Source organism: Streptomyces viridochromogenes DSM 40736 (genome assembly GCF_000158955.1).
In the GTDB taxonomy this organism is placed as follows: Bacteria; Actinomycetota; Actinomycetes; order Streptomycetales; family Streptomycetaceae; genus Streptomyces; species Streptomyces venetus.
This window is the reverse complement of sequence record NZ_GG657757.1, coordinates 5110278-5167948: the sequence shown is the minus strand read 5'-3', so window position 1 is coordinate 5167948 and position 57671 is coordinate 5110278. Positions and strand designations below refer to the sequence as shown.

48 protein-coding genes and 1 pseudogene are annotated in these 57671 nt (G+C 70.1%); 14 read left to right on the top strand and 35 right to left on the bottom strand.

All coding sequences use genetic code 11. The features are described 5' to 3' along the window. Positions 1 to 33: 33 nt before the first annotated feature. Positions 34 to 336, bottom strand: a complete 303-nt coding sequence (locus SSQG_RS22720; RefSeq protein WP_106434204.1) for a hypothetical protein — start codon at positions 334 to 336, stop codon at positions 34 to 36. 181 nt (positions 337 to 517) lie between these two features. Between SSQG_RS22720 and SSQG_RS22715 the strand changes: the two genes are divergently transcribed. The 3 genes from SSQG_RS22715 (at position 518) to SSQG_RS22705 (ending at position 2933) form a co-directional block, all read left to right on the top strand. Beyond that, positions 518 to 850 carry an SAV_915 family protein gene (locus SSQG_RS22715; RefSeq protein WP_003992184.1) on the top strand — a complete coding sequence of 111 codons (333 nt, stop codon included), beginning with the start codon at positions 518 to 520 and terminating at the stop codon, positions 848 to 850. Then, the gene (locus SSQG_RS22710) at positions 843 to 2303 is read left to right on the top strand and encodes a hypothetical protein (RefSeq protein ID WP_003992183.1); all 1461 of its coding nucleotides are present in this window, start codon (positions 843 to 845) and stop codon (positions 2301 to 2303) included. The genes SSQG_RS22715 and SSQG_RS22710 overlap by 8 nt, the downstream gene beginning before the upstream one ends. A gap of 180 nt (positions 2304 to 2483) precedes the next feature. Next, a complete protein-coding gene (locus SSQG_RS22705; protein ID WP_003992182.1) occupies positions 2484 to 2933 on the top strand; it encodes a hypothetical protein in 450 nt (149 codons plus the stop codon). A 61-nt stretch (positions 2934 to 2994) separates the two neighbouring features. On the opposite strand, the gene SSQG_RS22700 is transcribed toward SSQG_RS22705, so the two are convergent. The 4 genes from SSQG_RS22700 to SSQG_RS22685 form a co-directional block, all read right to left on the bottom strand. Next, complete coding sequence (locus SSQG_RS22700) at positions 2995 to 7473, bottom strand: FtsK/SpoIIIE domain-containing protein (protein WP_039933421.1); 4479 nt, start codon at positions 7471 to 7473, stop codon at positions 2995 to 2997. Between the two features lie 98 nt (positions 7474 to 7571). Then, a complete protein-coding gene (locus tag SSQG_RS38285; protein ID WP_003992180.1) occupies positions 7572 to 9968 on the bottom strand; it encodes a protein kinase domain-containing protein in 2397 nt (798 codons plus the stop codon). A gap of 332 nt (positions 9969 to 10300) precedes the next feature. Further along, positions 10301 to 11962 carry a serine/threonine-protein kinase gene (locus tag SSQG_RS22690; RefSeq protein WP_003992179.1) on the bottom strand — a complete coding sequence of 554 codons (1662 nt, stop codon included), beginning with the start codon at positions 11960 to 11962 and terminating at the stop codon, positions 10301 to 10303. Positions 11963 to 12048: 86 nt separating this feature from the next. After that, positions 12049 to 12897: a menaquinone biosynthetic enzyme MqnA/MqnD family protein gene (locus SSQG_RS22685; RefSeq protein WP_003992178.1), complete on the bottom strand. Its 849-nt coding sequence runs from the start codon at positions 12895 to 12897 to the stop codon at positions 12049 to 12051. 319 nt (positions 12898 to 13216) lie between these two features. On the opposite strand from SSQG_RS22685, the gene SSQG_RS22680 reads away from it, so the two are divergent. Both SSQG_RS22680 and SSQG_RS22675 read left to right on the top strand, forming a co-directional pair. After that, positions 13217 to 13420: a cold-shock protein gene (locus tag SSQG_RS22680; protein WP_003992177.1), complete on the top strand. Its 204-nt coding sequence runs from the start codon at positions 13217 to 13219 to the stop codon at positions 13418 to 13420. 167 nt (positions 13421 to 13587) lie between these two features. Further along, positions 13588 to 14271 (top strand): class I SAM-dependent methyltransferase, encoded by a 684-nt coding sequence (locus tag SSQG_RS22675; protein ID WP_003992176.1) that lies wholly within the window; start codon positions 13588 to 13590, stop codon positions 14269 to 14271. 203 nt (positions 14272 to 14474) lie between these two features. Here SSQG_RS22675 and kstD read toward each other — a convergent pair whose 3' ends face one another. From kstD to SSQG_RS22655, 4 genes are all read right to left on the bottom strand, one after another. Next, the gene (gene kstD / locus SSQG_RS22670; RefSeq protein WP_052310331.1) at positions 14475 to 16256 is read right to left on the bottom strand and encodes a 3-oxosteroid 1-dehydrogenase; all 1782 of its coding nucleotides are present in this window, start codon (positions 16254 to 16256) and stop codon (positions 14475 to 14477) included. Between the two features lie 398 nt (positions 16257 to 16654). Beyond that, on the bottom strand, positions 16655 to 17776 hold the full coding sequence (locus tag SSQG_RS22665; protein ID WP_003992174.1) for a sugar ABC transporter substrate-binding protein: 1122 nt from the start codon (positions 17774 to 17776) through the stop codon (positions 16655 to 16657). Between the two features lie 168 nt (positions 17777 to 17944). Further along, complete coding sequence (locus tag SSQG_RS22660; protein WP_003992172.1) at positions 17945 to 19864, bottom strand: AMP-dependent synthetase/ligase; 1920 nt, start codon at positions 19862 to 19864, stop codon at positions 17945 to 17947. Between the two features lie 232 nt (positions 19865 to 20096). Next, the gene (locus tag SSQG_RS22655; RefSeq protein ID WP_003992171.1) at positions 20097 to 21380 is read right to left on the bottom strand and encodes an acetyl-CoA C-acetyltransferase; all 1284 of its coding nucleotides are present in this window, start codon (positions 21378 to 21380) and stop codon (positions 20097 to 20099) included. Positions 21381 to 21528: 148 nt separating this feature from the next. On the opposite strand from SSQG_RS22655, the gene SSQG_RS22650 reads away from it, so the two are divergent. Then, positions 21529 to 22872 (top strand): 3-oxoacyl-ACP reductase, encoded by a 1344-nt coding sequence (locus tag SSQG_RS22650; protein ID WP_003992170.1) that lies wholly within the window; start codon positions 21529 to 21531, stop codon positions 22870 to 22872. Further along, positions 22872 to 23762: a MaoC family dehydratase gene (locus SSQG_RS22645; RefSeq protein ID WP_039933419.1), complete on the top strand. Its 891-nt coding sequence runs from the start codon at positions 22872 to 22874 to the stop codon at positions 23760 to 23762. Before SSQG_RS22650 ends, SSQG_RS22645 begins: the two co-directional genes overlap by 1 nt. A gap of 114 nt (positions 23763 to 23876) precedes the next feature. Here SSQG_RS22645 and SSQG_RS22640 read toward each other — a convergent pair whose 3' ends face one another. The 11 genes from SSQG_RS22640 to SSQG_RS22595 all read right to left on the bottom strand — a co-directional run bounded on the left by SSQG_RS22640 (position 23877) and on the right by SSQG_RS22595 (position 32755). After that, entirely contained in the window at positions 23877 to 24572 is a 696-nt protein-coding gene (locus tag SSQG_RS22640) for a TetR/AcrR family transcriptional regulator (RefSeq protein WP_003992168.1), read from the bottom strand. 95 nt (positions 24573 to 24667) lie between these two features. Then, positions 24668 to 25969 (bottom strand): dicarboxylate/amino acid:cation symporter, encoded by a 1302-nt coding sequence (locus SSQG_RS22635; RefSeq protein WP_003992167.1) that lies wholly within the window; start codon positions 25967 to 25969, stop codon positions 24668 to 24670. 66 nt (positions 25970 to 26035) lie between these two features. Then, positions 26036 to 26137, bottom strand: coding sequence for a putative leader peptide (locus SSQG_RS43725; RefSeq protein WP_338117285.1), 102 nt, complete (start codon positions 26135 to 26137; stop codon positions 26036 to 26038). Positions 26138 to 26277: 140 nt separating this feature from the next. After that, positions 26278 to 26580 carry a DUF4229 domain-containing protein gene (locus SSQG_RS22630; RefSeq protein ID WP_003992166.1) on the bottom strand — a complete coding sequence of 101 codons (303 nt, stop codon included), beginning with the start codon at positions 26578 to 26580 and terminating at the stop codon, positions 26278 to 26280. Between the two features lie 75 nt (positions 26581 to 26655). Continuing rightward, entirely contained in the window at positions 26656 to 27180 is a 525-nt protein-coding gene (locus tag SSQG_RS22625) for a GNAT family N-acetyltransferase (protein ID WP_003992165.1), read from the bottom strand. Between the two features lie 16 nt (positions 27181 to 27196). After that, positions 27197 to 27847 (bottom strand): UdgX family uracil-DNA binding protein, encoded by a 651-nt coding sequence (locus tag SSQG_RS22620; RefSeq protein WP_003992164.1) that lies wholly within the window; start codon positions 27845 to 27847, stop codon positions 27197 to 27199. A gap of 97 nt (positions 27848 to 27944) precedes the next feature. After that, a complete protein-coding gene (gene mqnE / locus SSQG_RS22615; RefSeq protein ID WP_003992163.1) occupies positions 27945 to 29108 on the bottom strand; it encodes an aminofutalosine synthase MqnE in 1164 nt (387 codons plus the stop codon). 73 nt (positions 29109 to 29181) lie between these two features. Beyond that, entirely contained in the window at positions 29182 to 29637 is a 456-nt protein-coding gene (locus SSQG_RS22610) for an Lrp/AsnC family transcriptional regulator (RefSeq protein WP_003992162.1), read from the bottom strand. A 61-nt stretch (positions 29638 to 29698) separates the two neighbouring features. Continuing rightward, positions 29699 to 30376, bottom strand: coding sequence for a UbiX family flavin prenyltransferase (locus tag SSQG_RS22605; protein WP_003992161.1), 678 nt, complete (start codon positions 30374 to 30376; stop codon positions 29699 to 29701). A gap of 28 nt (positions 30377 to 30404) precedes the next feature. Then, on the bottom strand, positions 30405 to 31307 hold the full coding sequence (mqnP, locus tag SSQG_RS22600; protein ID WP_003992160.1) for a menaquinone biosynthesis prenyltransferase MqnP: 903 nt from the start codon (positions 31305 to 31307) through the stop codon (positions 30405 to 30407). After that, complete coding sequence (locus SSQG_RS22595) at positions 31304 to 32755, bottom strand: menaquinone biosynthesis decarboxylase (protein ID WP_039933417.1); 1452 nt, start codon at positions 32753 to 32755, stop codon at positions 31304 to 31306. Before SSQG_RS22595 ends, mqnP begins: the two co-directional genes overlap by 4 nt. 66 nt (positions 32756 to 32821) lie before the next feature. Between SSQG_RS22595 and SSQG_RS22590 the strand changes: the two genes are divergently transcribed. The 3 genes from SSQG_RS22590 (at position 32822) to SSQG_RS22580 (ending at position 34210) form a co-directional block, all read left to right on the top strand. Then, positions 32822 to 33139: a PLD nuclease N-terminal domain-containing protein gene (locus tag SSQG_RS22590; protein ID WP_003992158.1), complete on the top strand. Its 318-nt coding sequence runs from the start codon at positions 32822 to 32824 to the stop codon at positions 33137 to 33139. Positions 33140 to 33209: 70 nt separating this feature from the next. Then, positions 33210 to 33869 (top strand): DUF6232 family protein, encoded by a 660-nt coding sequence (locus tag SSQG_RS22585; RefSeq protein WP_338117284.1) that lies wholly within the window; start codon positions 33210 to 33212, stop codon positions 33867 to 33869. Continuing rightward, the gene (locus SSQG_RS22580) at positions 33866 to 34210 is read left to right on the top strand and encodes a hypothetical protein (protein WP_003992156.1); all 345 of its coding nucleotides are present in this window, start codon (positions 33866 to 33868) and stop codon (positions 34208 to 34210) included. Before SSQG_RS22585 ends, SSQG_RS22580 begins: the two co-directional genes overlap by 4 nt. Here the strand turns inward: SSQG_RS22580 and SSQG_RS42930 are convergent, their stop codons facing one another. Next, positions 34211 to 34324: a DUF397 domain-containing protein gene (locus SSQG_RS42930; RefSeq protein ID WP_244299512.1), complete on the bottom strand. Its 114-nt coding sequence runs from the start codon at positions 34322 to 34324 to the stop codon at positions 34211 to 34213. Then, positions 34272 to 35219 (bottom strand): helix-turn-helix domain-containing protein, encoded by a 948-nt coding sequence (locus SSQG_RS22575; RefSeq protein ID WP_039933416.1) that lies wholly within the window; start codon positions 35217 to 35219, stop codon positions 34272 to 34274. The genes SSQG_RS42930 and SSQG_RS22575 overlap by 53 nt, the downstream gene beginning before the upstream one ends. Before the next feature lie 106 nt (positions 35220 to 35325). Between SSQG_RS22575 and SSQG_RS43720 the strand changes: the two genes are divergently transcribed. Beyond that, complete coding sequence (locus SSQG_RS43720; protein ID WP_003992154.1) at positions 35326 to 35931, top strand: hypothetical protein; 606 nt, start codon at positions 35326 to 35328, stop codon at positions 35929 to 35931. Between the two features lie 60 nt (positions 35932 to 35991). On the opposite strand, the gene uvrA is transcribed toward SSQG_RS43720, so the two are convergent. Further along, the gene (gene uvrA / locus SSQG_RS22565) at positions 35992 to 38493 is read right to left on the bottom strand and encodes an excinuclease ABC subunit UvrA (RefSeq protein ID WP_003992153.1); all 2502 of its coding nucleotides are present in this window, start codon (positions 38491 to 38493) and stop codon (positions 35992 to 35994) included. A gap of 81 nt (positions 38494 to 38574) precedes the next feature. Between uvrA and SSQG_RS22560 the strand changes: the two genes are divergently transcribed. Both SSQG_RS22560 and SSQG_RS22555 read left to right on the top strand, forming a co-directional pair. Next, a complete protein-coding gene (locus SSQG_RS22560; RefSeq protein WP_003992152.1) occupies positions 38575 to 39315 on the top strand; it encodes a MerR family transcriptional regulator in 741 nt (246 codons plus the stop codon). A gap of 135 nt (positions 39316 to 39450) precedes the next feature. Further along, positions 39451 to 40848, top strand: a complete 1398-nt coding sequence (locus tag SSQG_RS22555; protein WP_003992151.1) for a condensation domain-containing protein — start codon at positions 39451 to 39453, stop codon at positions 40846 to 40848. 74 nt (positions 40849 to 40922) lie between these two features. Here SSQG_RS22555 and ccsB read toward each other — a convergent pair whose 3' ends face one another. The 7 genes from ccsB to hemL all read right to left on the bottom strand — a co-directional run bounded on the left by ccsB (position 40923) and on the right by hemL (position 48735). After that, entirely contained in the window at positions 40923 to 42023 is a 1101-nt protein-coding gene (ccsB, locus tag SSQG_RS22550; protein ID WP_003992150.1) for a c-type cytochrome biogenesis protein CcsB, read from the bottom strand. Beyond that, positions 42020 to 43765, bottom strand: a complete 1746-nt coding sequence (gene resB / locus SSQG_RS22545) for a cytochrome c biogenesis protein ResB (protein ID WP_003992149.1) — start codon at positions 43763 to 43765, stop codon at positions 42020 to 42022. The genes ccsB and resB overlap by 4 nt, the downstream gene beginning before the upstream one ends. A 3-nt stretch (positions 43766 to 43768) precedes the next feature. Beyond that, positions 43769 to 44542 (bottom strand): cytochrome c biogenesis CcdA family protein, encoded by a 774-nt coding sequence (locus SSQG_RS22540; protein WP_003992148.1) that lies wholly within the window; start codon positions 44540 to 44542, stop codon positions 43769 to 43771. A gap of 1 nt (position 44543) precedes the next feature. Continuing rightward, on the bottom strand, positions 44544 to 45173 hold the full coding sequence (locus SSQG_RS22535; RefSeq protein WP_003992147.1) for a TlpA family protein disulfide reductase: 630 nt from the start codon (positions 45171 to 45173) through the stop codon (positions 44544 to 44546). 66 nt (positions 45174 to 45239) lie between these two features. After that, the gene (locus tag SSQG_RS22530) at positions 45240 to 46529 is read right to left on the bottom strand and encodes a polysaccharide deacetylase family protein (RefSeq protein ID WP_039933414.1); all 1290 of its coding nucleotides are present in this window, start codon (positions 46527 to 46529) and stop codon (positions 45240 to 45242) included. A gap of 179 nt (positions 46530 to 46708) precedes the next feature. After that, the gene (locus SSQG_RS22525; RefSeq protein WP_039933413.1) at positions 46709 to 47422 is read right to left on the bottom strand and encodes a histidine phosphatase family protein; all 714 of its coding nucleotides are present in this window, start codon (positions 47420 to 47422) and stop codon (positions 46709 to 46711) included. Then, a complete protein-coding gene (gene hemL / locus SSQG_RS22520; protein WP_003992144.1) occupies positions 47419 to 48735 on the bottom strand; it encodes a glutamate-1-semialdehyde 2,1-aminomutase in 1317 nt (438 codons plus the stop codon). The genes SSQG_RS22525 and hemL overlap by 4 nt, the downstream gene beginning before the upstream one ends. 628 nt (positions 48736 to 49363) lie before the next feature. Here hemL and SSQG_RS22510 point away from each other — a divergent pair. Then, positions 49364 to 49801, top strand: coding sequence for a hypothetical protein (locus SSQG_RS22510; RefSeq protein WP_003992141.1), 438 nt, complete (start codon positions 49364 to 49366; stop codon positions 49799 to 49801). Between the two features lie 78 nt (positions 49802 to 49879). Here the strand turns inward: SSQG_RS22510 and SSQG_RS43715 are convergent. The 5 genes and pseudogenes from SSQG_RS43715 to SSQG_RS22490 form a co-directional block, all read right to left on the bottom strand. Then, a pseudogene (locus tag SSQG_RS43715) lies at positions 49880 to 50208 on the bottom strand (tyrosine-type recombinase/integrase); the annotation flags it as partial. A gap of 44 nt (positions 50209 to 50252) precedes the next feature. Next, a complete protein-coding gene (locus SSQG_RS22505) occupies positions 50253 to 51389 on the bottom strand; it encodes a hypothetical protein (protein WP_003992140.1) in 1137 nt (378 codons plus the stop codon). An 86-nt stretch (positions 51390 to 51475) separates the two neighbouring features. Further along, complete coding sequence (fxlM, locus tag SSQG_RS22500) at positions 51476 to 53554, bottom strand: methyltransferase, FxLD system (RefSeq protein ID WP_003992139.1); 2079 nt, start codon at positions 53552 to 53554, stop codon at positions 51476 to 51478. Positions 53555 to 53578: 24 nt separating this feature from the next. Further along, positions 53579 to 54838: a lanthionine synthetase C family protein gene (locus SSQG_RS22495; protein WP_003992138.1), complete on the bottom strand. Its 1260-nt coding sequence runs from the start codon at positions 54836 to 54838 to the stop codon at positions 53579 to 53581. Next, a partial coding sequence (locus SSQG_RS22490; RefSeq protein ID WP_244299226.1) for a lantibiotic dehydratase occupies positions 54835 to 57671 on the bottom strand: 2837 nt, incomplete at its 5' end. The genes SSQG_RS22490 and SSQG_RS22495, both read right to left, overlap by 4 nt.

Below are 57671 nucleotides of genomic sequence, written 5' to 3'. Positions count from 1 at the left end.
TTGGCGGGACTCAAGGGCCTACTCCTCCGGAGCTCAAGCGCCCGTGTTGTACATCCTCGCCTCAGTCGGCAACACCTTCTCGGGTTCGCTGCGGATGGCCGCGTCGACGAGGGGAAGCAGCCTGTCGACCTGCTCACCCAACTTCTTGTGCCGTCCGTCCAGTTCCCTGTGCCACGTTCGAGCGTTCCTCCCGACCCAGACCTTGTCGCCACCGATCTCTTCGGTCGGGCCCTTGAGTGCCTTCCTGAGACTCTCCACCTCCTTGGCCAAGTCGCTCCGCAGACGTTCAAGGTCCGCCTTCCGCGGATTGGGCACCTTGGCCTGCGAATCTGGCACAGCACTCACCCTCATTCATCGTATTTTCGGCTGGCGAGTCCTCGCCGCACCAGCACTCTCCGAGCGCGTCGGCATTATCCCTCTGTGAAGTGGCAAGCCGCGACCGTCAACTCGATGACTCCCTATAATCCGTCCGGCAATTAACTTTGCCTGCCACTCCATTAGCTCATAATCTGAGGCAATGGCCTCAATCGAAACGGCGCAGGACGCCCCCGAAGCCCTCGTACTGCCCACCATGACCGAGATGCCTCAAGGTCCTGACGGTTCTCCCCTCAGCGACAGCACCGCGGAGGTCATCCTCGTGCCCATGGCAGGAGAAGGTGGCGAGGAGCAGCTCGTGGCTCTGGCTTTCACGTCCGTCTCCACGCTGGTCGAGGCCATAGGAGAGGAACAACCCTGGGTCATCATCCCCACGGAACAAGTACGGGAGTCGCTCATCGGTTCGGGCGCCGCCGCGGTACTGATCGATCCCAAATTGGCCGATGGTGCGGAGGGAAAGGCCACCAGTGGTTGATCCCAACTTCTCCGGAATCAACCCGGGAAATCTCTTGAGGACGATCAAAAATCTTGAGTCCAGTATCAAGAACCTCCATGCGGCAAAGTCCTCATATGCGAGCAGATTCCGCAAACTTGGGTTAGAGACGAGCAATCTGACCGAAATCGCAAAGATCGCCAGCTGGGTCGATGACGAGCTGCCCATGCTTCGCCGCCGCCAGGCACTCGCAGCGGCGATGGAACTTGACCACAAAGGGATTCAGAAACCCGGCGCCATGGTACAGCTTCGCGAGCCTATCTCTACGATGAGCGAGGCTCGAGGCGCGGGAAAGGAACTTGCGGAGGAAGCGAACAGGGCGGCTCAGCTCGATCCGAGCATAGCGGGGCCTGAATTCCACCGCATCGCCGAGGAGCTGACAAAGCACACGGGCGACCCCGATTTCACTTCGACGTTCTTCGCCAAGATGGATCCAGATTTAGTCAAGAATCTGCCGATGACAATTGTCAGAGCCAACGCTCTGACCGTCAAGGACGACGTGAAGGTCTTCGGGGCCGCGTTCACCACGGCGGTCAACGCCGAAACACCTGCACCGGGCTTCGACAAGGGGGCCGCGCTCTTCCATGGACAGTTCACGAAGGACGAGCCCATGGCCGTGTTCAATCGGGCACTCATGCAGGGAGATGACCCAGAACTTTGGGACCTCGCCTGGAAGCACACACAGATCGCCGCGATGAAGCTGCTCGACCCGGCAGACACTTGGTCCGACAGTGCTGGTCTGCTTGCCAGCGTGATCGGCTTTCAGTCGAACTACGCCAACCACTTCTGGGAAATGGCGCAGGCGTTCTCAGGAGAAGCAGCCCAGCTGAAGCAGCAGCGCCTCAACGCCATGAGCAAGGCAGATCGGCGACGATTCAAGAACGCAACCACTCGTGCCGCCAAGGCCTCCGCACAGTCTGCGCGCGATGCGGAACGCATTCTTTCCAAGTATGGAATGGGGCCGCTCTCCCGGTTGATGGAGGCATCCATCGCTGATGGTGGCAGCTGGCTGATCAACAAGGTTCCCGAGCTCAGGCCGAGGACCACATCGTTGTGGGGCCGCACCATTCAGACCGGTGGGAAGCTACCTCTTGTCGGAAGTCTTCTCACTATTGGCGCCATCGGCTGGGATATCAGCAACGGTGAGGAGAAAGACGTCGCCGTGGCCGCCAATGTCGGCGGCATGGCGGCCGGCATGGGTGCAACCTGGGGTACTACGGCATTGGTTGCGCTCGCTGGGGGTCCGGTCGGCTGGGGCATCGCAGCAGGTGTCGTAGTCGGATTCGGTATCGGCTACGCCGCCTCCTACCTCATCAAGAGCGAAACTGGTAAGAAGGCAGTCAACGCTGTTACGGGCGCCGCCAGGAGTGCAGGAAATGCGATCGGTAACGCCGCATCAGGCGTCAGGAACACGGTGGGTGGATGGTTTCCATAAGGTGGCCGCGGTATGACTAAGAAAAGAAGGAAACGCCCTGCGGAGCAGCGTCAACTCCCGCCTCACGTCGCCAGATCGCGCCAGGAAGCCGCCAGGGCTAAGGCATGGAGGCCGCGGCCTCCGCTCCCGCAACTCCGTCTGATTCTGGCCGGATTTTTCCTGTTTCTGCTATGCGTGGGGATGACCCTTGCCTTCATACTCCCGTCGCGTTCCTTGGTGCAAGACCTACGTTCCCGCGGGGAGAGTGCCGCTGCCCAGGTCATCGTCGTCGACTCGAAGCCGAAGTACGTGAAGGTCCGTCTCGTCAGCAGTCCCGAGGCAGGCACTGAGGTCAAGCTCTGGGACTACGCCGGAATGCTTCCCGAAACGCACACCGGTGCTTCCATGATCGTCACATACGACCCTGAGGACCCGACCCGGATTCTTGCTCAGAGTTGGGTGGAAGACCCTCCGGCGAACCTGCCGGCTTACGGCACCTCGGCACTGGCCGTCATCTGCCTCGGCCTCAACGTTGCAGTAATCTGGCGTCGTCTCTGGATTCTCCGGACTTTCGGCCCCGAGGAACCGCCCATCTCGTCCACGGGCGGCAATAGGCCGAAGGGCGAGGGCGTTCGCAACACGAAGTCCTGATTTCATTGTCAGGAAGTCAGCGCAGAGGGCTCCCGCTCAGTATGCGGGAGCCCCTCACGCTTCACGTGCTCATCACGGCCTGCACCGGCACAAACGCTCCGCCCGTCACGAACAGCCCGCTACCCGCTGCCCCGCCCCCGCTGTTCGCGGGCAGTCGGATGCCGAACAGTTCGCCGTCCGAGGAGCTCTGCGGTGTCAGCAGCATGCCGTTGCGGGACTTGCGGGCCTCGACCGCGAAGCCACGGTACTGGCTGGACAGGGAGTCCGTCGTGCCGGCAGCGAGCAGGCCCACACCACCGTCGGCCCCCTTGCGGATGACGCCTTCCAGTGGCTCGTCCAAGGGCGCGTCGTAGAGGAGTTCGGCATCGTCGACGACGACGACGTAGGGCCGCCCGTCGAGCTGATCCTGGATTTCCTCCAGGTCATCACTCGAGCTTTCCGCGTTGAGCATGCCAAGAACGCCTTCACGGCCCTCAAGGTCTCGCAGCGGGGACCGACGGGGTGTCACGACCACCAGGGGCGTGCCCGCTCGCAGCAGGGACTCCGCGGCGCACAGCAGTGCCGTGGAGCGACCGGACTTCGGCGGGCCCGCGATGACGAAGCCGGGGCCGTTCTCCTCCAGGTCGATGCCGATGGGGTGGAGTTCGTCGCCGCCCACGGCCAGCATCGCCCACAGCGGCGACGGCGGGACGAAGTCCGGGTCCAGGGCCATCGCCTCCGACGCGGTGATGCGTGCCGGCAGGGCGTCGACCCGCAAGGGGCGGCGGCCCGCCGGGACGCGGCCGTAGCGGGCCCGTGCCTCCTCCGCGATCTCGCGGAGCGCGCGGACCTGGGCCTGGCCGGCAGGGTCCTGCGCCAGCAGGCCGATCTGTGTCTCGTCCACACCTGTGTCCGTGATGCGCAGGGCGCGTCCGGGCGGCATGTTCTTCGGCACCTCGCGAGCCTGCAGACCGGCCGTGGAGTAGTCATTCGGGTCGGCGAAGCGCATGACGAGACGGTCGGCGAAGGCCGAGGAGACGTGCCCGCTCAGACCACTGCGGTCGGCCGTCATGACGACCTTCAGACCCGCTGCGGAACCCTCGCGGAAGAGGCGTTGGGCCGCTTCGAGCAGCTGACCATAGTTGTAGTTCTCGAAGGTCGACGCGAAGCCCTCCCAGCTGTCCAGGAGCAGGACCATCCACGGCAGGCGCTCCTCTGGAGACGCTCCCGCGCGCTGTTCCGCCGCGCTGGAAGCGCCCTCCATCGCCAGCAGTTGCTGTCGGCGGGCGACCTCCACCTGCAAGCGCTGGATCAGGCGACGGACCCGGTCCGGCTCGTCGCGGGTCACGACAGCGCCCACGTGCGGCAGACGCACCAGCGGCAGCAGGGCGTTGGAGCCGCAGTCGATGCCGTAGACGTGCACATCGAGGGGGGAGGTGCTGCGGGCCAGGGAGCCGGCCAGGGTGCGCAGTGCCGTCGAGCGCCCGGAGCGAGCGCCGCCGAGCAGCAGTGTGTGCTCTCCGTGGACAAGGTCCAGGGAGACCGGCATGCGGGCCTGCTTCGCCGGCAGGTCGACCAGGCCGTAGGGAACCGGGGCCACATCGTCACCCGGGACGGTGGCCGGTGCGCCGCCGTACGTGGACAGTTCGTCCAGCGTGACGGACTCCGCCAGCGGCGGCAGCCACGGGCTGCGCTGCTCGCCGAAGCCCATCCGCTCCGCGCCGTCGCGTACCGCGTCCACGAGGACGGCCAAGTCGGTGACCATCGTGCCGTCGTCCTTGGACTCGTCGCGCCTGGGCAGCGGACGGGCGTAGGCGTTCCAAGGCAAGGGGATCAGCGTGGCCTTCGGGCCCGTCTGGCCTGTGGCGGGGCGGCGGCCGCCGATACGGGCCGACTGCACGCCGACCAGGGACTGGGCACCGGAACGGACGTACATACGACCTGGAGTCGACTTGGCGATCGCGCCCGAGTCCGGTGCGTCGATGACGTCCATCGACTCGGAGGCGTCCGTCACCCGCAGGGCGATGCGAAGGTTGGTGTTGGCCCGGATGTCGGCGCTCACCACACCTGCGGGACGCTGAGTCGCGAGGATCAGGTGCACGCCGAGCGAGCGGCCCCGGCGTGCGATGTCGACAAGGCCCGCGATGAAGTCGGGCAGTTCGGCGACCAGGGACGCGAACTCGTCGATGACGAGCACCAGACGGGGCATCGGCTCCAGTTCGGGGCGGAGCTTACGGGTGTCGTTGTAGTCCTCGATGTCCTTGGCCGCGGCCTCGAAGAGAATGCGCTCCCGGCGGTGCAGTTCGGCCGCGAGCGAGGCGAGCGCCCGCTCGGTCAGGTGCGCGTCGAGGTCGCTGACCATGCCGACGGTGTGCGGCAGACGAGCACAGTCCATGAACGCGCTGCCGCCCTTGTAGTCGATGAGGACGTAGTTCAGTGCGTCGGGGCGGTTCGCCACCGCCAGCGAGGCGATGATCGTCTGCAGGAGTTCGGACTTACCGGCACCCGTCGTACCGGCGACCAGCGCGTGCGGCCCGTCACGTCGAATGTCCAGGACGAACGCGCCGTCGGCGGCGAGTCCGATGGGTGCGGCCGTCGTCGAGCCGCCCGCCTGCCAGATGCGTTCCACATCGGTGCCCGCCGGGTTGGGCAGGTTCAGCAGGTTCAGCAACCGTGCCGAGGTGGGCAGCGCGGAATCGGCGTCGTCGCGGCTGACATCGCGGATGGGAGCGAGAGAGCGGGCCAGGAGTTCGCACCACTCGTACGGAACCTGATCGGCCAGAACATCACCGACGGCCTCCAGGCCGTAACCGCGCACCCGGACGTGGTGGGACGCATCGGGCGACCAGGCCACGACGGCCTTGCACTCCTCGGGGAGCAGCCGCTCGTCCTCGTCGATGCAGAGGGCGAAGATGCCGTACTGCGGGCCCTCGGTGAGGAGTTGGGGAACGCCCGGTACGCGGCGCAGCAGCCGTGCTCCGTCGAGGATCAGAAGCACGTTGGCGTCCGGATAGAGCTGGCCCGTCATGTTGTGCTGCTCGCGGGCCGCCTTACGCCGAGCCAGCTCGTTGAGGAGTTCGTTGACCCGGCGGCTGATGCCCTCCGAATCGAAACCGACCAGGGCGACGCAGTCCTGTCCCTCGTCGGGGTTGGTGTGCGGCAGCCAGTGTGCCCAGTGCCACTCGGCGCCGGCGGAGGGTGTCGCGGCCAGGGACACCAGTGACAGGTCCCGGGGGCTGTGCAGCACGGCGGCCTGCACGCTCAGCCAGCGCGCGGTGGCGAGGGCACGGGCACGGTCACCCGCGATGCCGACCACGCCGAGCCGTGCGAAGGGCAGGGTGACGGGAACGTCCGGAAGGGTCGGGGGCTCCGGGGGTTCCTCGTCGTGCGAGGTGCCGCGAGCGAAGACGAGTTCCACGTCGGAGGGCAGGGCGCCGAGCCCGATGCGCAGCTGCATCGCGTCCGGGTCGGTGAGCCGGCGCTCCCACAGGCGGCGGCGGGGGCCCGTCGCGAAGAGGAGGATCTCGGCCGGGTCGGGGTTGTCCTCGCGGCGAGCGCGCTGCTCCTCCTTGCCGAGGGTGACGAGTTCCGCCTCGTGCGCCGCGAGGTCCTTCTTGTACTGCTTGAGGGACGTCTTGTGCTTCTTCTTGCCCTCGCGGTTCTCACTGATCCACTGGCCCAGCATCATGAGCGGGCTCATCAGGCAGAACAGCAGCATGTAGATCTGCTTGGTGAAGAAGTACATCGACAGCCCGAACAGCATGGGCATGAACGCCATGATGAACTGGAAACGCGCCCGTTCCCCCTTGGAGGGAGGCACCGGCACGGCCAGCCGCCGCCGAGGCCGCAGCGGCGACAGCCGAGGAGGGCGGTTGTATGCGAGGCCGCCCTCGCTCATCGGGGACAGATGCGCATCCGGCTCGGTCACCTTGTCGAGCACCAGCAGCGAATCGCCGACCCGTACGACACCGCCGAGCGGCCAGGGAGCTCCGGCCGCCACCGCGTCATCGTTCAGTCGGACGCCGGCCCCGGCCTCCGGAGTGAGGGTTACGGTGCCCTGAAGGTCGATCGTCAGCCGGAGGGCGATCGGCGGCAGTGAGGCGTCCGGCAGGGGGAGCGAACAGGTCGGCGCCGATCCGGCGGTGGCCGCGCCGACACCCAGCCTGACCACCCGCCCGGAACCGGGGCCGCCGGCCACTCTCAACTCGTACTGACCGACGGGCTCGCCCTTGCGCAGCAGCGGGCCTATCGATCGGTCGACGGAAACGCGCATGCCGTCCCGCAGGACGCCGGCCGCCGGTGCCGCCGGGTCGCACAGCTCACCGTCCGCCCACAGCGCCGGCGCTCCGGCCACCGCCGTCCCGTAGCCGGGCAGCGAAGCCAGTGAGGTGCCGGGCATGGCCACGACGTTCCCCGACCCACCGGCAGGTGCGGCGACGGTGTCTCCGACGGCCTGCGCCAACACCTCCGCGACATCGCCTGCCGTGGCGGTGTCGTCGGTGGTGACGACGACGTCCTCCGGCTCACCGCCTTCTCGTACGACCGTGACCAGCATCCGCATGATGGTCGTCCTCCCCGTCGGCCTCTGTGGCCACGTTCGTTAACTTCAGCTAACGGAGACTATGGCAGTCTCCGGCAGCGCGCCCCAGCGCCCCGGCGTCACACCGCCGGTATCGCGTAGATCTCCGGCCCGTTCGTCACCAACAGTCGGTTTCCCGCGGTAGCCATCTGCCACGGGGCACCGGAGTCCTTGTTGTCGGTCCACGTCCAACGGACGTCCCCGGTCTTGGCTTCAAGGGCGATGACACCCCCGGACAGCGGTCCGGCGGCGCAGTAGAGCGTCCTGCCGACCCTCACGAACGACTCCGCCGCGCCACGGTCCTGGTCCTCGCAGAGCCAGATGCGCTTGACGGTCTTGACGTCGACGGCCCAGATGCCGCGGTCGTAGTCGCTGACGTAGAGCACGCCGTCGATGACGGCTGGGTTGTTGAAGCCGCGGCGGCCCTTCGGGGAGAGCGTCCACCGCGTGCGGCCCGTCTCCGCGTCGACCGCCGTGAGCTTTTCGCCGGGCAGGAAGACGAGGCCGTTCGCGACCGTCGGCTGCCAGGCCCAGTCGTCGCCGATCTTCTGGGTCCACAACTGGTCACCGGTCGCGGTGTCGCGCACGGTGAGGTTGTAGTTGGAGTCCGTGTAGACGAGGTACTTGCCGGAGACGGTGCCCTGGACGTCGTAGTCCTTCGTGCCCCAATCTCGATGCTGCAGCCACACCTTCTTACCGGTGCTGTGGCTGATGGCGGCGACCGCGGTGCGGTACTCGGTGGCACTCGCGGCCTGGCCGTAGTCGGTCGCGGTGACGTACACGTTCTTGCTGTCGATGGCGATCGTGCCCTCGACGCCGAGTGCCTTGCCGAGGCGGCTTCGCCACACTTCCTCTCCGGTCCTCACGTCACGCGCGACGACGACTCCATCGGTGCCGCCGTCGGTCAGGAACACCTTGCCCTCGTGGAACAGGAGCTGGGAGCCGGGGGCGCAGACATCGGGCTTCGACCATCGGGTTTTGCTGGTCTTCACCTCGTATGCCACCAGGGGGTCGCCGCTGACCAGGAGCAGGCCGTCATGGGTGAGGAGCGGCACGTCGGTGGTGGTGCTGTCCTCCACCGCCCTCTCGTGCCACAGCGGCTGGGGGGCGACTCCGGCCGGCGGGGTCGTGAAGTTCTCGTCGACGGGCTGTGCGGTGCCGTCGGCGCCGTTCGTGCCGGAAGCCGGCGAGTTGGTGTCATCGTCCTGGCCGAGCCACCACGCTGCCGCCCCACCCGCCACAGCGACGACGGCGGCACCGCCGAGCGCAAGACCGAGGGCGCGGCGGCGGGAAGTATTGCCGGCGGCGGTGACCACGGTGCCGTCCGGTCCTGCCGTGCCGTGCTGTCCCTGAGCGCCGTAGGCGGGCGCGGTCGTCCCGTGCCCCGGGGTGGGCGCCCCGCCAGGCGGTGTGGCGTAGCCGGGCGCCGGGGCGCCGTAGGCAGCCGCAGGGGCGCCGCTGTGCCCCTGCGCCGGGGGGTATCCGTACCCCGGCGCCGGTGTGCTCATCGGCATCGGCGTCCCGTCCACCATCACGGGGGCGGGCCCGAAGGACGCGGCGACCGGCGCCGAAGGCTGTTGCGGTGCCTCCAGGTCCAGGATTCCGGCCGCGTGCGTGGCGATCGTCGAAGCCACCGCCGACGGCAGCCAGTTGCTGAGGACACTCTCGACGCCTTGCGGGGCGAGCGCCGTCACGATCTCCGACGGCACCGGCCGATGCGCCGGGTCCTTCGCGAGGCATGCGCGAACCAGGCCCAGCAGTTGCTGCGGTACGCCCTCCAGGTCGGGCTCACCGTGCACCACCTGGTACAGCAACGAGGCGTGCGAGACGGCACCGTGACCGAAGGTTCCCCTGCCGGTCGCCGCGAACGCGAGCACGGCGCCCAGGGAGAAGACGTCACCCGCCGTGGCTACGTCCTTTCCGAGCGCCTGCTCCGGTGACATGTAGCCAGGAGAGCCGACCACGACTCCCGTCTGCGTCATACGGTTTCCGTCCACCGCCCGCGCGATCCCGAAGTCGATGACGCGCGGGCCGTCTGCCGCCAGCAGGACGTTCGACGGCTTCATGTCACGGTGGATCAGCCCGGCCGCGTGAACCTCCTGGAGGGCGGCGGCGAGACCCGCGGCAAGCGCCCGTACCGTGTGCTCCGGCAGCGCGCCGTGCGTGGCCACCACGTCCGTGAGGTCCGGGCCGAGCACGTACGACGTCGCCAGCCACGGCAGTGGCGCGTCCGGATCGGCGTCCACGACCGGGGCGGTGAAGCGGCCGGAGACCGCCTTGGCGATCTCGACTTCGTGCCGGAAGCGGTCTCGGAAGTCGCCGTCCGCGGCAAGATCCGGACGTACGACCTTCACGGCGACGGTACGGCCACCGGGGGAACGGGCGAGGTAGACACGGCCCATGCCGCCGGCTCCGAGTCTTCGCAAGAGCCGGTACGTGCCCAACTCCACTGGATCGTCCGGCTGCAGTGTCTCCATGGTGGGCCTTCCCGGCATGACGCGAAGTGGCGTGTCAGTCGTGTCTCTTGGGGTTCGCTATCGCAGACACAGTAATGATCGCCTGAAGCCGAGTGAGAGTTAGGGGCAGCGGGAGTTCGGCGAAGCCGAAGCGGAGAGCGGCCCCCCCCGGGCCCGCCTTTCGGAACGAGCAGGCCTGAGCGATCGGCCCCCGACCAGCCGAATAAGCAGGACGGAAGCCGTCTCGGGGTTGTGAGAGCTCGTCAGCTTCCTCGCTCTGCTCATGCCGCTGGTTCCTCTTCGACATGTTTCGGGGGCGGCTCCTGCCGGGTGCACGTCCGTCCGCGAGGCCCCTACCCCACCCGCGACATCCGCGCCTGCGGCCGCCCCGACTCCGCGCTCTCCGACCGGTACTGGAGATCGTCGCCCACCGGTGTGAGGTGGACGGTCGTCTCCGCCGGGTTGCAGCCGCTGTGGTTGGTCTTCGCGCCGACCGACGTGGCGACGAGCTCCTTCTTCGTGACCTGCTTCAGGGTCAGTACGTCGACGCAGACGCCGCCGATCTGGTCGGTCTGGCGCAGGCGGCCCAGTTCCTCGCCCACCGCGGCCCGTCCGACGGTGATCCGGAACGTGCCGAGGGGCAGGTTGCCGTCCAGGGCGGTGCCCTGGCCCTCCCAGGTGCCGAGGTAGGCGGCGGGCACCGCGCCCCCGGTAGGGGCGGAGCTCGCCGTCGCCGCGGGTGGGGAGCCGGGGCCCGCGCCGGAGTCGCTCGTGTCGTCGTCGGAGGTCCGGCCGGGCAGCAGGTCGAACACGAACACCGACCCGATCGTCACGGCCGCCATCGCCCCCGCGACGGCCAGGGCCACCGTGCAGCTGAGCTTCCGCACCCGCCCGCCGCCCTCCGGCGTGGACGTCGCCGTCACGGAGACGGAGACCTTGCCCGGGCGGTGGCGATCGGAGGGCTGTGTGCCGTCGCCGTCACGGGGTTCGGGTACGGCCGGAAGGGGCGTGGGCATGGCCGGCGGCGGGCCGAACACCCCGGCGTCGGCAGGTTCCGGCGCCCCCACCGACAGGCTGCTGAACCCGACCGGCCCGGACGGCCCCCCTGCCCCGGCCCCCGTCGCCTCCAGGTTCAGCAACCGCACGGCGCTGCGGCTCACCTGCTCCACCAGCGCCCCCGGCAGCCACCCGCCCGCCACCAGCCGGGCCGCGCCCTCGGGGGCCAGCCGCCGGGCCACCTCCCCCGGGGCGGGGCGCGCGCCCGGGTCCTTCGTCAGGCAGGCCGCCGTCAGGTCACGCAGCTCCCCGTCCAGCGGGCCCAGCTCCGGCTCCTCGTGGACGACCTTGTAGAGGAGGGCCGCCGAGGAGTCCCCGGGGAAGGGCGGTTCGCCGGTCGCCGCGTAGGCGAGGACCGCGCCGAGCGAGAAGACGTCCGCGGCGCCCGTGATCCCCTTGCCCAGGATCTGCTCGGGCGACATGTAGCCGGGCGAGCCGATCGAGACGCCCGTGGAGGTGAGGGACGCCGTGCCGTCCGTGGCCCGGGCGATCCCGAAGTCGATCAGGAGCGGGCCGTCCAGGGTCAGCAGTACGTTCGACGGCTTCACGTCCCGGTGCACCAGGCCCAGCTCGTGCACCGCCGCCAGCGCCTCGGCGAGGCCCGCGCCGAGCGCCCGTACGGTGTGGGCGGGCAGCGGGCCGCCCTCGGCGACCGCGGCCGACAGCGAGGGGCCCGCCGCGTACACCGTCGCCACCCACGGCACCCGTGCGTCCGGGTCCGCGTCCAGGACGGACGCCGTCCAGGCACCGCCCACCCGGCGCGCGGCCTCGACCTCGCGGCGAAAGCGCGCCCGGAACTCCTCGTCCAGCGCGAAGTGCGGGTGCACGATCTTCACCGCGACCGTACGGCCGCCGGTACTGCGCCCCAGGTAGACCCGGCCCATTCCGCCGGAGCCCAGCCGGCCGAGCAGCCGGTAGGGCCCCACGACGGTGGGTTCGTCGACTTCGAGCGGCCGCATGGCGTCACCCCTCCCCCGTAGGCGGGCCGGGGGTGTCCCCCGTGCGCCCGCACTCCCAGAAGAGTAGTGCCGGAGCCCTGCCCCGCTCAGGGCTGGAGCAGGTCCACCTTCACGTCCGCCGGGAAGCCGGTCGTCGGGCCGACGCGCCGCGCGAACTCGGCGACCGCCTCCAGCTGCGGGCCGCCGAAGCGGAAGTCGAGCGTCGTGAAGTACTGGGCGAGGGTCTCCTCGTCGAAGTCCTCCCAGCGGGCGGCCTGCTCGGCGACCTTGCTCACCTCTTCCAGGGAGAGGTTGCGGGAGGCGAGGAAGGCCTCGTGGACCTTGCGCGTGAGGACCGGCTCCCGCTCCAGGTAGTCGCGGCGTGCCGCCCAGACCGCGAAAACGAACGGCAGTCCCGTCCACTCCTTCCACAGCCGGCCCAGGTCGTGCACGTCCAGGCCGAAGCGCGGCCCGTCGAGCATGTTGGCGCGCAGCGCCGCGTCACCGATGAGGACGGCCGCCTCGGCCTCCTGCATCATCAGGCTGAGGTCGGGCGGGCAGGTGTAGTAGTCGGGCCGTACGCCGTAGCGCTCGGCGAGGAGCAGCTGGGCGAGGCGGACGGAGGTGCGGGAGGTCGACCCGAGGGCGACGCGGGCGCCGTCCAGCCGGTCCAGCGGGACCTGCGAGACGATCACGCAGGACATCACCGGGCCGTCGCAGCCGACGGCGATGTCGGGGAAGGCGACCAGTTGGTCGGCGTGCTTGAGGAACTCGACCAGGGTGATCGGGGCGATGTCGAGCTCGCCCTGCACCAGCTTCTCGCTGAGCTTCTCCGGGGTGTCCTTCGTCAGCTCGAAGTCGAGGAGCGTGCCCGTTCTCGCGAGCCCCCAGTAGAGGGGCAGGCAGTTCAGGAACTGGATGTGGCCGACGCGCGGCCGGGTGCGAGGATTGTCCACATCGTGAGGCTAGCCCTCACGGCCTAGGGGGCCGTGACCGGCCCCGCGGTCCGCCCGGGATTCGTGGCGGAGGCCTTCACCGCCACTCGGCGGAGGATGTTCAAACATTCGGGTGACGTGATCTTGACCCCTATTGCATTCCGGGGGCCGCGTGCTAGGCTCATCGCAAGTTGCAGTTTGGTTTCCCTTGCAGTACAGAGCCTGCGGAGCATGTGACCGCGGGCTCTCGTCATTCTCAGACGTATGCAGTTGTGCAGAATTCATCTTCACACTTGCTGGTTCTGGAGCAGGGCAACCCTTTTGGGCCCAAGGAGGGCTTATGGCTACCGGAACCGTGAAGTGGTTCAACGCCGAAAAGGGCTTTGGTTTCATCGCCCAGGAGGGCGGCGGCCCCGACGTCTTCGTCCACTACTCCGCGATCAACGCGAGCGGCTTCCGCTCCCTCGAGGAGAACCAGCAGGTGTCTTTCGACGTCACGCAGGGCCCGAAGGGCCCGCAGGCTGAGAACGTCACGCCGGTCTGATCAGTAGTACCCAAGGAGCCCCCCGCCGCCCAGGCGGGGGGCTCCTGCCTTTTCTCCCCTTTCCCTCTGGTGAATTTCCGGCGAATTCTGACCGGGGCCGGATGCCCCGATGGCCGGAACGCGTCACCCCGCACCCCCGGGTCCTGGCCCGGCAATAGGGTCGGGCCATGACCGACGCCGACTTCCTGATCGAGACCCGCACGTTCTACGACACGGTGGCCGAGGACTACGCGGTCCACTTCAGCGACCCGCTCGGGGCCCGGCCGCTGGACCGGGGGCTGCTGGACGCATTCGCGGAGCTCGTGGGCGTGGGCGGCGAGGTCGCCGACCTGGGGTGCGGGCCCGGGCGGGTGACTGCGTACCTGGCGTCGCGGGGGCTGTCCGTGTTCGGCCTGGACCTGTCGGAGTCGATGCTCGCGATCGCCCGCCGCGAGAACCCGGACCTGCGGTTCGAACGGGGCTCGATGCTGGACCTGGACCTGCCCGACGGCTCGCTCGCCGGGGTCGTGTCCTACTACTCGATCATTCACACCCCGCAGGACCGGCTGCCGGAGGTCTTCGCCGAGTTCGCCCGCGTGCTGCGGCCCGGCGGCCACCTGCTCCTCGCCTTCCAGGCCGGTGACGAGCCACGCCGCTACGAGGAGGCCTGGGGGCACCGGGTGGCGCTGGACTTCCGGCGGCGCAGGCCGGAACGGCTCGCCCCGCTTCTGGAGGCCGCCGGACTCTCCGTGCGCTCGCGCACCATGAGGGAAGCCGACGAGGAACTCGGGGAGCCGACCCCACAGGCACTCCTGGTGGCCCGCAAGCGGGCGGTGCCGGAGACGGGGGCGGGGCAGGACGCAGAGGCCTAGGCAGCTCCGGAGGCGGAGGCGGAGGCGGAGGCGTACTGAAGCCACCCCTGCCACTCATGTGGCTCCAGGGACTCCAGGAGGTCCAGGGGCTCCAGGGACTCCAGGGGCTCGGGGAGCTTTTGTGGCACCGGAGCCCCCGGCAACGCCGCGTGCCCCGAGGCCCCGTACCCCGGGAAACCCCGGAAGTCCGCCCGCTCGCCGCCCTACAACGTTCCTCCTATGTCCTTCGCGGCGATGTATCCGAACGTCATCGCCGGGCCGATGGTGGAGCCCGCTCCGGCGTAGCTGTGGCCCATGACTGCGGCGCTCGCGTTGCCCGCGGCGTACAGGCCGCGGATCACCGAGCCGTCCTCCCGCAGCACGCGGGCGCGGGCGTCGGTCCGCATTCCGCCCTTCGTGCCGAGGTCGCCGGGGACGATGCGGAAGGCGTGGAACGGTGGCAGCCAGAGCGGGGCGAGGCAGGAGTTCGGCAGGATGTTCGGGTCCGTGTAGTAGTGGTCGTAGGCGCTGTCGCCGCGGTGGAAGTCGGGGTCCTTGCCCTGCCGTGCCTGGGTGTTGAAGCGGTCGACCGTGGTGCGCAGGGCCGCCGCGGGTACGCCGATCGAGGCCGCCAGCGCGTCCAGGGTCCAGGCCTTGTGCGCGGCGCCCGAGTCGTACCAGTCGTCGGGGACGGGAAGGGCCGGCAGGACGTCCTTGAAGAGGTAGCGGTTGCGGTAGTTCTGGTCGACGATCAGCCAGCACGGGATGGCAGGGTCCGTGTCGTGGACGTCGTACATGGTGTGGACGACGTCGCTGTAGGGCGCGGCCTCGTTGACGAAGCGCCTGCCCGACCCGTTCACCAGCAGGCCGCCGGGCAGGGTGCGTTCGGCGAGGCAGAAGTAGGGATCGCCCGGGATCGGGATCGCCGGGCCCCACCAGGCGTCCTCCATGAGGTCGAGGGCCGCGCCGAGCCGCTCCCCCGCCCGGATGCCGTCGCCGGTGTTCTCCTTCGCGCCGACCGTCCAGTCCGTGCCGATCGGCTGCCGCTGGAAGCGGTCGCGCATCGCCGCGTTGTGCTCGAAGCCGCCGGAGCCGACGATCACGCCCCGGCGGGCCCTGATCAGGCCAGGGGTGCCGTCACGGGTGACGACGGCTCCGGTGACGGTGCCGTTCTCGGCGTGCAGATCGGTCAGGGGCGTGTTCAGCCACACCGGCACCCCGGCGGACCGCAGCCCCGCGCGCAGGCCGGCCGCCAGGGCCTGACCCATGGTGAGGGGCTTCTCGCCCCGCAGGGCCGCGGCCGTGCCCCGGGCCAGGCACTGTGCGGCCACGGCCGCGCCCTTGGCGTGCACCGCGGCCAGGGCGACCCACTTGTAGTCGGCGCTGAAGACGACCATGCCGGCGGGGACGTCCATGTAGGGCGGGTTCAGGCGGGCCAACTCGGGGCCCAGGAGGTGGCCGTCGATCTGGTCGGGTTCGATGGAGCGGCCGTTCGGGAGGCCGCCGGGCAGCTCCGGGTAGTAGTCGCTGTAGCCCTCCATCCAGCGGAACCGCAGGGGGCTGTGGGCCATGACGTAGGAGATCGTCGCCGGGCCGTGGGTGAGGAAGGCGCGCTGCCGGTCGGCGGGGACGTCCGGGCCGACGACGGCGGCGAGGTAGGCGGCGGCCATGGCGGGGGTGTCGGGGACACCGGCCGCCAGGATCACCTGGTTGTTGGGGATCCAGATCCCGGCGCCGGAGCGGGCGGCGGAGCCGCCGAAGGTCGGGGCCTTCTCCACGACCACACAGCTCAGCCCCTGCCCGGCGGCGGTCAGCGCGGCCGTCATCCCGGCCGCGCCGGACCCGATGACGACGACGTCGTACGTGCCGAGCGGGGGCAGGTCGGCGGCGTGGGCGCCCTGTTGCACCCCGGCGGCGACCGCGAGCCCGGCACCGGCGGCACCGGCCAGCACTCGTCTTCGGGACGGGGCCCCGGAAGTCCCCGCGGTGTCCGTGCTCGTCGTCATGTCCGCTCCAGCCCGAGAGGAACGCGAAGGGGTGGGGACTGTCGCGCGCGGGCCTTGCGAAGTCAAGAGCCGTGCAGGGACGGCGAGTTCAGCCACTTCCGGGAACCGGGACTGCGCGAGCCGTGCGTCGATCCGGACGAGTCGGCTCCGCGGGTGAGTCCCCGGAGCCGCCGGGGACCGGTTCTCCGGCCTCGCGGCCGCCTCTCGGTACCCCTGGTCCGGCCCGGCGCTCGGTACCCCTGGTCCGGCCCGGCGCTCGGTACCCCTGGTCCGGCCCGGCGCTCGTGCACGGGCCGTCTCGACATCACGGGCGGACCGCTCCCACGACGGTGTCGCCCCCGGGGCCGCCGCCGCGCGGCGCCGGGCCCCGTCCGGCCCCTCGGGCCGGGTGCTGCCCGCTAATCCAGGCCGATCGCCGCGCAGTCCGCCTTGTACTTCGGGGTGCAGATGTCCTTCACGGTGTACACGCCGTCCGTGATCACCGTCTCCTTGATGTTGTCCTGGGTGAGGGCGACCACCGGTACCAGCATCGCCGGGATGTTCTTCGCCGTCGGGCTGTCGACCGTCTCCCGGGTCAGCGCGGCGAACTCGATCGCTCGTCCCTGCACCTTGGCCACCGCGATCTTCGCGGCGTTCGTCGCCTCCAGCAGGAAGGACTTGTACACGGTCATGTACTGCTCGCCCGAGACGACCCGCTGCACGGCGTCGAGGTTGGCGTCCTGTCCGGTCACCGGCGGCATCTTGGTGGCGCCGGCCTCCTCGAGGGCCTCGATGACGGCGCCCGCCATGCCGTCGTTGGCGGAGTAGACGGCGGCGATGTTGTTCAGCCCGACGGCCTGGATCGCCTTCTCCGTGTTCGCCTTGGCGATGGCGGGCTTCCACTCCTTGGTGTCGTACTGCTTGACGATGTGGACCTGGCCCTGGAGCTCGCTCAGGGCGCCGTCCTTGAAGCGTGCGGTGTTCGGGTCGGCGGGGTCGCCGTTCATCATAACGACCTTGCTGTTCTCGGCCCTGTCGCCGAGTTCGCCCACGATGGCGCGGCCCTGCACCTGCCCGACGAGTTCGTTGTCGTGGGACACGTAGGCGTCGATGGGGCCCTCGGCAAGCCGGTCGTAGGCGATGACCGGGATGCCGGCGTCCTTGGCCTTCCGTACGTCCGGGGCGATCTTCTTGGAATCCAGGGCGTCCACCAGGATGACGTCGACCTTGTCGTCGATCATCTTCTGGAACTGCTCGCTCTGTCTGGACGCGCTCGCCTCGGCGTTGGCGTAGCTGACCTTGCCCTTGTTCTCTGTGAGGGAGGCGACCTCCTCCTTGATCAGCGGGTAGTCGAACTTCTCGAAGCGTGCCGTGTCCCGGTCGGGCAGCAGCAGCCCCACCGTGATGTCGTTGCTCTTCTTCGCCCCGGCGTCGTCGCTCCCGCTGTCACCGCACGCGGCGAGGGACAGGGCCGACACGGAGACCGCCAGGCCTAGGGTGAGGGGACGCAGAGCGGTCCGACGGGTGTTACGCGCTTTCACTGGTGGTGCCTTCCGATGGGGGGAGCATCGCGACGAGATTGTTCGAAAGCCAAGGGGAGACGGCGTGCGGCGTCAAGGAATCCGTGTGAAGACCTCGCAAAGGCCGCGCGCCCGACCCGCCCCCGGGCAAGCCCTTGCCCCTCGGGGAGCCGGTCGCCGCGCCCTGTCTCATCGCGCGTAAAGCCCCTCCACCTCCGTCGCGAACGTGCGCATCACCGCCTGGCGGCGGAGTTTCATCGAGGGCGTCAAGTGGCCCGCCTCCTCGGTGAAGTCCGCGGGAAGGATGGCGAAGCGGCGGATGGATTCGGGGCGTGAGACCAGTTTGTTGGCCTCGTCGACGGCGCGCTGGAGGACGGAGCGGAGTTCCTCGTCGTCGACGAGGAGGGTGGCCGGTACGGGGTGTTTGCCGTTCATCTGGCGCCAGTGGGTGATGCCGTCGGGGTCGAGGGTGATCAGGGCCGAGACGTAGGGGCGGCCGTCGCCGATGACCATGCACTGGGAGATCAGGGGGTGGGAGCGCAGCCAGTTCTCCAGGGGCGCCGGGGCGACGCTCTTGCCGCCCGCGGTGATCAGGAGTTCCTTCTTGCGGCCGGTGATGGTCAGGTAGCCCTCGTCGTCGAGTTCGCCGATGTCGCCGGTGGCGAGCCAGCCGTCCGGGGCGGCGGGGACGACGCCTCCGGCCTGGGGGTCCCAGTAGCCGCGCAGCACGTGGTCGCCGGCGAGGAGGATCTCGCCGTCGGCGGCGATGCGGACGCGGGTGCCGGGCAGGGGCCAGCCGACCGTGCCGAGGCGGGGTTTGAGGGGCGGGGTGACAGTGGACGCGCCGGTCGTCTCCGTGAGGCCGTAGCCCTCGAAGATCTCGATGCCGGCTCCGGCGTAGAACGCGGCCAGGCGCCGGCCGAGCGGTGAGCCGCCGCAGATGGCGTAGCGGACCCTGCCGCCCATGGCGTTGCGGATGCGGCGGTAGACGAGCGGGTCGTAGAAGACCCGGGCCGTCCTGAGCGCGCGGGTGGGGCCGGGGCCGGTGCCCGTCTGCTGGGCCTCCATCGCCTCGCCGTAGCGCTGCGCGACCGACACGGCCCGGTCGAAGGACGACAGCCGGCCGCCCGCCTCGGCCTTGGCGCGGGCCGAGTTGAAGACCTTCTCCAGCATGTACGGGATGGCCAGCAGACAGGTCGGCCGGAAGCTGGCGAGGTCCGGCAGGAGGTGGTCCGCCTTGATGCTGGGCGCGTGGCCCAGCCGTACGCGGGCGCGGATGCACGCGATGGCCACCATGCGGCCGAAGACGTGGGACATGGGCAGGAACAGCAGGACCGAGGCCTCTTCGCTGGTCTTCGCCCTGAAGACGGGGTAGAGGAGCTCGATCGCGTTGTCCACCTCGGCGAAGAAGTTGCCGTGGGTGAGCACGCAGCCCTTGGGGCGGCCGGTGGTGCCCGAGGTGTAGATGAGGGTGGCGAGCGTGTCGGGGCCCGACATGCCGCGCCGCACCTCGACCTCCTGGTCGCTCAGGTGCGCTCCGGCTTCCACGAGCCGGTCCAGGTGCCCCTTCTCCACGACCCACACGTGCTGGAGGTCGGGCAGGCGTTCCCGCTCCGGGCCGAGCGCGGCGGCCTGCCCGGCGGTCTCGGTGACGAGGGCGACGGCGCCGGAGTCCTGGAGGATCCAGCGGGCCTGGAAGACGGAGGACGTGGGGTAGATGGGGACGGTGACCAGTCCGGCCGACCAGGCCGCGAAGTCCAGGACCGTCCACTCGTAGATCGTGCGGGCCATCACCGCGATGCGGTCGCCCGGCATCAGGCCCTCGGCGATCATCCCCTTCGCCACGGCCAGCACCTGCCCCGCGAACTCGGCCGCCGTGACGTCGCTCCAGCGCCCGTCGGCGTCCCTGCGGCTCAGCGCCACGGCCCCCGGGTCAGCGCTCGCGTTGTCGAACGGCAGGTCGGCGAGCGACCCGTGCGTCCACGGCGGCGCCAGCGGCGGTACGGACGCCTCCCGCACCGCCCCGTCCAGGCGCCGCGTCTCGGGCTCGACCAGGACCGGTCCGCCGTACACGTCGCCGTAGGCGGAGGAGGGATACGCAGTGGACACGGGCGGCTCCTGGGGCGTGCAGCGATGAACTGCTTGCTGCATGACGTACGTGCCTCGCACGCCGAGGCGCTCAACCGGCTGAACCCCCAGAAAGGGGTTACTGGCGGTAGGAACCGGATCGTACGGCCCTCACGTGGCGGGTTTGTGCGGGTTCGGGAATGGTCCGGAGCCGGGCCTGTGCATTCTCGGAGGTTACGTGAGGGACTTTCAGGTTCGGTACGTCCGCCGGCTCTCAGGCCCGCTCCAGGATCGCCGTCACCCCCTGCCCGCCCGCCGCGCACACGGAGATCAGCCCGCGGGCGGGCGCGTCCCGTTCGGCGAGGAGCCGGGCGAGGGTGGCCACGATGCGGGCGCCGGTGGCGGCGAAGGGGTGGCCGGTCGCGAGGGACGAACCGGCGACGTTCAGCCGGTCGCGGTCCACCGTGCCGAGGCCCCGCTTCTCCCAGGCGGCGAGCGTCGCCAGCACCTGGGAGGCGAACGCCTCGTGGATCTCGACCAGTTCGAAGTCGGACAGCTCCAGCCCGGCACGCTCCAGCATGCGGGGGACGGCGTACGCGGGCGCCATGAGCAGGCCGTCCTCGCCGTCGGCCACATCACCGCCGACGAAGTCGACGGCCGCCGTCTCGTACGCCGTCAGGTACGCCAGCGGCTCCAGCCCGCGCTCGCGGGCCCACTCCTCGCTCGCCAGCAGCACGGTGGCCGCGCCGTCGGTCAGCGGGGTGGAGTTCCCGGCCGTCATGGTCGGGTGGGGGTGGTCGAGGCCGAACACCGGCTTCAGGGCGGCCAGTTTCCCCACCGTGGAACCGGGGCGCAGGTTCTGGTCGCGGGCCAGGCCGCGGAAGGGGATCACCAGGTCCTGGAAGAAGCCGCGTTCGTACGCTGCCGCCAGTCGCTGGTGGCTGGCCGCCGCCAGTTCGTCCTGGGCCTCGCGGCCGATGCCCCAGGCGCGTGCGGTGACGGCGGCGTGTTCCCCCATGGACAGGCCGGTGCGCGGCTCGGCGTTGCGCGGGATGTCGGGGACGAGGTGGGAGGGGCGTACTTTCGCCAGGGCCTTCAGCCGGCCGCTCACCGACTTCGCCCGCCGGGCCTCCAGGAGGATGCGGCGCAGGGTGTCGTTGACGCCGAGGGGTGCGTCGCTGGCCGTGTCGGCGCCGCCCGCGACGGCGGACTCCGTCTGGCCGAGGGCGATCTTGTTGGCGGCGGCGATGACGGCCTGGAGGCCGGTGCCGCAGGCCTGCTGGATGTCGTAGGCGGGGGTGCGCGGGTCCAGTTTCGAACCGAGGACCGTCTCGCGGGCCAGGTTGAAGTCGCGGCTGTGCTTGAGGACCGCGCCGGCGACGAACTCGCCCACCGCGCCCGGCCCCTGGAGGCCGTGGCGCTCGACGAGGCCGTCGAGTGCGGCGGTGAGCATCTGCTGGTTGGAGGCGGTGGCGTAGGGGCCGTCGGAGCGCGCGAAGGGGATGCGCGCTCCGCCGATGATCGCCACGCGCCGCACCGACGTCTCCTGGGGGCTCATCTCGACCTGCTCCTCGCCTGTGACGTAGCCTTACCTCCGGTAACCTTACTCCAGAGTAAGCAAGAGTGCGCCTTCAGGAACGCGCCTTCCAGGAGTGCGTCAGGAGTGCGCCTTCAGTGTGAGCCGTCGTCGGGAACTGGGAGTTGGAATGGCCGACCGCTATCTGCGCTTCACCGGTACCGCACCCGGCCGCTTCCTCACCCGTCGGCTCGGGCTGCCGCAGCCCGCGGCGCTGACCCGCTGGTCCGCCGAGCGGCCCGACCTGGACGGCGGTCTGCTCCACCTCACCGCCGGCGGCTCCGGCCTCGACCTGACGTCGGTCCTCGCCCGTACGGGAGTCGCCCCGGCCGGCTCCGGCCGGACCGCCGCCGTCGTGCTGGACGCGACCGGGGTGCGGGACGTCGAGGGTCTGGCCGAGGTGCACGCGGCCCTGCACCCGGTCGTACGGTCGGTCGCCGCGAGCGGGCGCGTGGTGGTGCTCGGCGCGCCGCTCGACCTCGCCGACCACCATCAGGCCGCCGCCCAGCAGGCCCTGGAGGGCTTCACGCGCTCACTCGGCAAGGAGATCGGCCGGGGCAGGACCGTGAACCTGGTCCGGCTCACGGACGCGTCCGCCGCGGAGTCCACCCTCCGCTTCCTGCTGTCGCCGAAGTCGGCGTACGTGAGCGGGCAGGTGATCGAGGTCGGGCCCGGCGAACAGCCCGGCGAACAGCCAAGCGAGGAGCCAGGCGAAGAGCCCTCGGCTCCCGTCGACCGGAACCGCCCTCTCACCGGCCGCACCGCCCTGGTCACCGGCGCCGCACGCGGCATCGGTGAAGCGGTCGCCGAGACGCTCGCCCGGGACGGTGCCCGGGTCGTCGTCCTCGACGTGCCGCAGGCCGGGCAGGACGCCCGGCGCGTCGCCGACCGGCTCGGCGGCACCGCCCTGCTCCTCGACATCACGGCCGCGGACGCCGGTGCCCGGATCGCCGAGGCCCTGCCCGACGGCCTGGACGTGCTGGTCCACAACGCGGGCATCACCCGGGACCGCCGGCTGGTGAACATGCCGGCGGAGCGCTGGATCCCGGTGCTGGAGGTGAACCTGGCGAGTGTGCTGCGCACGACGGACGCGCTGCTCAAGGCCGGGACACTGAACCGCGGCGGCCGGATCGTGGCGACGGCGTCGATCGCGGGCCTCGCCGGCAACGCCGGGCAGACCAACTACGGCGCGAGCAAGGCGGGCGTCGTCGGCCTGGTCCGCTCCCTCGCGCCCCGCGCGCTCGCGGAGCACGGGGTGACGGTCAACGCGGTCGCGCCCGGCTTCATCGAGACGAAGATGACGGCGGCCGTCCCGCTGTTCATCCGCGAGGCGGGCCGCCGGATGAACTCCCTCGCCCAGGGCGGCCTCCCGGCCGACGTCGCCGAGACCACCGCCTGGCTCGCCGATCCGGGGTCGGGCGCGGTCAACGGCCAGGTCGTCCGCGTCTGCGGCCAGAGCCTGCTGGGGGCGTGATGGCCGACGCCGCTCTCGTCCTCACCCAGCCCCCGTCCCTCGCCCCGCTCCTCGCCCGCGGCGCCCTGTTGTCGCCCTTCAAACGGCCCTCCCCCGAAGCCGAGTTCCCGCGCACCCGGCTCGTCCTGCCCGGCCTGCGCGTCGACCTGGCGCGACTGGCGGCGTACGAGCGGGTGTGCGGATTCCCGACCGGGGAGGACGCGCTGCCGCTGACCTATCCGCACGTGCTGGGATTCCCCCTGGCCATGCGGCTGATGAGCGGCCGGGACTTTCCGCTGCCGCTGCTGGGCCTCGTCCACACGTCCATCACGGTCACCCGGCACCGGGGCATGCCGGCCACCGGCGCGTACGAACTCGCGGTGTGGGTCGAGGGACTGGCAGCGCACCGGCGCGGCACGGAGGCGACGGTCGTCACCGAGGTGCGCGAGGGCGGGGACCTGGTGTGGGAGTCGACCAGCACCTACCTCACCCGCCACCGCACACACCACCCTGCCCGGTCCCCCGAATCTGCCGGGCCTGCCGAGCCCGCCGGCCCCGCCGACCCCGGCGGTGAGGAGGGGCGCCAGCCGTGGTCCGCCGTCGCCGAGTGGCGGATCGGTGAGGATGTCGGGCGGCGGTACGCGGCCGCGTCCGGTGACCGGAACCCGATCCACCTCCACCCGCTCACCGCCCGCCTGTTCGGCTTCCCCCGGGCCATCGCGCACGGCATGTGGACGGTCGCCCGCTGTCTCGCCGCGCACGGCGCGCCGGACTCCTGCCAGGTCCGTGCCGAGTTCCGGGCACCGGTCCCGCTGCCCGCGACGGTGACGTACGGGGCTGAGGACGGCCGGTTCGAACTGCGCGGCCGGGACGACCGGTTGCACGTGGCCGGGGAGGTCCGCCGGATCTGAAGCGGGGCTGGTGGGCTTCTGATGGATCTCCGTGGGAGAAGGAGCAGCGTCCGGCGCGGCGAGCGAGAGTGCGTGCCGGGCGTCGCGACGCCGCGGAGGTCCGTCAGAAGCCCTCTAGCCGTCCGCAGGCTCCTCCGGGGGTGACCACGGCCGCCCGGCCATCAGGTCGCCCAGGCCCGCCCACGCGAAGTTCATCAGGGTCGCCGCGGCCTGCCGGGCTGTGACGCCGGGGGTGGCGTTGGCCCAGGCGGCGAGCGACTCGGCGGCACCGACGAGGGCTTCGGCGAGACCGCCGACCTCGCGCTCGGGCAGGTCGGGGTCGTGGGGGTGCCTCCCTGCTCGAGCGCAGCCGAGAGCTTGGGGGAGTGCCTCGCGGGCGGCGGCGAGGATCAGCTGGGTCACGAACGCGACGATCTCCTCGCGCATCGCGGTGACCTCGGCGGCGAAGGGCTCGCCGTGGGTACGGGCCTGGAGGTGCAGTACGGCCCAGGAGTCCGGGTTGCGCGCGGTGTGCGTGAAGAACGCGCCGAGCCCTTCCCAGAGTTGCCGGTCGGCGGGCAGATCGCGCCGGACCCCGGCCCGTACCGCCTCGACGAGCGCGGCGGCCTCACGGCGGATGCAGGCGGTGAAGAGGTCTTCCTTGGAGTTCAGGTACAGGTAGACCAACGGCTTGGACACACCCGCGAGTTCGGCTATCTCGTCCATCGACGCGGCCCGGTAGCCACGTTGGCCGAAGATCTGCACGGCGGCGTCCAGCATCTGCTGTTCACGGACCGCACGCGGCATCCGCTTGGTCTTCACGGCACCCATGGCGCTTAGCGTACGGTCCCCCTGGCCGGCCCTCGGTCACGAACCGAAGGGACCGGCCAGGGGGACCGTAGGAGCTGAGACCCGGAAGCCGGCCGTCAGGCGGCTGCCGGCACCTGCTCGGGCCGCTCGTCGCGCGGCTCGTCCAGGGAGGAACCGTCGGCCGTGGCGTAGGCGTCACGGTCGAGCAGGTTCTCCCGGGCCGAGACCAGGACCGGGATCAGGGCCTGTCCGGCGACGTTGGTCGCGGTGCGCATCATGTCGAGGATCGGGTCGATCGCGAGGAGCAGACCGACGCCCTCCATCGGCAGGCCGAGGGTGGAGAGGGTGAGGGTCAGCATGACCGTCGCGCCGGTCAGACCGGCCGTGGCGGCCGAGCCGACCACCGAGACGAACGCGATCAGCAGGTAGTCGCCGACACCGAGCTGGATGTCGAAGATCTGGGCGACGAAGATCGCGGCGATCGCCGGGTAGATCGCGGCGCAGCCGTCCATCTTGGTCGTCGCGCCGAACGGCACCGCGAAGGACGCGTACTCCTTCGGCACGCCGAGCCGCTCGGTGACCTTCTGCGTCAGCGGCATGGTGCCCACGGACGAGCGGGAGACGAAGGCCAGCTGGATGGCGGGCCAGGCGCCCTTGAAGAACTGGATCGGGTTGGCCTTGGCGACGGTGGCGAGCAGGGTCGGGTAGACCACGAACAGCACGATCGCGCAGCCGACGTAGATGTCGACGGTGAAGGTGGCGTACTTGCCGATCAGGTCCCAGCCGTAGGTGGCGATGGCGTTGCCGATGAGGCCGACGGTGCCGATCGGGGCGAGCCGGATGACCCACCACAGCGCCTTCTGGAGCAGGCTGAGGACGGACTCGCTCAGGGTGAGGATCGGCTGGGCCTTCTCGCCGAGCTGGAGGGCCGCGATACCGGCGACGGCGGCCATGAAGACGATCTGCAGCACGTTCAGCTCGGTGAACGGCGTGATCACGTCCGTCGGCACGATGCCGGTGAGGAAGTCGATCCAGGAGCCGGTGTCCTCGGGCTTCGCGCCGTCCTTCGGCGTGAGGCCGGTACCGGCGCCCGGGTCGGTGAGCAGGCCGATGACGAGACCGATGCTCACCGCGATCAGCGAGGTGGCCATGAACCAGAGGAGGGTGCGCGAGGCCAGGCGGGCCGCGTTGTTGACCTTCCGCAGGTTGGTGATCGAGACCAGGATCGCGAAGAAGACGAGCGGGGCGACGGCGAGCTTCAGCAGGCCGATGAAGGTGTCGCCGACCTTCTCCAGGGTCGTGACCAGCCAGGACAGGTCCTGGCTGCGGGCGAGCCAGCCGAGCAGCACGCCAAGGACGAGACCGGCGATGATCTGGGCCCAGAAGGGCACCTTGAAGGACTTGGTGTGTGAGGACACGGACCGACTCCGTTGGGGGGACGCGTAGGGGAGCTGACGTGGGAGACGACGGGGGTTGGCGTTACGTCAGGGACGACAGGTAGCGGACGCGCACCGACAGAGATCCACGTGCAGGCGCGCCACGAGCGAGACGCTCTGGGGCGTGTGGGGCGCGACTGCTGACTTCATGACAATCACCTTAACACTTGAACTTTGAGGACCCCAAAGCCTTGCTTTGACAGGCGGAAACGCGGATGCACCCATACAAGGCAAAGCGCCCCGTTTCCGAGCATGTTCGGAAACGGGGCGCTGGACGCCTGTGAGGGACGTTACGAGGTCTGGGCGCGGGACGTGTCGTCGGCCACGTCCTCCGCGTCCTCCTGGCTACGGTTGGCCTCCAGGTTGGCCTTCATCCGGTCGACCCGCCGCACGATCTGCACGGATGCCCGGTCGCGCTCCTTGCGCAGCACGACGAAGCTGATCGGCGCGGAGAGCACCAGGGCGAGCAGGACGACCCACAGGCCGTTGCTGTCGCCGAGGCCGCTCGGGGCGAGGCCGGAGTAGACGAGGCCCCAGACGACCACGAGGCAGCCCACGAAGATTCCGAGGCGCATCAGTGTGTAGCGGAGCATCTCAATCCACTCTTCCGATTCCAAAAGGGGCCACTGCTCAGTGAAGCACGGCGGATGGCCGATCTTGCAGCGGGGTCAGTTCAGCGGAAGCAGCATGATCACGTCGTCCCGGTCGTCACCCGGTGCGACCCGGATGGCGTCCGGGACCCGGCCGACCTCCTTGTAGCCGCAGGACCCGTAGAACCGCTCGAGCCCGACCCCGCCCCGGCAGGTCAGCCGGATCGCCTCGATGCCGTCGATCCCCCGGGCCGCGTCCGCCGCGGCGGCCAGCAGATCACGCCCGTACCCCTTGCCCTGGTGCCGCGGGTGCACCATCACCGTGTACAGCCACAGCCAGTGCGTCATCAGCCGGTGCGTGTTGAGGGTGAGGAACGCGGTCGCCGCGACTCGCCCGTCCTCGTCGTGCCCGACGAGCAGCCTCACCTGCCCCTCCGCCATCAAAGCGAAGTGCTTCAGCAGCACAGGCCGGATGTCCTCCCGCGTCACAGGCGGCACGAATCCGACGGCTCCTCCGACGTCGGAGACGTCGACCCACAGATCGAGGATGCCGTCGCGCAGCTCGGGAGTGACGGCGGGATCGAGTGTGAAGGTAAGGGGCATGCGGGGATTGTAGCTATTACCTCAGTGCTTGCGCCGCCACTCTCAGATCCGACACCAGACCCCGGTACGCCGCCTCCCGGTCGTCCGCCCGCAGCACCGAGGACGGGTGCACCGTCGGCACCAGCCGCTCCGCCCGCCCGTGGATCTCCTCCTCCAGCACGGTGCCGCGCACCTGCGTCACCCGGAACGAGGACCCGAGCAGCGCCTTCCCGGCGGTGGCCCCCAGCACGACGATCAGCTCCGGCTCCACGACGGCGAGCTCTGCGGCCAGCCAGGGCCCGCACGCGGTCATCTCTCGCAGGCTGGGCGCCTTGTGGATGCGCCGCTTACGCGGCTCGGCCTGCGTGAACTTGAAGTGCTTCACGGCGTTGGTGACATAGGCCTCGGCGGGATCGATGCCGGCTTCCTCAAGGGCCCGGTCCAGCACCCGCCCGGCAGGCCCGACGAACGGCTCCCCCTGCCGATCCTCCTGATCCCCGGGCTGCTCCCCCACGAGCATGACCCGGGCATCAGCGTCACCCGACCCGAACACGGTCTGCGTGGCGTCCCGGTGCAGAGGACACCCCCGGCACTCGGCAGCGGCCCGCCGCAGCGCGGACAACCCACCGCCACCAGGAACAAAAGGCTCAGCGGTATAGGCATCCTCAGACGCCTGGGCCCTGACCATGCCCCCCGGGTACCCCACCCAGGGGCGCGGGGAACTGCGCGACCAGCCCCCATCACACCCGCACCCGCACCCGCACCCGCACCCGCCGCCAAACGGCTCACACCCGCATCGGCTGCGGCGACTCCCGAAGCCCCGGGTCAGCCCCCTCATACTCCCGAATGATCTCGTACCGGGTATTCCGCTCCACCGGCCGGAACCCGGCATCCCGAATCAGATCCAGCAGATCCTCACGCGTCAGCTTGTTCGGCGTCCCGTAGTTGTCCGCATCATGCGTGATCTTGTACTCGACGACAGACCCGTCCATGTCATCCGCACCGTGCTGCAAGGCCAGCTGCGCCGTCTGCACCCCGTGCATCACCCAGAAGACCTTCACATGCGGCACGTTGTCGAACAGCAGCCGCGACACCGCGAAGGTCTTGAGCGCCTCCGCACCCGTCGCCATCTGCGTCCGCGCCTGAAGGCGATTGCGCACCTTCCCGTCCTGCATGTCGACGAAGTCGTGCTGGTACCGCAGCGGAATGAAGACCTGGAACCCGCCGGTCTCGTCCTGCAACTCCCGGAGCCGCAGCACGTGGTCCACCCGGTGACGAGGCTCCTCGATGTGCCCGTACAGCATCGTGCACGGGGTCTTCAGCCCCTTCTCGTGCGCGAGCCGGTGGATCCGGGACCAGTCCTCCCAGTGGGTGCGGTGGTCGACGATGTGCTGCCGGACCTCCCAGTCGAAGATCTCCGCGCCACCACCGGTCAGCGACTCCAGACCGGCGTCGATCAGCTCGTCGAGGATCTCCGACGCGCTCATCCCGGAGATGGTCTCGAAGTGGTGGATCTCGGTCGCCGTGAAGGCCTTCAGCGAGACGTTCGGCAGCGCGGCCTTCAGCTCCCGCAGCGAACGCGGGTAGTAACGCCACGGCAGGTTCGGGTGCAGCCCGTTGACGATGTGCAGCTCGGTGAGGTTCTCCGACTCCATCGCCTTGGCGAGCTTGACGGCCTCCTCGATGCGCATCGTGTACGCGTCCTTCTCCCCCGGCTTGCGCTGGAAGGAGCAGTACGCGCAGGAGGCCGTGCACACGTTCGTCATGTTGAGGTGACGGTTGACGTTGAAGTGCACGACGTCGCCGTTCTTGCGGGTGCGCACCTCGTGCGCCAGGCCGCCGAGCCAGGCCAGGTCGTCCGACTCGTACAGCGCGATGCCGTCCTCACGGGTCAGGCGGACGCCCGCCCTGACCTTCTCCTCCAGCTCGCGCTTGAGCCCGAGATCCATGCCCACACCTTTCTCCGAAGACGTCCCAACCGTACGCCCCCACCCTTCGAGCGGGAGGTGCCCCCATACGGCCCTACTCCTCTTCAGGCAGCTCCCCGACCCGGTTCTCCCACTTGGTGGAGAGGACGATGGTCGTACGCGTCCGGGACACGCCCTTCGTCCCGCTGAGCCGCCGGATGATCTTCTCCAGGCCGTCCACGTCCGTCGCCCGCACCTTGAGCATGTACGAGTCGTCGCCCGCGATGAACCAGCAGTCCTCGATCTCCGAGAGGTCCCTCAGCCGCTGGGCCACGTCCTCGTGGTCGGCGGCGTCGGAGAGCGAGATGCCGATCAGGGCGATGACGCCGAGGCCGAGCGAGGCGGCGTCGACGGTGGCCCGGTAGCCGGTGATGACCCCGGCCGCCTCCAGCCGGTTGATGCGGTCGGTGACGCTGGGTCCCGACAGTCCGACGAGGCGTCCCAGCTCCGCGTAGGAGGCCCGGCCGTTCTCCCTCAGGGCCTGGATGAGCTGCCTGTCCACCGCGTCCATTGCGATCGAAGCCTTCCGCTGAAGTAGGTCTGTGGTTGTGGTGAGGTCTGCACGATGGAGCTCAGCCGGAACGGTCCGATCCGCCGCCGAGCTCACCTTGCCAACGGCGGTAGAGCCGGTGCGGCACGCCCGCCGCGTCGAGTACGCGTCCGGCGACGAAGTCCACCAGGTCCTGGATGTGCGTCGCGCCCGCGTAGAAGGCGGGTGAGGCGGGCACGACGGTCGCGCCCGCGTCGTCGAGGGTGACCATGTGCCGCAGGGTCTGGCCGTTCAGCGGGGTCTCGCGTACGGCCACGACCAGCGTGCGGCCCTCCTTCAGGGTCACGCTCGCCGCCCGCTGCAACAGGTCCTTCGACAGCCCGAGCGCGACTCCGGCCACGCTCGCGGTCGAGGCGGGCACGATCAGCATTCCCTTGGCCGGGTACGACCCCGAGGAGGGCCCGGCGGCCAGGTCGCCGGCGCTCCAGTGGCGTACGGCGCCGACGTCCACGGTGAAGGTGCCCGGCTTTCCGTCGGCGCCCCGGGACAGCCATGCGCGCAGGTCGTCGCGCCAGTGGGCGTCCCGGAAGGAGATCCCGGTCTCGTCGAGCAGGGTGAGGCGGGAGGCCCGGCTGACCACCAGGTCGACGCTCTCCCCCGCTTCCAGGAGCGCACGCAGCACGGCAGCCGCGTACGGCGTACCGGAGGCCCCCGAAACCCCCACGATCCAAGGCGTGCGCTGCTTTTCCCCTGCGTTCACATCTTGAGCGTACCGGTGGACGGACCGGTCAGACGGTCAGCCCCCGCACGAGCAGGTCCAGCAGCGCGCAGACGAACAGGGCGATGCCGATGAAGCCGTTGACGCTGAAGAACGCGCGGTTGACCCGGGACAGGTCGTGGGGCCGGACGATGGTGTGTTCGTAGAGGAAGGCACCCGCGACGACCAGCAGGCCCAGCCAGAAGAACGCGCCGGCGCCGGTGGCCAGGGCGTACCAGACGAACAGGGCCGTCGTGAGGGCGTGGCAGACGCGGGCGCCCCACACGGCCGCCGGGACACCGAAGCGGGCCGGGACGGACAGGACGCCGATCTCGCGGTCGGTCTCGACGTCCTGGCAGGCGTAGATGAGGTCGAAGCCGCCGATCCAGATGCCCACCGCGAGACCGAGGATGACGGCGTCCCAGGACCACTCGCCCGTGACCGCCAGCCAGCCGCCGACCGGGCCCATCGCCTGGGCCAGGCCCAGGATGGCCTGCGGGAAGTTCGTGAACCGCTTGCCGTACGGGTAGACCACCATCGGGATCACCGCGATGGGGGCCAGGGCCAGGCACAGGGGGTTCAGCAGGGCCGCAGCGCCGAGGAAGACGACCAGGGCGATCAGGGCGCCGGTCCAGGCGTGCTTCACCGACATGGCGCCCGTCACCAACTCGCGGTGCGCCGTACGCGGGTTGCGGGCGTCGATCTCCCGGTCGATGATCCGGTTGACCGCCATGGCGAAGGTCCGCAGCCCCACCATGCAGACGGTGACGAGCAGCAGGCGCCCCCAGTGGATGTTCCGGTCCAGCTGGAACATCGCGGTGAGCGCGGCGATGTAGGCGAAGGGCAGCGCGAAGACCGAGTGCTCGATCATCACGAGGCGCAGGAACGCCTTGGTGCGTCCCGGCTGGGGGATCGCGGCGGAGGCGCTGCTCACAGGCCGTACTCCTTCCAGCGGCGGTCCACCTTCGCCGCCGTCTCCGGATCGGACTCGACCATGTCGGGCCAGCCGCCGTCGCGCGTGTAGCCCTCCTCGGGCCACTTCTTCGTCGCGTCGATACCGGCTTTGCCGCCCCAGAACTGCTGGTAGGAGGCGTGGTCGAGGTGGTCGACGGGGCCCTCGACGATGCTCAGGTCGCGGGCGTAGTCCGTGTTGCCCAGCGCCCGCCAGGCGACCTCGTGCAGATCGTGCACGTCGCAGTCGGAGTCGACGACGACGATCAGTTTGGTCAGCGACATCATGTGCGCGCCCCAGACGGCGTGCATGACCTTCTGCGCGTGCTTCGGGTATTTCTTGTCGATCGAGAGGATCGCGCAGTTGTGGAAGCCGCCCGCCTCCGGCAGGTGGTAGTCCACGATGTCGGGGATGATGATCTTCAGGAGCGGGAGGAAGAAGCGTTCCGTCGCGCGGCCCAGGGGCCCGTCCTCCGTCGGGGGCCTGCCCACGACGATCGACTGGAGCAACGGCCGCTTCCGCATCGTCACACAGTCGATCTTCAGCGCGGGGAAGGGCTCCTGCGGGGTGTAGAAGCCGGTGTGGTCGCCGAAGGGGCCCTCGGGCAGCATCTCGCCGGGCTCCAGCCAGCCCTCGATCACGACCTCGGCCTGCGCCGGCACCTGGAGCGGCACCGTCTTGCAGTCGACCATCTCGATCCGCTTGCCCGCGAGGAACCCGGCGAACAGGTACTCGTCGATGTCGCCGGGCAGCGGCGCGGTGGAGGCGTACGTCACGGCGGGCGGGCACCCGAAGGCGATCGCGACGGGCAGCCGCTCACCCCGGCGCGCGGCCACCTGGTAGTGGTTCCGGCTGTCCTTGTGGATCTGCCAGTGCATGCCGATGGTGCGCTTGTCGTGCCGCTGGAGCCGGTACAGCCCGAGGTTGCGGATGCCCGTCTCCGGGTCCTTGGTGTGGGTCAGCCCCAGGTTGAAGAAGGACCCGCCGTCCTTCGGCCAGGTGAAGAGGGCCGGAAGCTGGTCGAGGTCCACGTCGTCGCCGGTGAGCACCACCTCCTGCACCGGCCCGTCCTTGACCTTCTTCGGCGGTACGTGCGTCATCGAGCCGAGCTTGCCGAAGGCCTCGCGCACGCCGACGAACCCGTGCGGCAGCTCGGGCTTCAGCAGCCCGCCGATCCTCTCGGAGATCTCGCCGTACGACTTCAGCCCCAGCGCCTTGAGCAGGCGCCGGTCCGTGCCGAACACGTTCATCGCGAGCGGCATGCTCGACCCGCGCACGTTCTCGAAGAGCAGCGCGGGCCCGCCGGCCTTCTGCACCCGGTCGACGATCTCCCCGACCTCCAGGTACGGGTCGACCTCGGCCTTGATGCGCTTGAGGTCACCCTCGCGCTCCAGCGCCCTGAGCAGGGAGCGAAGATCGTCGTAAGCCATGCGGTCCAGTATCCCCGAGCGGCTACCCTGGCCCTGAACCGCCCACCGCTTTCGCTGAGAGGCCGCATGCTCCGGGTACTGATGTTCCTCGTGCCGCTGGCGCTGAGCGTGTACGCGTTCATCGACTGCATCAGCACGAAGGACGACGACATCCGCCACATGCCCAAACCGCTTTGGGCGCTACTCGTCCTGGTGTTCCCCCTCGTCGGTTCCCTCTCCTGGCTCATCGCCGGCAAGAAGCGCAGCCCCGCCGCCGACGGCTGGTCGGGGGTCCGGGGCGGACGCTCCCGGCAGTGGGTGGCCCCCGACGACAACCCCGACTTCCTGAAGTCGCTCGACGAGGACCGGGACAAGGACGACGACCCGAGGCGCGACGAGTCCTGAGGGTCCTGCGAAGCTTTCGGGAAACGGGTTGCCCTCCGGTGCACGCATGGTCGTCAATGGTGTTCACAGTGTGACCACCGGCCTTCAGAAGGACGCCATGGAGATCCAGCAGCCCCCGGGGCAGTGGGACGTGCCGCCCCCGCCCTCCACTCCACCGCGCGCCATGACCGACGTCGAACTCCGCGTCCACAAGCGCCTGTTATGGGTCGGCGGCGCGGCCTATCCGCTGCGCAACATCGCCCGGGTGTATACGTTCACCCTCCGCCCCAAGCGCAAGGAGGCGGTCTTCCGCTTCCTGTCCCGGACCGGGATCATCCTGGCCGTGGCCATCGGCCTGTCGATCATCGGCGGCCTGATCTCCTTCGCGAGCAGTTCCAGCGGCCCGTACGAGAGTGAGCAGTCCAGCGGTGGCGGACTGATCGTCCTCGTGTGGATCTGCTCCGGTGCGGCGCTGATCTACTTCTTCGTGGACATGCTCTCCGTCGTCACGGCCCCGTCCCACTACGTCCTCGCCGTCGAGACGGCCGGCCCCTCCACGGCGATGGTGACCAGCCCCGACCCGCAGCACCTGGACCGGCTCGTGGGCTACGTCTCGGGCGCGCTGGAGAACCCTGACACCGAGTTCCAGGTGACGGTGGAGCGCCTGACGATCAACTCGCCCACGAACTACCACTTCGGCGACAGCGTGAACATGTACGGCGGCAGCGGGAACACGGGGATCGCAGCATGAGCGGCAACAACTACTACTACGGCGACAACGTCAGCATGCACGGCGGCAGCGGCAACACGGGCATCGTGAAGAACGGGGCCACGGGCGACACGGACCCCGCCCTGCGGCTGGCCCTCGCCGAGCTGATCCGCGAAGTACGGGAGCTGCGCGACCAGCTGCCACAGCCGAGCGCGCAGCTCATCGACGAGTCCCTGCCGGTACTGGCCGCGGACGCCGCGCCCGCGCAGGAGCGGCACCGTGCGCTGATGGCTGTCGCCGCGATCGCCGCGGCCGTCGGGGCCGTGGGCCAGCCGGTCGCGGAGGCGGCCAACCGGATCCTGCAGATGGTGAGCGGACAGTAGTCAGCGCACGGAGCCGACGAATGCCGACCAGGCGGACCGGGTCACGACCAGGACCGGTCCGTCAGGGTTCTTGCTGTCCCGGACGGGGACGGTTTCGGGGAAATCGGGGGCGATTTCTATGCAGTTGCCGCCGTTGCCGTCGCTGTAACTGCTCTTGAACCAGGTCAGCGCGTTCCTGTCCATGGTGCCCGTACCTCTCCATCGTTGCGTGGATCAGATCGGCGGACTGGGGAGCTGACAGGGCGTCCGCCCTGAGCACATCATAGAGCTGGTTATAACGCTCGTAGAGGGCCGGATCGTTCGTGAAGTGGCCGCGGTTCAGGGACTCCGAGTACAGCCAGTGCCGCCCTTCCGGCAGCGTGATCAGCGACATGGAGCCGCTGGGACGAACGATCTCGAGGGGGCCCGCAGGCGCGACCTGGATGCGCATGTTGGGGCGCCGCGCCAGGTCGAGCAAGTGAGCGCACTGGTCTCGCATGGCAGCCGGGCCACCGACCACATTGCGCAAGCAGCTCTCGTCGAGGACGACGACATACAGCGGACCGCCATCAGCGAGGAAGCGCTGCTGCCTGCTCAGCCGAGCTCGCACTCGCTCCTCAAGCTCCACTCCGCTCACGTAACGGCAGGACAGCGCCCGGGCATAGTCCGATGTCTGCAACAAGCCGGGGATCACACGCTCCTGGTACTCCCGCAGGGTAACGGCCACCTCATCCATCTCAGCCCTGCGCCGGAACCAATCAGGATGCTCCACCTGCGGATACCAGTCGATCCGCCCCCACAGGCGAGCCAACACCCCACCCGTCCCGAGGAGTTCGTCGCACACCTTGGCGAACGAGTCCTGGGGCACCCGTGTCCCCGCCTCCACCCGCGCCACATGCGAACGGTCGCACGGGATCTGTCGCGCCAGAGCCTCCTGTGTGAGCAGCGCCGCCTCGCGGAAGTGCCGCAGCACCTCCCCGAACACGGCGGCCGTACTCGCCCCCGACTCCCCGCCGTTCCGTCGGCTCACGGCTCCCCCCTCCGTGACAGTGCACCGGTGTCACACGCCAAGCATTGAACCGGACCGTTCCCCTGCGCAACGCTCTATACACCCAGAGTTACGGAGGTGCAGGGAAATGGAACCGGGAACGCTCGTCTACGACCCGGAGGCGTGCAAGGTCGGCGAGTATCAGGACAGAACCGGCCCGTATGTGATGCTGCGCCCGGTCGGTGGCGGTCGGGAGTGGCAGGCGGACCCGGCGCGGATCCGCGAGGCGTCCCGGGAGGAGCGGCTCCGTGCGGGCGTACGCGCGGCCAACGACCGTTCCAGGGAAGGACTGTCGGCGGATCCGAACCGCCCTCCGGTCCCGGTGCCGGGGTGCGCGACGTGCGAGGAACTGGGCGTGCGCCGGGACAGGGCACGGGCGGCGTTCGACGGAAGCGCCGTGACGGACGCGAACGTTCTGCTGCGCCAGCACCAAGGACAGGAGCACGGTGGGGAATCGGCCGGCCGCAGGATCTTCAGGTACGTGCCGTACTCGATCGTGCAGGACGCGTCGGCCCTGCCCGAGTACGAGGCACGCTGTGTCTCGGGCGAGGACGCGGACTGCGGGGCCGGTTCCGGGCCCTGCTCGGCCCCGGCCGAGGTCGAGGAGTGGCAGCGCAGGCACACCCAGGAGACGAGGCACCTGCGCTACCGCCGCAGCTTCGCCGACTACGCGGTGCTGGAGAGGCAGGGCTGACACAACTGTCGGAGCCACTCGCTTCTTGCCAGTGTCGTGCTTCCGCGAGCTCGTCTCACGTCACCCTGCCAGAAACCCACCCGTCCGGGACGCCCTCACCCCCGACAGCTCCTGCGGGGTTCCCTCCCCCACCAACCGGCCCCCACCGGCCCCTCCCACGGGCCCGAGGTCGATCAGCCAGTCCGAGGCCCGCATCACGTCCACGTTGTGCTCGATGGTGATGACGGAGTGCCCCGCGTCCACCAGCCGCTGGAGGACTTCCAGCAGCCTTGCCGTGTCCGCCGCGTGCAATCCGGTCGTCGGTTCGTCGAGGACGTAGAGGGTGCGGCCGGTTGTCCTGCGGCCCAGTTCCTTCGCGAGTTTGAGGCGCTGGGCCTCGCCCCCGGACAGGGTGGGCGCGGGTTGCCCCAGCGGGAGGTAGCCGAGGCCGACGTCCGCCATGCGCCGCAGCCGGCCGGCCACGGCGGACACGTTCCGGAACACCCCCAGCGCCTCGTCCACCGTCGCCTCCAGCACCTCGGCGATGTCGTACCCCTCGTACCGGACGGCCAGCACCTCCGGCCGGAAGCGGCGGCCCCGGCACGCCGGGCAGCGCACCTGTACCGCCGGGAGGAAGTGCATCCGTACCGTGAGGACGCCCGCGCCCTCGCAGCGCTCGCAGCGTCCGCCCGGCACGTTGAAGGAGAACCGGCCCGCCGTCAGGAGTCCCGCGCTGCTCGTGGCGAAGACCTCGCGAATCGGGGTGAAGACGTCCGAGTACGTCGCCGCGTTGGAGCGCGGGACCCGGCCGATCGGCTCCTGGTCGATGAGGACGGCCTTGGACAGGTGCTCCCAGCCGTCGATGCCGTCGTGCTCGGCGGGCGGCCGGCCCGCGCCGTGGAAGTGCCGGCCGGCGGCCCGGCCCAGGATGTCCAGCAGCAGCGTCGACTTGCCCGAGCCGGACGGACCCGTGACCGTCACCAGGCGGTTCAGCGGTATCCGTACGGTCAGGTCCTTCAGGTTGTGGGCGCGGGCGCCACGGATCACCACCGCCGTGTCGCCGTCACCGCGTGCGCGTGAGGCGGGCGCGGGCAGCCTGCCCGACAGATACGCGCCGGTCACCGACTCCTCGACTCGGCCCACCTCCTCCGGTGTGCCCGTCGCGACGATCCGGCCGCCGTCCCGGCCCGCGCCCGGGCCGACATCGACCACGTGGTCCGCCGCGCGCAGCACGTCCAGGTCGTGCTCGACGACCAGCACGGTGTTGCCCAGGTCGCGCAGGCGCTTCAGGACGCCGACCAGGCGGGCGGTGTCGGAGGGATGCAGGCCGATGGTCGGCTCGTCGAGGACGTAGAGCACGCCGGTCAGTCCGGAGCCGAGCAGCGCGGCCAGCCGCAGCCGTTGGGTCTCTCCGGCGGAGAGGCTGGGCGTGGACTGCCCGAGGGTGAGGTAGCCGACTCCCACCTCCAGCAGGCGCCGTACCCGCTCCTCCAGGTCCACGACGACCGGCTCCACGAGCAGCCACTCCTCCCCGGCCGACCGCTCCCGCAGGCCGGTCAGCCAGTCGCCGAGATCGGTCAGCGGAAGCCGTGCCGCGTCCACGATCGTGAGGCCGTGCACGGTCACCGCCCGGCTCTCCGGCCGCAGCCGCACACCCTCGCACCCCGGGCAGAGCTGCCTCACCAGCCCCTGCTGCTCGGCCTTCTCGCGGTACTCGGGGTCGTCGGCGCGGTCGCTGTAGCGGCGCAGCAACGCCGTCGCGACTCCTTCGAAGCGGCCCGCCGAGACGGTCGCCGGCGGATCGGTGTCCGGGAAGTGCCGCCGGAACTCGGGGCTTTCGGCTCCGTGCAGCAGCAAGTCCCGCTGCTCCTGGTCCATTTCGTCGAACGGGCGGTCCGCGTCGAAGGTGAAGCCGTAGTGGCGGCCCGCGGCCCGCAGCGCCGTGAGGTTCCACTCGGTGAACTTCGCGTTCCAGCCCCGCACCGCGCCCTCGGCCACCGAGCGGGCGCCGTCGACCAGGCGCCGGACGTCGGGCCGGATCACCTCGCCGAGGCCGGTGCAGTCCGGGCAGGCGCCCGCGGGCTTGTTGAAGGAGAAGGCGCCCATCACCAACTCGGGGACGAGGGTGCCGCAGTGCGGGCAGGGCCGCTGCTCGCCCTCGGTGTCGTCGTCCTCGGTACCGGCCTCGGCGGCGTTCGCGTAGGACGGCGGGATGCTCTTGCCGCAGCCGGGGCAGGGGCGGCTGCCGATGCGGGACCACAGCAGGCGCAGGTACGTGAACACCTCGGTGACCGTGCCGACCGTGGAGCGCGGGCTGCGGTTGGTGAGGTGCTGGTCGACGCTGATGGACGGGGACAGGCCGGAGATCGAGTCGACGGCGGGCTTGCTGACCCAGCCGGTGACCATGCCCAGCGACTCCAGGTACTGCCGCTGGCCCTCCTGGTGGAGGGTGTCGAAGGCGAGCGTGGACTTGCCGGAACCGGAGAGGCCGGTCAGGACGACCAGCTTGTTCTTCGGCAGGGAGAGGGAGACGTTCCGGAGGTTGTGGAGGCGGGCACCGGTGACACGAATGCAGTTGTCCATTCCTTCAAGTCTTCCATTTAAGTGCCGTGTTGAGACTTTTGAGCCGCTGGCCGCCGTTCTCCTGGCGTAACCTTCAAATCGATGACCGACGAACGCCGTCTCCGCCCCGTCGACCTGGCCCGGCTGGCCGGGGTCTCGACACAGCAGATCCGCAACTACGAGGACGCCGGGGTGCTCCCGCCGGCCGCCCGGACCGCGTCCGGCTACCGCGCCTTCACCGACCTGCACCGCCGTGCGCTGCTGGCGTACCGGACGCTGCTGAAGGGGTACGGGCCGGTCACGGCGGCGCCGGTCATGCAGGCCCTGCACGCCGGGGACGTCCCGGGCGCGCTCGCGCTGGTCGACGCCGCGCATGCCGCCCTGCACGAGGAGCGGGTGTCGCTGCGGGCGGCGAGCGAGGCCCTGGAGCTGCTGGCGGTCGAGCCGCCCGCGCCGCTGCCCCGTTCCGGCGGGCTGCGCATCGGCGAGGTGGCGGCGCTGCTCGGCGTACGGACGTCGGCGCTGCGGGTGTGGGAGGGGGCCGGGCTGCTGGCGCCTCGGCGCGAGCGCGGCACGGGGTACCGGGTCTACGAGCCCGCCGATGTGCGCGACGCGCGGCTCGTGCGGACCCTGCGCCGCAGTCACTACCTGTTCGAGCAGATCAGGCCGGTGCTGGACGGGCTGCGGAAGGAGGGCAGCAGCGACGCCCTGCGCGCGGCCATCGCGGCGCGCGGGCAGGCTCTGACGGCTCGTACCAGGGTGATGATCGAGGGCGCGGGCGCCCTCCACTCCTACCTCGACCGGCTCACCGAAGCCGGGAACGTGGACATCGGCGTCAACTGAGCGCACCGGTCAGGGTTCGTATCGCCGTTCGAGATGCCATCCGAATCGTTGAAAACCGGCGACACCCGGTGTCGTCGGTGGCGGGTTCGCCATTCCTTTGGTCGGGTCTATCCCACCTGCGAACGGAGACGCCCTGTGCGAATGACCGACATCCAGCGCTGCGAGGTGCGACCTGGGCGACTCGTCGAATGGACGCTCAGCCCCGCGACCGTCGCGACGGCGAAGGCCTTGCCCGAGGACTCCAGACCTCCGGCGTACATCCAGGAGTCGCACATCCGCACGGCGCGGTCCGTGCGCGAGGACGGCCTGTTCGTGCCGACCTGGCTGGGCGCGGCGTTCGACATCCCGGGGCGGGCGGATCTGGACGCGCTGGGTGAGGCGCTGCGCGGCTGGACCCTGCGGCACGAGACACTGCGCAGCGGCTTCCGCTGGGCGGGCGGGCCCGGCGACTCGATCCGCCGCTTCACGCTCGACGCCTCCTCGGTGTCCCTGCACCGCGAGGAGGTCGGCGACTTCACCGACGCGGCGGCCCTGGCCCAGCACCTCCAGGACCGCTTCGACACCACGGCGGACGCCCTGCGCTGGCCCAACCTCATCTACACGGCGGTCGTCCGGGACGACTGCACCAGCGTGTACATGGCCTTCGACCACAGCAACGTCGACGCCTACTCCATCCACCGCATCCCCGCCGAGATCCACGAGCTGTACCGGGCCGGGCTCGCGGGCAGCGCGGTCGGGCCGGAGCCGGTGAGCAGTTACGTCGACTTCTGCGAGGCCGAGCGGGCGGACGCCGACCGTATCGACGCGGACCACGACATCGTCGCCCGCTGGCGGGAGTTCATCCAGCGCTGCGACGGACGGCTGCCGAGCTTCCCCGTCGACCTGGGCCTGGACCCCGAGGGCGGGCTGCCCACGCAGAAGTTCATGCGGGAGATGATGGCGGACGCGGACGCCGCCGCCGCGTTCGAGGCGTACTGCCGCCCGTACGGCGGGAGCCTGGTCGGTGTCCTCGCGGCCACCGCCCTGATCGTCCACGAGATCGGCGGAGAGCCCGTCTACCGCACGGTCGTGCCGTTCCACACCCGGGTGAAGTCCCAGTGGTCGCAGTCGGTCGGCTGGTACGTGGGCGGCGCCCCGATCGAGGTCCCCATGTCGGAGGCCTCCGACTTCCCGAGCGCGCTGCGCACCGTGCGCGCCGCTCTCCAGGCCAACCGCCGGCTGGCCCGCATCCCGCTCGCCCGCGTGCTGCACCTCCTCGGGGCGGACTTCCGCCCCACCTCCCCCGACCTGTACTCGATCGTCTCGTTCGTCGACACCCGTGGCATCCCCGGCTCCGAGGCGTGGACGGACCAGAAGGCGTACGGCCTGCTCAGGGTCTCCTACGGCGACCAGGTCTGCGCCTGGATCACCCGCCTCCACGAGGGCCTGTGGTTCGCGGGCCGCTACCCGGACACGGACATCGCGCAGAAGAACCTGCGGCTGTACGTCGAGCGGCTGCGGGACATCGTGACGGGCACGGTCGGGCAGGTCTAGCGGGCCCGGCCGGGAACGCCGAAGGCCGGTTCGAGTGACTCAGGTCGCTCGAACCGGCCTTCGGCGTACGGGGCTTACACGCCCGCGTACGAGTGCTTGCCGGAGACGAAGATGTTCACGCCGTAGTAGTTGAACAGCCAGCAGCCGAAGGCGATCAGGGCCAGGTAGGCGGCCTTGCGGCCCTTCCAGCCGGCGGTGGCGCGGGCGTGCAGGTAGCCGGCGTAGGCGACCCAGGTGATGAAGGCCCAGGTCTCCTTGGGGTCCCAGCCCCAGTAGCGGCCCCAGGCGTCACCGGCCCAGATGGCGCCCGCGATGATCGTGAACGTCCACAGCGGGAACACGGCGGCGTTGACGCGGTAGGCGAACTTGTCGAGGGAGGCCGCGGAGGGCAGCCGCTCCAGGACCGAGGTCGCGAAGGTGCCGGGGGTGCCGCCGCCCGCGAGCTTCGTCTCGTGGGAGTCCTTGAAGAGGTACAGGATCGTGGAGACCGCGCCGACGTAGAAGACCGCGCCGCACAGGATCGCCGTCGAGACGTGGATGTACAGCCAGTACGAGTGCAGGGCGGGGACCAGCTGGTCGCTGGCGGTGTAGAGGACGGTGACCGCGAGTCCGAGGTCCAGCAGGACCGTGGTGATGAGGAACAGGCCGAGCCAGCGGACGTTCTTGCGGAGCGCCAGCAGCGCGAGGTACGTGCCGACGGCGACCGTGGAGAACGTGATGTTGAACTCGTACATGTTGCCCCACGGCGCCCGCTCCACCGAGGCCGCGCGGGCGACCACGCCGCCCAGCTCGATCAGGAAGCCGAGCACGGTGAGGGAGACGGCGATCCGGCCGTAGAGGTCGCCCTGCTCGTCACCGCCGTGCGCCCCCGGACCGTCCGGCACGTCCCGCCGGCCGGACGCGGCCCGCACGGTGACCTTCGGCCGCTCCAGGACGGCGGTGCCGCCGGCCTGGTTGACGGTGACGGCGGGCCCCTTCTTCGCCGCCGCCGGTTCGGCGGTGAGCGCGGCGGCGGTCTTGGCGACCTTGCTGCGGCTACCGAAGAGCCATTCGGCGATGTACGCGAAGAAGGCCAGGGTGTAGACGGCCATGGCCGAGTAGATCAGCGTGTTGCTGATGTTCGCGAGGTTCTCGTTGGTGGCGGCGGCAAGATCGGTTGCGGCGGCGAGAGTCACTGCTTCTCAGCCCCTTCGGCAGGTACAGAGGTGTCGGTACCCGGCTCCTGGTCGGGGTCGGGGGAATCTGCGGGGTCGTCGGGCCCGGGCGCGGCGGGCGTCTCGTCGTAGAGGATCCCGGCGAGGTCCCCCAGCTCCTCGGGGACCTTGGCGGACTCGCTGCGGCCGAGGCCGGCCATCTCGACGACGGTGACGCCGTCGGCGCCCTTGACCGCGCGCACCCAGACGCGACGGCGCTGGATGAACAGTGAGGCGGCGAGGCCGCCGATGGCGGCGATGGACCCGCCGAGGGCCCAGCCGCTGCCGGGCGCCTGGACGACCTGGAAGCCGGCCCACTCCTTGATGTCCTTGCCGAAGGTGACCGAACCGGCGCCGTTCGGGAGCTTCATGGTCTCGCCGGGCCGCAGCAGCTTCTTGAACAGCTTGCCCTTGGAGTCCTTGAACTCCTTCATGTTGGTCTTGTCCATCTGGTACACGCTCTGCGGGATGCCGGAGTCGGCCCCCAGGTCGCCGTGGTAGGCGGACAGCGCGAGCACCGGAGAGTCCAGCGCGGGGAACTGCGACAGCATCGTGCCGCTGGCGGCGCCGCCGAAGGTGGGCACGAGGAACGCGTTGAAGCCGAGCTGTTCCTTCTTGCCCTGCGGGTCGCGGTAGCCGTCGAGGACCTTCACGGCGCCGGAGGAGGTGACGTTGGCGTCGAGCGGCAGCAGCGGGACCGCGCTGTCGTAGATGACCTTGCCCTTGCCGTCGCGGACCGTGATGACGGGGGCGTAGCCGTGGCTGACCAGGTAGACCTTGGAGTCGCCGATCTCCAGCGGGTGGTTGACCTTGACGGTGGCCTTCCGGTCCTTGCCGTAGGGGCCCGTGCTGTAGTCGAGGGCCGCCTGGTAGGTGCGCGGGGTGCCCTTGTTGGGGCCGGTGCGCTCGTAGGTGCCGGTGAACTTCTTCAGGTTGAAGCTGAAGGGCACCAGGTCGTCGGCGGTGAAGAGGTTGCCGGACTTGAAGTCGTCGTACTGGGTGAGGGTGTTGGAGAAGCCGTCGCCCTCCACGACCAGCTTGTTGCCCTCGGACTTGTACAGCTGGCCCCAGGCGAAGGCGACCAGCATCACGATCAGGGCGACGTGGAAGAGGAGGTTGCCCAGTTCGCGCAGGTAGCCCTTCTCGGCGGCGACGGAGCCGCCGGTGAGGTGGGCGCGGAAGCGGCGCTTCTTCAGCAGGGCCAGGGCGGCCGTGTGGACCTGCTCCGGCTCGGCCGTGGTGCGCCAGGTGGTGTGGGCGGGCAGCCGGGTCAGCCGCTTGGGCGCGCCCGGCGGGAGGCCGCGCAGCTGGCCCACGAACTGCCAGGTGCGGGGCACGATGCAGCCGATGAGGGAGACGAACAGCAGGATGTAGATCGCGGAGAACCACACCGAGCTGTAGACGTGGAACAGCCCGAGCTTGTCGTAGACGTCGCCGAGGGTGGGGTTGTTCTTGCGGAAGTCGGCGACCTTCGTCTCGTCCTGGCCGGACTGCGGGATGAGGGAGCCGGGGATCGCGCCGAGGGAGAGCAGCAGCAGGAGCAGCAGCGCGACCCGCATGGAGGTCAGCTGCCGCCAGAACCAGCGGGCCCAGCCGATGACGCCGAGGGAGGGCAGGTTGGGCGGGTCTTCCGTGGGGGCGGTGGACAGCTGGGCGCCTGCCTCACCCAGGTCCTGGTTCTCCGCGGCGGACGGGGCCGGGTCGGAGGCGGTGGTCTTGCTCATGGATCAGATCCCCACAGTGAATCCGGCGGACCAGGACTGCATGTGCTGCACGAGGGTGTTCCAGACGCCCGTCAGCAGAAGCAGACCGGTGATGATCATCATGGTGCCGCCGAGCCGCATCACCCAGACGTAGTGACGCTTGACCCAGCCGAAGGCGCCGAGCGCCTTGCGCAGGGCGACCGCGGCGAGCACGAATGGCACACCGAGGCCCAGGCAGTACGCGACGGTCAGTATGGCACCGCGGCCCGCGCTGGACTGCTGCGAGGACAGGGCGAGCACGGAGGCGAGGGTGGGGCCGATGCAGGGGGTCCAGCCGATGCCGAAGAGCGCGCCGAGCAGGGGTGCGCCGACCAGTCCCGTCACGGGCCTGCGGTGGAAGCGGAACTCCCGCTGGCTCATCCAGGGCATCAGTCCCATGAAGAACACGCCCATGAGGATCATGAGTGCGCCCAGCACCTTGGACAGGACACCCTGTTCCTGCTGGAGCGTCGCCCCGAAGTAGCCGAACAGGGCCCCGCCGGACACGAACACGACGGTGAAGCCCACGACGAACAGCGAGGCGCCCGCGACCATCCGGCCGCGCCGGGCGTCGGCGAGATCGGTGCCGGTGACGCCGGTCACGTAGGAGAGGTAGCCGGGGACCAGCGGCAGCACGCACGGCGAGAAGAAGGAGACCAGGCCGCCCAGCAGCGCGAGGGGCAGCGCCGCCAGCAGGGCGCCGTTGAGCACGGTCTGGTTGGGATCGGTCGCCGCGGCGAGAAGGGTGACGTCCGTCACGTCACTTCTCCGCGACGACCGGCTTGAGCATCTTCAGCAGGCGTTCCTCGCTGAGCGCGGACAGCGAGCGTGCCGCGACCTTCCCGTCCCGGTCGAGGACGAGGGTGGAGGGGATCGCCTGCGGGTTGAGGGTGCCCTTCTTGAAGCGCAGCAGCAGCTTGCCGGTCGGGTCGTAGAGGCTGGGGTAGGTGATGCCCCAGTCCTTCTCGAAGGCGAGCGCGGCGCCGGTGGAGGTGTCCCGGGTGTTGATCCCGACGAACTGCACGCCCTTGCCGGCGTACTCCTTGGAGACCTTCGCGAAGTACTTGGCCTCGGCACGGCAGGGGTTGCACCAGGAGCCCCACACGTTGAGGACGACGACCTTGCCCTTGTAGTCGGCGACGTCGAGCGTCTTGCCGGCGATGGTCTTGCCGGACAGGTCGGGGGCGGGGGTGCGCTCCCCCTTGGCGACCGTGGCGGTGCCGTCGCCGCCGGTGACGAAGTTGGTGTTGCCGCCCCCGCCGGAGGTGCCGCCGGAGCCGCACGCGGAGACGAGCAGCGCGGTCGCGGCGAGACCGGCGGTCAGCGCGGCGTTACGGCGGACGCGGCGGGTGCGGTTCGAGCGCAGGGGGGCGCGGCTGGCGGCACTCATGTGAAAAGTTTCGCATGCCCGTTCTGGGGCTCTCGCCCGCCCCCCTTGCGGGCGGAAAACCGCATTTCAGGCGGCGTCCCCCGAGGGTGTCCCGGCCCCCTGGGGGGTCTTCTCGACGAACCCCTCCCAACCGCCCGCGGGTTGCTGCCCGACCTCGAGGGTGCGGAGCTTTTCGAGCACCTCGGGCTTCTGCACGTCCAGCCAGTCGGTGAACTGCCGGAAGGAGACGAGGCGCACATCCGCGCCCTGCTCCTTCTCGCGCGCGATGTGCTTGAAGGCCTCTTCCACGGCGTCCATGTAGATGCCGCCGTTCCACTGTTCGAAGTGGTTGCCTATGAAGAGAGGTGCCCGGTTTGTCTCATATGCCCGCTCGAACCCCTGGATGTACGCCTGGGCCGACTGCTCCCGCCAGCCCGGGTAGTTGTGCGCCGGGGCCTTCGTGCTGTTCAGGGACTGGTTGGCCAGCATGTTGTAGTCCATCGAGAGGACCTCGAAGCTACGGCCGGGAAAAGGTATCTGCTGGAGCGGGAGATCCCAGATGCCCTGCCGCTTCACGGGCCACACCTGGCGGCCGCCGGGCGAGGAGGCGTCGTAGCGCCAGCCGAGCTCGCGGGCGGTGGGCAGCAGGTTGTCCTGGCCGAGCAGACAGGGCGTACGGCCGCCGACGAGTTCCTTGTCGTAGTCGAACGGCAGCGACGGCAGGTCGGTCCAGCCGGAGTTGGTGCGCCACTCCTTCACGAAGGACTTCGCCTGGTCGATCTCGCTGCGCCACTGCTGGGGCGTCCAGTTCTTGACCGAGCCGTGGGTCTCGCCGCAGAAGTGCCCGTTGAAGTGGGTGCCTATCTCATGGCCCTCCAGCCACGCCCGGCGGACGTTCTTCAGGGTCGCCTTGACGTGATCGTCGGTGAGGTAGCCGATGTCGGAGGCACCGCGCGGGTTGTTCGGCGGGTCGTAGAGGCGCTTCTTCGACTCGGGCAGCAGGTACAGCCCGGACAGGAAGAAGGTCATGCTCGCGCCGTGCTCCTTGGCCAGGTCCAGGAAGCGCGGGAAGAGACCGTTGCCGACCTCGCCGGCGCCGTCCCAGGAGAACACGACGAACTGCGGCGGGGTCTGACCCGGCTCCAGCGGCTCGGGCTTCGCGGGCTGGTGGGGCTGCTTGCCGGTGTAGGCGGTGGAGCCGTCGCCGATGGGCCGGGCGGCAGGCTTGGGCTTGGAGCCGCCCTTCGGGGAGTCCCCGGAACCATCGGCGTGACTGGAGTCATCCGACCCGGTGAGGCCGCCGCAGCCGGCGAGTGAGACGGCGGCCGCGGCCCCCGCGCCGAGTCCGAGCATTCCCCTGCGGGAGTAAGGGCGCATGGCATCCCCGTTCGTCACGTTCTCTGGTGGTCACCCAGTCAGAGGACGTGAAGAACGGGGAGGTTCCTTCGAAACTTGCAGATTCCGTAACGAAGGGATCAGAAGCGAACAGAAAGGGCTTACGGGGCGTGTGTGCTGCTTACGCGCCTTGTGGGCGGCTCAGGCGCCTCGTGGGCGGCTCACGCGCCGAACGCCTTGGCCTGCCCCTTCACCGGCTTGGCACCGGCGAGGAGATGCGCCGGGACCAGGTCGCGGGCCGGCTCGGTGTAGCCGACGGAGACGATCCGGTCGCCCTGGTACGTGAACGTCGTCAGCGACGCGAGCGTGCACTGCCGCTTGCGCGGGTCGTGCCACAGCCGCCGCCGCTCGACGTACGACCGGACGATCCAGATCGGCAGCTGGTGGCTGACCACGACCGCCTCGTGCCCCCGGGCCCGGTCCTTCGCCGCGCTCAGCGCGCTCGTCATCCGGACCACCTGGTCGACGTACGGCTCGCCCCAGGACGGCCGGAACGGGTTGACCAGGTGCTTCCAGTTGCCGGGATTGCGCAGCGCCCCATCCCCGACACCGAACGTCTTCCCCTGGAAGATGTTGCCGGCCTCGATCAGCCGCGCGTCGGTGGCGAGGTCCAGCCCGTGCGCCTTGGCGATCGGCTCCGCCGTCTCCTGGGCCCGCTCCAGCGGGGAGGCGACGACGTAGGTCACGTCGCGGGACGCCAGGTGCTCGGCGACCCGGTCCGCCATGCGCCGGCCCAGCTCGGAGAGGTGGTAGCCGGGCAGCCGCCCGTAGAGGATGCCGTCCGGGTTGGCCACCTCGCCGTGCCGCATGACGTGGACGACGGTGATGTCGTCCTCGGCGCCGGCGCTGCTGTCCTTGTTGCTCAGGTCGCTCATGCCGTGGCCTCCGCGGCCGCTCGGGCCGCCGCCGGGAGGGCGTCGGCGATCCGCTGCACGGCCCGCTCGTCGTGCGCGGTGGACACGAACCACGACTCGAAGGACGACGGCGGCAGGTAGACGCCGTCCGCGAGCAGGGAGTGGAAGAAGGCGGTGAAGCGGAACGACTCCTGCGCCTTGGCGTCCTCGTAGTTCCGCACGGGACGGTCGGTGAAGAACACCGAGAACATGTTGGAGGCGTTCTGCAGGGTGTGCGCGACGCCCTCCTTGGTCAGGGCGTCGGTGACGAGCCCCTGGATCTGCTTCGAGACGGCGTCGACCTTCTCGTAGGCGGCGTCGTCCAGCAGCCGCAGCTGGGCGAGCCCTGCGGCGGTGGCGACGGGGTTCCCGGAGAGGGTGCCCGCCTGGTAGACGGGCCCGGCCGGAGCGAGGTGCGCCATCACGTCGGCGCGCCCGCCGAAGGCCGCGGCCGGGAAGCCGCCGCCCATGACCTTGCCGAAGGTCATGAGGTCGGGGACGACACCGTCGACGCCGAACCAGCCGGCGCGGCTGGTGCGGAAGCCGGTCATGACCTCGTCGGAGATGTAGAGGGCGCCGTTCTCGGCGCAGAGGTCCTTGAGGCCCTGGTTGAAGCCGTCCGCGGGCGGCACGACGCCCATGTTGCCCGGAGAGGCCTCGGTGATCACACAGGCGATCTCGCCCGGGTGGGCGGCGAAGGCGGCCCGCACGGCGTCGAGGTCGTTGTAGGGCAGGACGACGGTGTCACCGGCCTGGGCGCCGGTGACACCCGGGGTGTCGGGCAGCGCGAAGGTCGCGACACCGCTGCCGGCGGCGGCGAGCAGCGAGTCGACGTGCCCGTGGTAGCACCCGGCGAACTTGATCACCTTGGTGCGCTGCGTGAACCCGCGCGCGAGCCGGATGGCCGACATGGTCGCCTCGGTGCCGCTGGACACCAGCCGCACCTGCTCCAGCGGCGCGACGCGGGAGACCATCTCCTCGGCGAGCGCGACCTCACCCTCGCCGGGCGTGCCGAAGGACGTGCCGCGGGCGACGGCGTCCTGCACGGCGGCGATGACCTCGGGGTGCGAGTGCCCGAGGATCATGGGCCCCCAGGAACACACGAGGTCGACGTACTCCCGCCCGTCGGCGTCCGTCAGATACGGCCCGGTACCGGACACCATGAACCGCGGTGTGCCGCCGACGGCGCGGAAGGCCCGCACCGGCGAGTTCACGCCACCGGGTGTGACGGCCTCCGCGCGGTCGAACAGAGCCTGCGAGGCCGGTGCTTCGTACGGATATGTCAGTTCGCTCATGACCTGCGACTTCTCCGACCTTCTCCGACGTTGTCGGGCTCCGGGGGACGAGGGACCTGTTCAGGGTAGGACAGGGGAGATGACGAACGGGACGGCCATGGCGACTGGTGCGGGATCACGTCCGCTGGTCGCGGGATCACGTCCGCTGGTCCGGGATCACGTCCGCTGGTCCGGGATCACGTCCGCTGGTCCGGGATCACGTCCGCTGGTCCGGGATCACGTCCGCGTTTCCCGGGCGTCTGCGAGACTGGACCTGATACACACAGCTCAAACGGCCCACGGTGGTCGGAGGCTGCGAAGATCCTGCGGTCAGATGGTTCAGCGCACGTTTCGGCGGGCGGCCGTGGGGGAGGTCACTGACACGATGATCGGGTTGCGCGGCGGGGGCGACGCGTCCTAGAAAAAGCAGTCGGGTGGAGATATGCATCGCGGTGGCGGACTGGGCGAGGGGACTGATGACCTGGGTCCTCGACGTGCCCGGCGGGGAAGGCACCGGCGCGAGGCGGAGGACACGCAGGAACGTCGGACGCAGGGCCCGTCGAGTGAACCGGAGCGGCTCGACGGACGTACTGAACGTCCTGAACGTCTGGTGGACGATCTTCCGTCCGGGAGCAGGAATGGTGGTCGGGTGGGGGTGACGTACAAGTACTTCGGCGCGCCGGACGGCGCGACGGCGGCTCGCGTCCCGATCTCGATGCGTCCGGAGGAGCTCGGCGGCGACGAGCTCGGTATGAACGGCATGTTCACGAAGATAAAGCCGGAGACCATGGCGGCGATGGTCCTGACGGGCATCGAGGGCGTTCCCCTGCACAAGGTGCCGCCGCTGGAACTGGTCGTCCTGCACCCCGACTACGCGGTCGTCAAACTCCCGATGACGGTCGTCGACCCCCTTCGGGGCATCGGCGAGGAGGCCGTGGGCGCGGCGGCGTTCATCTGGTCCACGGTCCCGGACCGGGGCGGGCCCCGGGACGCGTTCAACGTGTACCAACTGCTGCACGAGTGGCAGGACTTCTCGCACCGGCTGCATGAGGCGGGGCATCAGGCGTATTGCCTGGTGTGGCCCTGAGCTGGCGTTTCGTGAAGGGCGGGCGGGGTCTTCGGGCCTCGCCCTTTTGCTTGCCGGGGAAGGGCCGTCAGTCGGCCAAGCACATTGAGGGCACATTGGTTTTGCTGGGGGTGCTGATGTGCCCTCGGTGGCGGGCGGGCCGCCGTTGCCTTCCGTTTCGCCCTCCCCCGCTTCGGCTTCGGTGAAGGCGTCGTCGGTCGCTTTGCGGTTGCGGGTCTCGCTGGACGGCAGAAGGTGCGTGTACGTCCGGAGCGTGAAGCCCGGGTCCGAGTGGCCGAGGTACTCGGAGAGCGCCTTGATGCTCTCCCCCGCGTCTAGCAGCACGGAGGCGTAGGCGTGCCGGAGGGCGTGCATGCCGTCTTCCGGGGCCCCTGGGGGCACCTCGCACCGCGCTCGCGGGGAGGGAGCGCGACAGGAAGAGGCGCGAAGCCTCCTGACTCCCGTATCACTGTCAGGCTCTCTCCTCAGAGGGCATACGTCCGGTATCGAATGGCCGCACGAGACTCGCCCGGATCACGCGGTCGCTGGCGCGCAAAGCCGATGCCAGTCCTCCTTGCAGCTCGTCCGGGATGGTCCCTGCGCCGAGGGCGCAGGCACGCACCAAGGCGCGGCAGTCCTGCGTTTGCCGGTCCGTGGCGATCGACGTGAACAGAGGGTGCGCCAGGTTCTCACGGGCCGCGTAGCCGTCTTCGGCGTCCGTCGTCCAGCGGTGGAGATCCTCGACGACGCGGCGTGCGGCAGGCGAATCGGCGGAACCAATCGCGTCAAGGACAGTAAGTCCGAGCCGAATGTCGAAGACCGTCACCCCAGGTCCAGTCTTCCGCTCGAAGTAGGTCGTCACCAGGTCCGCCAGGTGGCCGTCGACCGGCTGCCCGGCGTCGCGGCGGCACAGAACGGTCAGGCAGGCCGTGACGGCTTGCTCCCACGGATCGCCGGGCATCGTGTCGGCGAGGAGGACAGCGGCCCATTCCTTGTCACCCGCAACGAGGGCGGCAAGTACGGCGACTTGGCGCCCGTCGAGCATCCGCTTGCCCACACCGTGGTGGGCTTCGATGTGTGTCAGGGCCTCGGCCCATCGTCCCGTGGTGGTGAGGGTGCGTGTGCCATCGGCGAGGAGCACGCGCCACAGCCATGCGCGGACCTCGTGGCGGTCTTCGTCGGTCGCAGTGAGGCCCGCCGGTACGGCGACGCCCTCGAACTGGGCGGCTCTGCCCGACTCGATCGCCCCGTACAGGTCGAGTAGTCGCTGACGTCCCTCATCCGCGCGGCCGGCGCGGATCTGGAGGCGAGCGAGGTTGACGACCGGTTCCAAGCCCCGGATTGCGCTCATGCCAGGCAGGGGGCAGGCGTGGAGGTAGGCGTCGGCGTGCTGGTGGCACATCTCGCGTGCAAGGTCGGGGAGGCCGAGATCGGAGGCGATGAGCGCGGCCTGGTTGTAGACGGCCGATGCGAGCCCCTGGTCGTTCTTCTTCACCGCCGTGTCGGCAAGTTCGACGAGGCCGCCCACGCGTTGGGGCAGGGGCAGACAGGGGGGCCGGAATCGGGCGACGAGCGGGAAGCGCTGGGCTATGGGTCCGTGTGGGTCCATGAGTTCCCCCGGCGTGAGTGCGAACTACGGAGACGACGGTGCCCGCCAGCCGTGCGCCTGCGGGCACCGTCTCTACATGTGTGGGGTCACTTCCAGCCGACGACGATGCGGTTCAGCGGCGTGTCGAGAGCGAAGAGGCCGGGGCGCTGCTCAATGGCGGGGGCGTCGAGGGGCTGGATTTCGAACGTGGCCTCACGGCCGCGGTACTCCCGGTCCCAGGTGCGTACGGCGTCGGCGACCTTCGCGGCCAGCTCGTCGCTGCCGGGACCGTGCCCGATGACACCGAACTCCCAGAGCTTGCCGCCCTCAGGCGTCTTGTCCTCCGACAAGCGCCGCGCCAGGTAGGTGACGGCACCCTTGTCGACGACCGCGGTCGACGAGGGGTAGGGGTCTTCGGCGAGCAGAGTGCCCTTGGCGCTCTGAGGGAAAAGCATCCGGATCAGGCCGGAGGGGAGGGAGCAGGTGACGAACAGTTCCATCCACTCGGGCGACTCCATGGCGCGGACCATCATGCCGGTCCACTCCTCGGTGCGCGGCTGGTCCAGGACGCCGGCAAGGGCGTCGGCGTCGATGTTCTGCCCGGCTGGGGCTTGCAGTCGTACGGTGCCGTCCGTGCTGAGCGGGATGACGCGGCGGTCGTCGTCGGCGATGCCCCGACGGAGCGGCATGAAGGTGTTCATCTCGCTGCCGAGGGACACCCATCGGCCGTCGCGCTGCTCGTAGGCGATGGAGCGGGACACTGTGCCCTTGAGGCGCTGGGGGACGAGGAGCCGGCCGCCGGGGGCGAGCTGCTGCAACCAGGCGTGCGGCACGCCGTGCGCACCGACGGTGGCGATGATCCGGTCGTACGGCGCTCCTTCGGCGTAACCGAGGGCTCCGTCGCGGATCACCGCCTTGACGTTGGTGATCCCGGCGGCGGCGAGGTGCGCGCGGGCGCCCTCTACGAGGTCGTCGTCGACGTCGAGCGTGGTCACGTGTCCGCTCTCGCGGACCAGGTGGGCGAGCAGAGCGGCGTTGTAGCCGGTTCCGGCGCCGAGTTCGAGGATGCGCTCGCCGGGCTGAGCCTCGAGCTGGTCGAGCATGAGGGCCACGACGCCCGGCTGGGAGGCGCAGGAGATCGATGTGCCGTCGCCGTCGTACTTGATGTGCACCGGTTGGTTGGCGTAGGCGTCTTCGAGCGACGCATCGGGCACGAACACGTGGCGGGGCACAGTTCGCAGCGCATTCTCGACGGCGGGCGTGCGGGCGTGTCCGTCCGCGTGGAGCTGGTCGACCAGGGCGTTGCGGAGGCGGTCGGCGTCCGCCGTCGGGGTGGCGATCGTGTCGTTCACCGCGCTGACGCTATCGGTGTCAGCCGTTGCCTCGTCGGGCGACGCGGGGTTGTCACTCGTTCCCATTACTACCTCTCGTGCGATGTTGGACAGTGCGCTCTGATCACCTCGGAGGAGAGCGGCACGGTTGGAGTGGAAGATCACGTGGTGGGCAATGGCGACTCGCAGACCGCGAGTGAGGGCACCACGATGGGCGAGGGAAGCCAGCGCGGCACCCGCCCGTTCGAAGGCGGCCACCCACCCGTCATGCCCGGCAAGCGGGCCGCTCGGGCGATACAGGCCGTGGGCGTCTACGGTCATCAGCTTTCGCATCGCTCGTGCCACTCCGGCGGTCCGCTCAGAGGGCAGATGGCCAGTCGTCGGCCGGAGTGCGGCGACCTTCGCCCATACGTCGCCCTGCTCGAACCAGTCCAGGCCGGCCGCCCGCATCATCGCGCTCGCCAGCAGCACGGCGGTTTCCCGGCGCCCGAGGTTCTCCGGGCCAGGTTGGTAGGTGAGCAGGTGGCGGCTGTCCTGGTGGAACAGCTCGTGAGCGACATCCATGGCCTCGGTCCCGCCGAAGGCATCGGTCTCAGGTTCGTAGATGTAGGGCAGCCAGGACACTGCCGTGCCGTCCTGGACGAGGTTGCTCAGCAGCGCTTCGACGACGGGTGAGGGCTCATCAGCGCGGTACCGCAGCGGCCAGGGCTGCTTGTTCATGAACCACCAGCCGGTGAGCTGCCCCTCGTTTTCTGCCGTGAGGAGGGCAGAGGCGATGCGTTCGGTGATGGCGTGCTGGGCGCTCTCGCGATCAGCGAAGGTGATGTTGTGTTGCTGCCAGCGGTCTGCGGGCATGCGGGGGTCCTTCGGTCGGTGGAGTCAGGCGATGAGCAGGCATGTGTCCCAGGCGGATCGGGGTGGTGCAGAGGTGCTGGGCGCGAGGAGGGCCAGGGCGATGCCGGCTGCGCCGTCGAGGAGACCGGGGCCGCGCATGAGCGTCGTGGCGGCGTGTTCGGGGTCGGTGCCCGGCGGGTGGGCTGCGGCCAGGAGTGCCGGGATCGTGGCGCGGAGCTGTCCGGCGGTTGAGGGGTGGGCGTCGTCGGCCGCGCGGGCGGCGACGTGGGCGAGGCCGGCGAAGCCGTGGCATAGGGCGCTGTCCGTCGTGGCCTTGAGCTGGGCCGGGTTGGTGAGGGCGGCCACGAGCGCGTTCTCGGCGTCGACCTTTCGGCGGGTGCCGCCGAGGGCGAGCGCGGCGAGTTGCTGGGCGCGGGCGAGGCCGGCCGTGCCGTAGCACCATGACGGACGCCGCGGTGCGGACGGGGTGAGGCGGCCAGTGCGCAGCTCGTCCCGGGTGACCCAGTACGGCCACGCCGGGCCTCGGCCGGTGTCCTCTCGCCATCGGTCCAGCCACACCAGGATTCGGCCCAGTGCATCATCGTGGCCGTCGACGAAGGTGCCCTGCTTGGCGGCGAGCGCCAACAGCGCAAGTACGCCGCCGATACCGTGCGCCATGCCGTTGTTGGCGTGTCCTCCTCGAAAGCGGTCGTCCGGGCGGCCCGAGGGCCCTGTGTCCGTCCACCAACCGGGCAGGTTCTCGCCGTCGTGTGTGATCGGTTCGGTGAGGCGTACGCAGTAGTCGAGTACGGCACGCAGGGCGGCGCTGCCAGGGTTGCGGCGGCGCAGGAGGTAGGAGCCGTAACCGCTCAGGCCGCGAATGGTGTCGAACTCCGCGAGCGCTGGGAGGAGTCCGGCGTCGATGCGGCGGTGTGCGGCGTCAGTGCGGCGGCTCACGTCGTCAGCCATTTGTCGGTCGAGAGTGTCAAGGGCCCGCTGGTAGGCGCCGGGCAGGTGATCGGCAGCGCAGGCAACAGCGTGCGCGAAGGCGGGCGCCCCGTAGAAGGGGTGGCTGTCGGGGCCGCTGGTCAGCGGTTCGCGGGAGGCGGCGGCGAGCCAGTCGTGGGCGCGCTGCCACGGCCCCAGGCCAGCCGCGGCCCGCTCGATGTGCAGGAGCGCGATGCCGGGCAAGCCATAGGCAAGGTGCTGCCGATGAGAGACCGCTGGCCCAAGGTACGCCGTGTGGGGGTCGGCGAGTTGCTCGGCGACGGCCTCAGCCAGGTCCAGCGCGGCCTGTGCGGTCACGGTGTCCTCCCAGTGGTGCGGGCGGTCCAAGCCAGGGCGGCGGCGCGAGCGAGGTAGAGGCAGACCTCTTCTTCAGGGAAGTTCACCGCAATGTGCCGTACGAAGTGGACGTGCATCAGCGAGGTCAGGACGTCGTCGAGGGCGATGCCCTGCGTGTGGGGCCCTGGCAGGTGCCGCCGGTAGGCGGCGAGCGCCGCTTCGCGATCGGCCCACGCCGAAACGATCGCCGCTCCTCCGGGTGCGCCGCGCAGCGCCGCCCAATCGTTGCCAGGGTCGGCGAGGCGTACGGCGTCGGTGAACTGCGGGCGCGGTAAAGATGCGGGGGCTGTGGGCGGGATGCGGTCGATCAGCCAGCGCATCCCGGCTTGCGTGCTGCCGAGGAACGCGGAGGCGATGGAGACGGTGTGTGCGGCCACCAGCGTGCGATGGTGCGGGCGCCGTGGCTGGGAAAGCTGGGCCAGGATGGCCCGCGAGTCCGCCCGGAACACTTTCTCGGCCGCGTCCCATGCGGTGCCGGATCCCCAGCGGCCCATCTCACGGTAGGAGGTGGGGTACCGCAAGTCCGCCAGCAGACCGGCGCCGCGCAGCTCGTCGGCCCAGGTGCTCACTGTTCGGGCCGTCTCGGCGAATGCCTCCGGAGTATGGAGCGCGATGCGCAGGCGCAAGTGCTGCTCGGGGTCGCGGAAGCGGATGAACCACCACGGCGGTCCACCGAGCCGTTCAAGGAGATCGGGCAAGTGGCGGGCAAGCAGGGTGTCCTGGCGGCGAGCGTCTCCGTACAGGGTCGCCAGCAGCACCGACGAGGCGGCCGGGACCTGCATCTGGGCCGTGGAGAGGGCGCGAGCCGGGGTGGGGGCGGGCAGAGTCGGCCACGCCGGGGGCCGGGTCGCCTTGAGCGGCACCACTACCTCGTGGGCGCGGCCGTCGCACCAACCGAGCGCCCCCGGTTCCGCCGCCTCGACGAGCACGGCGACGCGCACTCGGTCGAGGTAGTGGCGCAGCAGCGTCCGGTGGCCGGCCTCGTCGAGGTCAAGGAAGAGACGCCGGTCGTCCTCCACGAGGTAGACCCACCGCGGTAGCCGCCGCCGGGCCCGCCAGTCGGTGAGGGTGGTGTCCCATTCGGCCCGACGGTGTGAGCGGCCTGGCAGCTCGGTCGCCTCCAGCCGCCAGCGGGCCGGGGCAAGCACCGTGCGCCCGTACCGCAGGCGCGGCAGGAACGGCATCGCCGCTGCGGCACCCCAGTCGAACACGGTGACCTGCGCGCATTGAGCGCGGGACAACTCGGTGAGGAATCGCACCAGCGGCGGAGTATGCGTGTGGAGGTTCAGCGCGTGCATCCCGACGGCCTCGATGCGCTGGCCGCGCTCGGGGGCGGCCAGGTACATGCGGCGGCCGTCGCACCCCACCGCCAGGTCCGCAGGTGTGAGGACATCGTCGGCGGGCGCTCGGTGTTCCTGGAGGCCGATCAGGGTGGGCAAGACTTGCGGGGCCCGAGTGACGTGGGCACTCTCGGGCAGGAGCGGTGGGAAGGAGAGCTGCACGGGCACGGTGTTGCTGTCGGCGGTCGGAAGGTCAGCCAGCTCGGCGGTCAGGGGCTCACGGCCTGCGGAGGTCAGGACGCTGAGGAATCGGCCTGTGGACACGCCGGCGCCGCGAGAGACGCTTACGACCTCCAGCCGGAACCGCCCGCGCTGCAGCTCGCCCACGCTGGCCGCATGGACTCGCACCCCCACCTCCAGGTGAGGCGGCACCCGGGGTTCGTCGGGCCCTACGTCCAGGGCGTCGATCAGCTCGTCGGTGAGGACCACCTCCTCGCGGCCATCGAGCGCGGCGGCCTGCGCCAGCCGTACGAGGGCATCATCCCGAGCGGAGAGGCGAGGTCGACGGGCGCCGGACGGGGTGCCCGGGTAGCCGTCGGGGTAGCCGGTGCCACTGTCTGCGACGACTTCCTGGAGCGGCACCATCGTGCCGATGCCGTAGCGCTCGTAGAACCGCTGGTGGTATGCGCCCCACGCCGCGGTGCCGTACGGGCGGGCGCTGACTCGGGTCAGGATCAGGGCGGCGCGCTCGATCTCGCGGGCGACCGCGTCCGGCAGTACGAGCTGCGCGTCCAGGCGCAGGTCGAGCGCGACAGGGTGGCGGCGCAGGCCCGGCACAAGGGCCCTCATCCGCGCTGCGACGCTGTCCCGCCCGCCCCGCGAAGTGCACTCGTTCAGACCGGTCCGGATCGCCCGTAGCTCGCGCGCCATCTCCGCGACCGGAAGGAGGGTGTCGGCGTCGATCGCGTCGAGCTGATCGAGCAGATACCCGAGGGCGTCGGTCTCGGTGCTGGGTGCGTGCAAACTCGTGATCAGCACACGCCGCTGGATCAGCTCCACCAGCAGCCGGCGCACCTTCTCCGGCCCGGCCTCGGGGAACTCCGCCTGGAGCTTGTCCGCGAGGGCCGCGACCGGGATCGGCGCCCGCGTCGCGGCGAGGACCGCGCGCACGGGCTCGGTCAAGGCCAGCGACGCCTCAACCGCGCGAGTCCGATCGTCCTGGGCGTCGGATTGAAACGGCACGATGAGCCGGTCGCTGCGGCTGGTCACGGTGTTGTTGACGACCAAGGGCAGCCATTCGAGGAGGTCTGGGCAGGACTCCATCCGCTCGACGACAGCGGCCAACCACTCTGCGCTCGCTTGGCCGACAGCCACGTGTTCCGCACCCCAGCACGCGCGCGTCTGCGAGCCGAACTCCGCAGTGGTCACTCCGGCAAAGAGGCCGAACGGCGTCGCACGGTGCTGGGAGCGGAGCAGGTAGCGGGCCACGGACAGTGCCGTACGCCGGACGTCGC

Coding starts and splice junctions, on each gene's coding strand:
- SSQG_RS22595 (WP_039933417.1), bottom strand. CDS start 32,755: ATGGCTTACGACGATCTTCGCTCCCTGCTCAGGGCGCTGGAGCGCGAG.
- hemL (WP_003992144.1), bottom strand. CDS start 48,735: ATGAGCGAACTGACATATCCGTACGAAGCACCGGCCTCGCAGGCTCTG.
- resB (WP_003992149.1), bottom strand. CDS start 43,765: ATGAGCAAGACCACCGCCTCCGACCCGGCCCCGTCCGCCGCGGAGAAC.
- mqnE (WP_003992163.1), bottom strand. CDS start 29,108: ATGGATCTCGGGCTCAAGCGCGAGCTGGAGGAGAAGGTCAGGGCGGGC.
- SSQG_RS22505 (WP_003992140.1), bottom strand. CDS start 51,389: ATGGACCCACACGGACCCATAGCCCAGCGCTTCCCGCTCGTCGCCCGA.
- kstD (WP_052310331.1), bottom strand. CDS start 16,256: ATGACGACGAGCACGGACACCGCGGGGACTTCCGGGGCCCCGTCCCGA.
- fxlM (WP_003992139.1), bottom strand. CDS start 53,554: ATGCCCGCAGACCGCTGGCAGCAACACAACATCACCTTCGCTGATCGC.
- SSQG_RS22525 (WP_039933413.1), bottom strand. CDS start 47,422: ATGAGCGACCTGAGCAACAAGGACAGCAGCGCCGGCGCCGAGGACGAC.
- SSQG_RS22690 (WP_003992179.1), bottom strand. CDS start 11,962: ATGCGGCCGCTCGAAGTCGACGAACCCACCGTCGTGGGGCCCTACCGG.
- SSQG_RS22650 (WP_003992170.1), top strand. CDS start 21,529: ATGGCCGACCGCTATCTGCGCTTCACCGGTACCGCACCCGGCCGCTTC.
- SSQG_RS22625 (WP_003992165.1), bottom strand. CDS start 27,180: ATGCCCCTTACCTTCACACTCGATCCCGCCGTCACTCCCGAGCTGCGC.
- SSQG_RS22590 (WP_003992158.1), top strand. CDS start 32,822: ATGCTCCGGGTACTGATGTTCCTCGTGCCGCTGGCGCTGAGCGTGTAC.
- SSQG_RS22580 (WP_003992156.1), top strand. CDS start 33,866: ATGAGCGGCAACAACTACTACTACGGCGACAACGTCAGCATGCACGGC.
- SSQG_RS22560 (WP_003992152.1), top strand. CDS start 38,575: ATGACCGACGAACGCCGTCTCCGCCCCGTCGACCTGGCCCGGCTGGCC.
- SSQG_RS22645 (WP_039933419.1), top strand. CDS start 22,872: ATGGCCGACGCCGCTCTCGTCCTCACCCAGCCCCCGTCCCTCGCCCCG.
- SSQG_RS22715 (WP_003992184.1), top strand. CDS start 518: ATGGCCTCAATCGAAACGGCGCAGGACGCCCCCGAAGCCCTCGTACTG.
- SSQG_RS22655 (WP_003992171.1), bottom strand. CDS start 21,380: ATGAGCCCCCAGGAGACGTCGGTGCGGCGCGTGGCGATCATCGGCGGA.
- SSQG_RS22675 (WP_003992176.1), top strand. CDS start 13,588: ATGACCGACGCCGACTTCCTGATCGAGACCCGCACGTTCTACGACACG.
- SSQG_RS22620 (WP_003992164.1), bottom strand. CDS start 27,847: ATGGTCAGGGCCCAGGCGTCTGAGGATGCCTATACCGCTGAGCCTTTT.
- SSQG_RS22640 (WP_003992168.1), bottom strand. CDS start 24,572: ATGGGTGCCGTGAAGACCAAGCGGATGCCGCGTGCGGTCCGTGAACAG.
- SSQG_RS43720 (WP_003992154.1), top strand. CDS start 35,326: ATGGAACCGGGAACGCTCGTCTACGACCCGGAGGCGTGCAAGGTCGGC.
- SSQG_RS22700 (WP_039933421.1), bottom strand. CDS start 7,473: ATGCGGATGCTGGTCACGGTCGTACGAGAAGGCGGTGAGCCGGAGGAC.
- uvrA (WP_003992153.1), bottom strand. CDS start 38,493: ATGGACAACTGCATTCGTGTCACCGGTGCCCGCCTCCACAACCTCCGG.
- SSQG_RS22680 (WP_003992177.1), top strand. CDS start 13,217: ATGGCTACCGGAACCGTGAAGTGGTTCAACGCCGAAAAGGGCTTTGGT.
- SSQG_RS22530 (WP_039933414.1), bottom strand. CDS start 46,529: ATGCGCCCTTACTCCCGCAGGGGAATGCTCGGACTCGGCGCGGGGGCC.
- SSQG_RS38285 (WP_003992180.1), bottom strand. CDS start 9,968: ATGGAGACACTGCAGCCGGACGATCCAGTGGAGTTGGGCACGTACCGG.
- SSQG_RS22535 (WP_003992147.1), bottom strand. CDS start 45,173: ATGAGTGCCGCCAGCCGCGCCCCCCTGCGCTCGAACCGCACCCGCCGC.
- SSQG_RS43725 (WP_338117285.1), bottom strand. CDS start 26,137: ATGAAGTCAGCAGTCGCGCCCCACACGCCCCAGAGCGTCTCGCTCGTG.
- SSQG_RS22610 (WP_003992162.1), bottom strand. CDS start 29,637: ATGGACGCGGTGGACAGGCAGCTCATCCAGGCCCTGAGGGAGAACGGC.
- SSQG_RS22630 (WP_003992166.1), bottom strand. CDS start 26,580: ATGCTCCGCTACACACTGATGCGCCTCGGAATCTTCGTGGGCTGCCTC.
- SSQG_RS22705 (WP_003992182.1), top strand. CDS start 2,484: ATGACCCTTGCCTTCATACTCCCGTCGCGTTCCTTGGTGCAAGACCTA.